Source organism: Mangrovimicrobium sediminis (assembly GCF_004745945.1).
GTDB lineage: Bacteria > Pseudomonadota > Gammaproteobacteria > Pseudomonadales > Halieaceae > Mangrovimicrobium > Mangrovimicrobium sediminis.
On the sequence record NZ_SRLE01000005.1, the window covers coordinates 400,506 to 443,269 of the forward strand.

General features: G+C 61.9%; 30 protein-coding genes, 1 tRNA gene and 1 pseudogene. 19 read left to right on the plus strand and 13 right to left on the minus strand.

Annotated features, from left to right (window positions below):
* Positions 1–267 precede the first annotated feature (267 nt).
* Positions 268–825 (minus strand): hypothetical protein, encoded by a 558-nt coding sequence (locus E4634_RS06705; protein WP_135442049.1) that lies wholly within the window; start codon positions 823–825, stop codon positions 268–270.
* A 184-nt stretch (positions 826–1,009) separates the two neighbouring features.
* Between E4634_RS06705 and E4634_RS06710 the strand changes: the two genes are divergently transcribed.
* The 11 genes and pseudogenes from E4634_RS06710 (at position 1,010) to E4634_RS06755 (ending at position 17,975) form a co-directional block, all read left to right on the plus strand.
* Positions 1,010–1,816: a sterol desaturase family protein gene (locus E4634_RS06710; protein WP_135442051.1), complete on the plus strand. Its 807-nt coding sequence runs from the start codon at positions 1,010–1,012 to the stop codon at positions 1,814–1,816.
* A gap of 71 nt (positions 1,817–1,887) precedes the next feature.
* A pseudogene (rimK, locus tag E4634_RS06715) lies at positions 1,888–2,811 on the plus strand (30S ribosomal protein S6--L-glutamate ligase); the annotation flags it as partial.
* Between the two features lie 9 nt (positions 2,812–2,820).
* The gene (locus E4634_RS21820) at positions 2,821–3,066 is read left to right on the plus strand and encodes a cation:proton antiporter regulatory subunit (protein WP_434783498.1); all 246 of its coding nucleotides are present in this window, start codon (positions 2,821–2,823) and stop codon (positions 3,064–3,066) included.
* 183 nt (positions 3,067–3,249) lie between these two features.
* Complete coding sequence (locus E4634_RS06720) at positions 3,250–5,082, plus strand: flavin-containing monooxygenase (RefSeq protein WP_135442055.1); 1,833 nt, start codon at positions 3,250–3,252, stop codon at positions 5,080–5,082.
* Between the two features lie 112 nt (positions 5,083–5,194).
* Complete coding sequence (locus E4634_RS06725; protein ID WP_135442057.1) at positions 5,195–7,279, plus strand: oxidoreductase; 2,085 nt, start codon at positions 5,195–5,197, stop codon at positions 7,277–7,279.
* A 99-nt stretch (positions 7,280–7,378) separates the two neighbouring features.
* Positions 7,379–10,006, plus strand: a complete 2,628-nt coding sequence (locus E4634_RS06730) for a helix-turn-helix transcriptional regulator (RefSeq protein WP_135442059.1) — start codon at positions 7,379–7,381, stop codon at positions 10,004–10,006.
* A 132-nt stretch (positions 10,007–10,138) separates the two neighbouring features.
* The gene (locus E4634_RS06735; RefSeq protein ID WP_167854800.1) at positions 10,139–13,252 is read left to right on the plus strand and encodes a DUF5050 domain-containing protein; all 3,114 of its coding nucleotides are present in this window, start codon (positions 10,139–10,141) and stop codon (positions 13,250–13,252) included.
* A gap of 403 nt (positions 13,253–13,655) precedes the next feature.
* The gene (locus E4634_RS06740; protein WP_167854801.1) at positions 13,656–14,507 is read left to right on the plus strand and encodes a class I SAM-dependent methyltransferase; all 852 of its coding nucleotides are present in this window, start codon (positions 13,656–13,658) and stop codon (positions 14,505–14,507) included.
* Between the two features lie 6 nt (positions 14,508–14,513).
* Positions 14,514–15,434 carry a glycosyltransferase family 2 protein gene (locus E4634_RS06745; RefSeq protein WP_135442065.1) on the plus strand — a complete coding sequence of 307 codons (921 nt, stop codon included), beginning with the start codon at positions 14,514–14,516 and terminating at the stop codon, positions 15,432–15,434.
* Positions 15,431–16,381: a glycosyltransferase family 2 protein gene (locus tag E4634_RS06750; RefSeq protein ID WP_135442067.1), complete on the plus strand. Its 951-nt coding sequence runs from the start codon at positions 15,431–15,433 to the stop codon at positions 16,379–16,381. The genes E4634_RS06745 and E4634_RS06750 overlap by 4 nt, the downstream gene beginning before the upstream one ends.
* A gap of 4 nt (positions 16,382–16,385) precedes the next feature.
* Positions 16,386–17,975 carry a glycosyltransferase family 2 protein gene (locus E4634_RS06755; RefSeq protein WP_135442069.1) on the plus strand — a complete coding sequence of 530 codons (1,590 nt, stop codon included), beginning with the start codon at positions 16,386–16,388 and terminating at the stop codon, positions 17,973–17,975.
* A gap of 302 nt (positions 17,976–18,277) precedes the next feature.
* Here the strand turns inward: E4634_RS06755 and E4634_RS06760 are convergent, their stop codons facing one another.
* The 5 genes from E4634_RS06760 to E4634_RS06780 form a co-directional block, all read right to left on the minus strand.
* Complete coding sequence (locus E4634_RS06760; RefSeq protein ID WP_135442071.1) at positions 18,278–19,240, minus strand: sulfotransferase; 963 nt, start codon at positions 19,238–19,240, stop codon at positions 18,278–18,280.
* A 196-nt stretch (positions 19,241–19,436) separates the two neighbouring features.
* On the minus strand, positions 19,437–20,225 hold the full coding sequence (locus E4634_RS06765; protein ID WP_135442073.1) for a sulfotransferase family protein: 789 nt from the start codon (positions 20,223–20,225) through the stop codon (positions 19,437–19,439).
* 80 nt (positions 20,226–20,305) lie between these two features.
* Positions 20,306–21,091, minus strand: coding sequence for a class I SAM-dependent methyltransferase (locus E4634_RS06770; protein ID WP_135442075.1), 786 nt, complete (start codon positions 21,089–21,091; stop codon positions 20,306–20,308).
* A gap of 28 nt (positions 21,092–21,119) precedes the next feature.
* On the minus strand, positions 21,120–22,136 hold the full coding sequence (locus tag E4634_RS06775; protein ID WP_135442077.1) for a phytanoyl-CoA dioxygenase family protein: 1,017 nt from the start codon (positions 22,134–22,136) through the stop codon (positions 21,120–21,122).
* 1,354 nt (positions 22,137–23,490) lie between these two features.
* A complete protein-coding gene (locus tag E4634_RS06780) occupies positions 23,491–25,551 on the minus strand; it encodes a hypothetical protein (RefSeq protein ID WP_135442079.1) in 2,061 nt (686 codons plus the stop codon).
* Between the two features lie 349 nt (positions 25,552–25,900).
* Between E4634_RS06780 and E4634_RS06785 the strand changes: the two genes are divergently transcribed.
* The 5 genes from E4634_RS06785 (at position 25,901) to E4634_RS06800 (ending at position 32,847) form a co-directional block, all read left to right on the plus strand.
* Complete coding sequence (locus tag E4634_RS06785) at positions 25,901–27,067, plus strand: serine hydrolase domain-containing protein (RefSeq protein WP_135442081.1); 1,167 nt, start codon at positions 25,901–25,903, stop codon at positions 27,065–27,067.
* 57 nt (positions 27,068–27,124) lie between these two features.
* On the plus strand, positions 27,125–28,408 hold the full coding sequence (locus E4634_RS06790; RefSeq protein WP_240725110.1) for a saccharopine dehydrogenase family protein: 1,284 nt from the start codon (positions 27,125–27,127) through the stop codon (positions 28,406–28,408).
* Positions 28,409–28,827: 419 nt separating this feature from the next.
* A complete protein-coding gene (locus tag E4634_RS06795; protein ID WP_135442083.1) occupies positions 28,828–30,720 on the plus strand; it encodes a CHASE2 domain-containing protein in 1,893 nt (630 codons plus the stop codon).
* Positions 30,717–31,160: a hypothetical protein gene (locus E4634_RS21450; RefSeq protein WP_167854802.1), complete on the plus strand. Its 444-nt coding sequence runs from the start codon at positions 30,717–30,719 to the stop codon at positions 31,158–31,160. The genes E4634_RS06795 and E4634_RS21450 overlap by 4 nt, the downstream gene beginning before the upstream one ends.
* Before the next feature lie 31 nt (positions 31,161–31,191).
* Positions 31,192–32,847 (plus strand): M48 family metalloprotease, encoded by a 1,656-nt coding sequence (locus tag E4634_RS06800; RefSeq protein WP_167854803.1) that lies wholly within the window; start codon positions 31,192–31,194, stop codon positions 32,845–32,847.
* A gap of 518 nt (positions 32,848–33,365) precedes the next feature.
* On the opposite strand, the gene E4634_RS06805 is transcribed toward E4634_RS06800, so the two are convergent.
* The 4 genes from E4634_RS06805 to E4634_RS06820 all read right to left on the minus strand — a co-directional run bounded on the left by E4634_RS06805 (position 33,366) and on the right by E4634_RS06820 (position 37,768).
* Complete coding sequence (locus E4634_RS06805; RefSeq protein ID WP_135442087.1) at positions 33,366–35,495, minus strand: hypothetical protein; 2,130 nt, start codon at positions 35,493–35,495, stop codon at positions 33,366–33,368.
* A 350-nt stretch (positions 35,496–35,845) separates the two neighbouring features.
* Positions 35,846–35,922: transfer RNA gene (locus tag E4634_RS06810), tRNA-Arg, on the minus strand.
* A 107-nt stretch (positions 35,923–36,029) separates the two neighbouring features.
* Positions 36,030–36,704 (minus strand): phosphotransferase-like protein, encoded by a 675-nt coding sequence (locus tag E4634_RS06815; protein ID WP_135442089.1) that lies wholly within the window; start codon positions 36,702–36,704, stop codon positions 36,030–36,032.
* 89 nt (positions 36,705–36,793) lie between these two features.
* Entirely contained in the window at positions 36,794–37,768 is a 975-nt protein-coding gene (locus E4634_RS06820) for a DUF7064 domain-containing protein (protein ID WP_135442091.1), read from the minus strand.
* Positions 37,769–38,098: 330 nt separating this feature from the next.
* Between E4634_RS06820 and E4634_RS06825 the strand changes: the two genes are divergently transcribed.
* Positions 38,099–38,521, plus strand: a complete 423-nt coding sequence (locus E4634_RS06825; protein ID WP_135442093.1) for an Hsp20/alpha crystallin family protein — start codon at positions 38,099–38,101, stop codon at positions 38,519–38,521.
* 4 nt (positions 38,522–38,525) lie between these two features.
* On the opposite strand, the gene E4634_RS06830 is transcribed toward E4634_RS06825, so the two are convergent.
* Positions 38,526–39,143, minus strand: coding sequence for a TetR/AcrR family transcriptional regulator (locus tag E4634_RS06830; RefSeq protein WP_135442095.1), 618 nt, complete (start codon positions 39,141–39,143; stop codon positions 38,526–38,528).
* 307 nt (positions 39,144–39,450) lie between these two features.
* Here E4634_RS06830 and E4634_RS06835 point away from each other — a divergent pair, with 307 nt between their 5' ends.
* Positions 39,451–41,301, plus strand: a complete 1,851-nt coding sequence (locus tag E4634_RS06835; RefSeq protein ID WP_167854804.1) for a transglycosylase SLT domain-containing protein — start codon at positions 39,451–39,453, stop codon at positions 41,299–41,301.
* Positions 41,302–41,357: 56 nt separating this feature from the next.
* On the opposite strand, the gene E4634_RS06840 is transcribed toward E4634_RS06835, so the two are convergent.
* The gene (locus E4634_RS06840) at positions 41,358–41,750 is read right to left on the minus strand and encodes a hypothetical protein (protein WP_135442099.1); all 393 of its coding nucleotides are present in this window, start codon (positions 41,748–41,750) and stop codon (positions 41,358–41,360) included.
* A 303-nt stretch (positions 41,751–42,053) separates the two neighbouring features.
* A complete protein-coding gene (locus E4634_RS06845) occupies positions 42,054–42,422 on the minus strand; it encodes a translation initiation factor Sui1 (protein WP_135442101.1) in 369 nt (122 codons plus the stop codon).
* Between the two features lie 81 nt (positions 42,423–42,503).
* Here E4634_RS06845 and E4634_RS06850 point away from each other — a divergent pair, with 81 nt between their 5' ends.
* On the plus strand, positions 42,504–42,719 hold the full coding sequence (locus E4634_RS06850) for a SlyX family protein (RefSeq protein ID WP_135442103.1): 216 nt from the start codon (positions 42,504–42,506) through the stop codon (positions 42,717–42,719).
* Positions 42,720–42,764: the final 45 nt, after the last annotated feature.

A 42,764-nucleotide genomic window follows, 5' to 3' on the forward strand; every position in this document is an offset into this window, starting at 1 on the left:
CGAGGGGCGCGTGAAGCGGGTGGCCTGGCGCGCAATGACAGGCGAAGCACAAGGATCATAAGACATTTGTCTTATGGCGCGCTACCTGGCCCGGTGCACTACCTGTTTCGGTGCGCTAGCAGGACGGGGCTGGCGGTCTTCTCGAGGGATTCGGAGGGTGTCGAGCGAGTACAGCGGACGCCAGCGTGGCCGGCGGGGGCGGCCCTGGATGGCCGGGTCTGAATCGCGCGAGGACCCGAGGGCCCCCGCGCGCGTCGCAACAGTGAATCAGCGCTCAATGGACGGGCAGTAGCTGAGGAGGGCGTCGTCACCTGCCGCGATGATGTCCCCGGGCGCTGCGCCCTGGTGGATCATCGCTTCGGGCGGGCAGGGATAGTCCTCGTAGGCAATCACCTGGATACTCGCCGACTCGCAGAAGTTGAACAGCTGGGCAGTGGGATCGTAGCCGTCGCCGCGACTGGGGTTGATGGACTCCGTCGCGCCGCTGCACGCGCTGCTCTCGACGCTGACGGTCACACTGGTGGCACGGGTCTCCTGCACGCCGAGGCCGCCGATGGCCACGCCGCTGCCCAGCACCACCAGGCTCAGCATTTTTTGCGCGACGCCTTTCTGGCGCAGGAAGCGCAACGCGACCACTGCCAGCAGCAGGCCGAGCGCGATCATCAGGCTGGCGCTCATGGTCGGTACGGCGGTGGCGCCGGCGCCGGCGGTGGCAACCGGTCCGACCACCACCATGGGGGCGGCACTGCCGGCAAAGACGATGGAAGGCATGGCCAGGAACGCGCCGGCCACTGACGCGACGAGGCCGCGATGCTGTTTTTTCATTCGAATTGTCTCCGTGCATGGGTGTGAAGCTGACAAACGCAGCCGCAGCCAAAAATAATACCCGTAAGTACACGGCGAGTGAAGCGGGTCGGGTGTAGCGCCGGCAATTCATGCGGCTTGTGGCCGTGCGTCGCGCCCGGTATTGTCTTGTGCCATTCCAATCACAGGACTGGCTGAAACTGCAATGGCGTCTGTTGGCGAAACCCCGGACAACCTCGTCTACGTATTTACCGCTATTGCGTTCGCCGGCGTGATGGCCCTGGAATCCCTGTTGCCGCGACGTGAACTGGCCGCGGGTCTGGCCAATCGCTGGCTCAGCAACTTCGGCATCGGCGCACTCAACTGGTACCTGACCACAGTGCTTGGCACCTGGGTGCTGATCTGGCTGTCGCAGTGGGCGGCCCTGCACCAACTGGGCCTGCTGAACCGGATTGGCGCGCCGCACTGGCTGGGTTTCCTGTTGCTGCTTCTCTCTACCCAGTTGGTCAGCTACTGGTTGCACCGCGCGTTTCACGAGGTGCGCTGGCTGTGGCCGATTCACGCCGTGCACCACTCGGATGTCGATGTCGATGTTTCCACCAGCTACCGGCATCACCCGCTGGAGCCGCTGATCTCGCTGCCGATAACGGCACCGCTGGTCATCGCCCTCGGGGTATCGATGGAGGCGGCGCTGGCCTACCGCGTGTTCGCAGTAGCGGCCACGCTGTTGAGTCACAGCAATGTCTATATACCCAGGCGTGCCGACAGGGTTCTGCGCTACCTGTTGCTGACGCCCGACTATCACCGCCTGCACCACTGCTCGGACCCGCAGTACACCAACAGCAATTACGGCAGCCTGGTGCCCTGGTTCGACTACCTGTTCGGCACGGCGCGACAGCGCCCGTTCGACGAGCAGGCGAGCATGGAACTCGGGCTGGAATACCTGCGTGAACCGCGCGATTCGCGGCTGGACCAGTTGTTGCTGACCCCCCTGCACATGCGACAGCCCTGATCATCTTGTTCTATGCTGTTGGGATAAAACACGCGTCCGGCAGTAGCAATCTTTTCTAATGAGGAAGCGCCATGAAACTCGCCATACTGTCCTGCAGCCCCAACGCCTACAGCACCCGTCGCCTGAAGGAGGCGGCGCTGCAGCGCGAGCACGAGGTCAAGGTGCTCAACACGCTGAAGTTTGCGATCGACCTCGAGCGCGGCAGCCCTGACCTCTACTACCGGCAGAAACAGCTCAGCCACTACGACGCGGTGCTGCCGCGTATCGGCGCGTCTATCACCTATTACGGCACAGCCGTGGTACGGCAGTTCCAGGAGATGGACGTGTTCTGCGCCAACACCGCACACGGTATCGCGAATTCACGGGACAAGCTGCGCAGCCTGCAGATTCTCAGTCGCCACGGTATCGGCATCCCCCGCACTACCTTCGTGCGCGACAAGAAGGACGTGTTGCCCGCCATCGAACGGGTCGGCGGCGCACCGGTCATCATCAAGCTGATCGAGGGCACCCAGGGTATCGGCGTGCTGCTCGCGGAAACCGTGAAGGCCGCCGAGTCGATCATCGAGTTGCTGCAGAGCCAGAAGCAGAACGTGCTGATCCAGAAGTTCGTGGCCGAGAGCAAGGGCAAGGATATACGCGCCTTCGTGGTCGGCGACCGCGTGGTCGCGGCCATGCGCCGGGTCGCCCAGGGCCAGGAGTTTCGCAGCAATGTGCACCGTGGCGGCGTCGCCGAACCGGTGGAGCTCGACGAGTCCTACGTGGAGACTGCCGTGCGCTGTACGCAGATCATGGGCCTGCGCGTGGCCGGCGTCGATATGCTGGAGAGCAAGACCGGGCCGCAGGTCATGGAAGTGAACTCCTCGCCCGGTCTGGAAGGTATCGAGAGCGCGACCGGACTCGACGTGGCCGGTGCCGTCATCGACTATATCGCGGCGCAGGTGGACTTCCCGGAGATCGACGTGCGCCAGCGCCTCACCGTTAGCAAGGGCTATGGCGTCAGCGAGATCTACGTACCCGAGGGGTCGAAGTTCATCGGCCAGACCATCATCGATACCGGCCTGCTGGAAAAGGACATCAACGTGCTCACCCTGTACCGCGGCTCCAAGGTCATCCCCAATCCGCGCCGCGACCGGGTGCTGGAAAGCGGCGACAAGCTGCTGTGCTTCGGCAAGCTAGAATCCATGCGCGGCATGGTGCCGGCCCGCGCCCGCCGCCGGCGCCAACCCTCGGTGATCCAGCTCGAGGGCTGAACCGGGGCGGGCGTTACCCCGGGGGTCTCCAGTCTGGGAAGGGCGGCGCGTCCGCGTTAAAGCGCCGGCCAGCGGCGGCCTATCCCGGCTGTCGACCTAATTGAAACGAAAGGGGTGCTATTAATCCGGCAATGCTGTATAACGTCGCGTACAGCAATAAGATCGAAGCCCGGAGCAGTTTGCATGAGCGCGCAGTGCGAGCCCACCGACATCCCACCCATCGGGGAGATCGATGTCCCCGCCATTCTCGAGAAGTACGCCCAGGAGCGCGAGCGGCGCCTGCGCCCCGAGGGCCAGGGCCAGTACCGTGAGCCGGCCGGCGCCTTCGCCGATATCTGCGAGGCCGACCCGCACACGCCGGTAACGCCGCGCGATTCGCTCAGCGAGGACATCGATGTCGCCGTGCTCGGCGGCGGATTCGCGGGCGTGCTCGCGGGCTACCATCTGCGCAAGGCCGGCGTGAGCACCTTCCGCACCATAGACCACGCCGGTGACTTCGGCGGCTGCTGGTACTGGAACCGCTACCCGGGGGTGGAGTGCGACAACGTCTCCTATGTCTATTTCCCGCTGCTCGAGGAAATGGGCTACATGCCCAGCAAGAAGTTCGCACCGGGCTATGAGATTCGCGAGTACATCCAGAGCATTGCCCGCAAGTACGGCCTGTATGACAGCGCGCTGTTCCACACCCAGGTCACGGCCCTGCGCTGGGACGAGTCGATCGCGCGCTGGCGCCTGTCCACCAATCGCGGCGACGAGATCCGCGCGCGCTTCGTGGTGATGGGTGTGGGGCCGCTGAACAAGCCCAAGCTGCCGAACATTCCCGGGCTGGACAAGTTCCGGGGCAAGATCTTCCACAGCTCGCGCTGGGACTACGACTATAGTGGCGGCAGCCAGGAACAGCCGCACCTGGACCGGCTCGCCGACCAGCGTATCGCGGTAGTCGGCACCGGCGCCTCGGCGGTACAGATCGTGCCCTACCTGGGGCGCTACGCCAGCCAGTTGTACGTCATTCAGCGCACGCCCTCCAGCGTGGACGCGCGCGACAATACCGAGACCGACCCGGACTGGGCCGCGTCGCTGGAGCCGGGCTGGCACCAGCGCATGCTGCGCAATTTCCAGGCCGGGCTGTGGCATGGCCTGGCCCGCGACGAACCGGACCAGATCTGCGATATCTGGACCGAGATCAACCGCAACATTCGCCACGAGCGGGAGCAGGCCGGCTGGCCGGAGCTGTCGGTGGAAGACCTGCTGCAACTGCGCAGCGACCACGACCACCGCACCATGGAGCGCCTGCGGCGCCGGGTCGACAGTATCGTCGAGGACCGCGATACCGCCGAACGCCTCAAGCCCTATTACCGCTTCCTGTGCAAGCGGCCCTGCTCCAACGACTTTTACTACCCAACCTTCAACCGGCCCAACGTGGAGCTGCTGGACGTCTCGGCCACGCGCGGTATCGAGGCGCTGACCGAGAACGGTTTTATCCACGAGGGCAGGGAATACCCGGTGGACTGCATCATCCTCGCCAGCGGTTACGAGCAGACCAGCGAGCTGAAAAAACGCTGGGCCTTCGAGGCGGTGGAGGGCAGTGACGGCCAGTCCATCTACGATTACTGGCAAAACGGCTACCAGACCCTGCACGGCATGAGCAGCCATGGTTTTCCCAACCAGTTCTACATCGGCTTTATCCAGGGCGCGGTACACGCATCGACCACCGAGACCTGGAACCGCCAGGCGGAGCATATCGCCTACCTCATCAGCCAGGGCCTGGCGCGCGGCGCCACGCGCATGGAGCCGACAACCCAGGCGCAGGCGGGCTGGGTCAAGCACCTGCACGATACCGAGATCGACGTCGAGACCTTCCAGCGCCAGTGCACACCCGGTTACTACAATAACGAGGGCGGTGAGGAGTTCCGTTACTTCCTCGGCGAGGCCTATGGGCCAGGCCCCTACGCGTTCTGGGACATGCTGGAGGCCTGGCGCGCCGACGGGCAGCTGGATGGTTTCAGCGTGAGCTGACGCCCCGGCTGTTCGCTGTATGGCTGCGCTGCCCTGGCATTGCAATAACCGGCCGCCCGGCTTTGCAATAAATCGTCGCCTGACTTCACCATAACCAGAAAACGAGTCCGCCATGCACCCCAGATACCCGAAGGTTTTTTCCCCGATAAAACTCGGGCCGGTCGAGATACCCACGCGGTTTTTCTTCGCGCCCCACGGCAGCACCCTGAGCATCGGCACGCGGCCCTCGGATGACCTCGTGGCCTACAGCGCCGAGCGGGTGCGCGACGGCGGCTGCGGCCTGGTCATCGTGGCCCTGGTCTGCCACGAGCGCGGACGCACCCAGCAACCCTCGCCGCACCCGCCGGAGAACATCCCCGCGTTTCGCGCGCTGGCGGATGCCATCCACGACGCCGGTGGCAAGATTTTCGGGCAGCCGTTTTACTGGTGGGGCGGGCACGGCCGTTGGCAGACCTTCGCGCCACCTGGCCCGGCCTTCGGCCCCTCCTCGCGGCAGCTTGGCTTCGGCGGCGGCACCGTCGCCACCCACGCCATGAGCCGGCAGGAGATTGCGCTGATGCACGAGGCCATGCGCCAGTCCGCCGCCAACCTGCGCGAGGCGGGCTTCGACGGCATCCTGCTGCACGGCTCCCACGCCAGCCTGATCGAGCAGTTTGTCTCGCCCTATTTCAACCAGCGCACGGACGAGTACGGCGGCAGCCTGGAAAACCGCATGCGTTTCGCCGTGGAAACCCTGCAGGCGGCGCGCGCCGGTGCCGGGCCGGACATGGCGGTGGGCATGCGCATGAACTGCGACGAGCAGATCGATGGCGGCTATACCACCGATACCGCGGGCGAGGTGCTCGGCGCCCTGTGTGCGCAGGGGCTGCTCGACTACATCGACCTCGATGTCGGTCTCGAGCCGCAGCAGTTCTTTCACGGCATGCCCACCGGTTTCGAGCGCAAGCACTACTACCGGCCCTTCGTCGAGAAGGTGCGCGCCGCCGCCGGTGACATACCGGTACTCAGCGTATTGGGGCGCATCACCGACCTCGGCGAGGCGGAGGAGGCCATCGCCTCCGGCACCATCGACATGGCCGGTGCCGCGCGGCAGCTGATCGCCGAGCCGCGCTTCGTGCAGAACGCGCGGGCCGGCAATGAGTCGCTCAGCCGCACCTGCATCGCCTGCAACTGGTGTACTGCGGCATTGGGCGACGGTGCCCAGGGCTGCGCCATCAACCCCGCCAGCTACCGTGAGCGCCTGTGGGGAGTGGAAACCTTTGCTGCGGCTGCACAGTCCGCAAAGGTCGTGGTGGTCGGCGGCGGTCCCGGCGGGCTGGAAGCGGCGCGCGTCGCCGCACTCAAGGGTCACAGCGTCGTGCTGTTCGAAGCGCGCGAGACCCTGGGTGGTGCGCTGGCACTGTGGGGCTCCCTGCCCGGGCGCGAGCACTACGGCTCGGCCATCGACTGGTGGGTGGCGGAACTGGAGCGGCTGGGGGTGGACGTGCGCACCGGACAGCTGGTCGCCGCACAGGACATTCTCGCCGAACAGCCCGACGCGGTGATTGTCGCCACTGGTGCGCTGTACAGCGAGGGCGGCCGCAGCTTCACCCGCGACGCGGACATTCCAGGCAGTGAGCAGGCCCATGTCTACCGGCCGGAGGACATCCTGCTGCGCGGCGCGCGTCCGCGGGGCAGGGTAGTGGTGGTCGATGGCGAGGGCTACCACGCCGGTGTCGGCATCGCCGAAATGCTCGCTGCACAGGGTTGCGAGTTGCAACTGGTGTCGCCCGGCTATTCGCCGGTGGCGCCGCGCCTGACCAACAACTGGGAAGAGCGCTACGTGGTAAAGCGGCTGAAGGAGGCGGGTGTACGCCTGCGCCCGAGCACCTGGCTGCGCCGCATCGAGGTCGACAGCGCGACGCTCTACGACCTGCACACGGGCGTCGAGACTCCCGAGCAAATCGACGCCGTGGTGCTCGCCACCGGCCGCGTACCCCAGGACAGCCTGGCGCGGGAACTCGAGGGACGGGTGGCGCAGTTGTTCACCATCGGCGACGCCCTGGCGCCGCGCATGTTCGCGGCGGCGCCCTACGAGGGGCAGAAATTCGCGCGGCTGATCGGCGAGGAGGGCGCGCCGGTCTCGGTTGCCGAGGTGTGGTTCGCACCGGATGCGCCGGAGACCGCGATGCTGCCGGCGGATATGCAGCGCCCCTGAGCCGCCCCGGCGCGCACCCGGGCGCGCCATTGCCAGCCTTCGCGCGGGTCGCTAACCTGAGCGCCGTCTTTGGATGGAGCTACAGGTTAAGGCACTAGGGTGATCCTGGAACGTGAGGAGGAGTTGCGCTCGCTGGCGACAGCCTTTGCGTCGGTGACGGCCGCGGGGGGGCAGATCGCCCTGGTCTGCGGCGAGGCGGGGATCGGCAAATCCTCGTTGATCGCGGCGTTCCTCGACAGCCTGCAGGCGCCACACCGCCAGGCCACCGGCTATTGTGACCCGCTGACCACTCCGCGACCGCTGGGGCCCCTGCGCGATATCGGCGCGCGCCTGCTCGGGCCGGATAGCGGCGGCGCCGACGACACCCGCTACTTCGACGATCTCATCTACACGCTCGCCGCCGCCCGCCAGCCGGTAGTGCTGGTGATCGAGGACCTGCACTGGGCGGACGAGCGCACCCTGGACTGGCTGCGCTTTATCGGCCGGCGTATCACCACCCTGCCATTACTGCTTATCTGCAGTTTTCGCGATGACGAGGTGGATGCGGCGCACCCGCTGCGCGCCGCCCTCGGCCTCATGCCCGGCGAGCGCAAACGCCAGCTGACGCTCGCGCCGCTGTCCCTGGACGCGATCCGCCAGCTCGCCCCCGGGCCCGGCCTGGCACCGCGCCGCCTATTGCAGGTGACCGCCGGCAACCCGTTTTTTGTTGCCGAACTGCTGGCCCAGCGCGATGCGCTGGACCAGGTGCCGCACTCGGTGGCGGATGCCATTCACACGCGCCTCAGCGGCCTGCCCGGCAACGCCGTGGCGCTGCTGGAATACGCGGCCTGCTGGCCGGGCGCGGTTCCGGCCGAGCTGTTGCAGGAACTGCCTATCGATGCTGTCGATGACGCGCTGGCAGACGCCCTGCGCCACAAGCTGTTGGTGGTGAACGACGGCAGGTTGGCCTTTCGCCATGAACTGGTGCAGCGCGCGATCTACGACAGGTTGCTCGCGCCGCAGCGCCAGCGGGCGCACGCGTTGTTCCTCGAAGCCCTGGTGCGCGGCGGCCAGGCGGACCAGCTGCCGGACCTGGTGGTACACCACGCCCAGGGCGCGAACGACGAGCAGCTGTTGTTGCGCTACGCACCGCTGGCCGCCGGGCAGGCGGCGGGTTTCGGCGCGCATCGCGAGGCGGCCGAATTCCTCGCCCACGCGGTGCGCCTGGCGGATGCGCTGCCCGCAGCGCAGGCCGCCGCCATTTTTGAGAACTGGGCCTACGAGGCCGGTCTGTCCCAGGCTATCGATGCCGAGGTGATCGCGGCGCGGGAAAAGGCGGTGGCCCTGTGGCGGGAGGTCGACTGCCCGGCCCGCGAGGGGGAGAACCTGTTCTGGTTGTCGCGCCTGCACTGGTACCGCGGCGAGGCGGAACAGGCCCAGCACTACATCGAGGCGGCCATCGGCGTGCTCGAACGCGGTGAGGTATCCGCCGCCCGCGGCAAGGCCTACGCCCTGCGTGCGCAGTTCTTCATGCTGCAGGACATCATGGGCGAGGCGGTAGAGTGGGGTGAGCGCGCGCTGGCCATCGCCGGCGAGACCGGCGACTCCGAACTGCGCGTGCATGCACTGAACACGGTCGGATCGGCGCGGCTGTTTCGCGGTGATACCCGGGGCGAGCCGCAGCTGCGTGAGAGTCTGGCGCTGTCGCTGCAACACGGCCTCCACGAGCAGGCGGCGCGGGTGTACACCAACCTGTCCGAGTGTTTGATCGAACTGCGCGACCTGGCGCAGGCGGAACAGGTGATCGAGGAGGGGATCGCCTTCGACACCGCCCACGACCTCGATGCCTGGACCTACTACCTGGTGGGCCGCAAGGCGCAGCTGCGCTTCGAGCAGGATCGCTACGACGAGGCGGCCACCATCGCCGGCGACGTGTTGGGCCGGGATAACCAGACCCTGCTGATGCGTATGCCGGCACTGATTATCCTGGCCCGCGCCGGCCTGCGTACCGGTAGCAGGGACTCGGCGGCGCGACTGATGCAGGCGCTGGAGGCCGCCGGCAAAATTGCCGAACCGCAGTACCTGGTGCCCCTGCGCGTCGCCGAAATCGAGCAGGCGGTGCTCTGCGGCACGCCCGCAGACGGCCGCGCGGCGCAGGCCTGGCTGGCCGGGCTGGACCCGCAGCTGCTGAGTCCGCGCAAGCGCGCCGAGGCCCTGTTCTGGGCCGAACTCGCCGGGCTCAATACAGGGCCGGTCGCAACCGCCGACCTGCCGCGAGCCTTTGCGCTGTTTTTCGCCGGTGATGCGGTGGCCGCCAGCGCAGCCTTCGAGGACGAATCCTCCGTCTACCTGGCGGCCTGGGCCCTGGTGCACGAAGGCGGGGCGGCGTCCTTGCAGCGTGCGGACCAGCTGTTCGAGCAGGCCGGCGCCCTGGCCGCCCGGCGCTGCCTGCGCGCACGGCTCGACGGATCACCCGCCGCCGCCCGCCTGGCGCCGATGAAACGCGGCCCCTACCGCGCGGCGCGCAAACACCCCAGCGGCCTCACCGGCAAGGAGCAGATCGTGCTCGGCCACCTGGTGCAGGGCAGCAGCAACGCCGCCATCGCCGCGGCGATGGGGCGCTCGCAGCGGACTGTCGAGAAGCACGTGTCGTCCATTCTCGCCAAGCTGCAGGCGAAGAACCGCGTCGACCTGGCGCTGCGCATCAAGAGCGAACCGTGGCTGCTCGGCGGGAGCGAATCGTCCTGAAAATTGGGTAGTCGCAGCCCGAAAAATGCGTACTCGCACCCATGCCGGGCTCCCCGCTAACACTTATTCTTTGTGCCGGTATCGCGCCCCGGCGCGTGTGTTGCCCCACCCGGAACAAGGAATGGTATGCCCATGAAAAGGAACCGCCCGGCGCTGCTCACCACGGCCAGCGCGCAACTTTCCGCAAACTACCTCATTGGCCTTTGGACCCTGCTGGTAGCGCTGCTGGCGCCCGCAGCCAGCGCCGCCAACCCGGAACCGGAGTGGATCGACTGGGGCAAGCTGATCGCCGGCAACGATACTGACCTGTTCTACGCGCAGACCCCGGAGTGGGATACCAACCCCTGTGGTGTGCGTCCGGACCTGGTGGTGTTCGGCAGCGTGCCGCGCGGCGGCGGCGAGCCGGACAAGGACCAGGTCGAGACCGGCTGCGGCGCGGTGCAGCCCAACGCCATGGTTGCCGGCGACACCTACCTGTTCTATGTGCTGGACCCGCCGACGGACTCGCCGCAGGTGTATCGCATGCCGCTGACCGGCGGCGCCTCCGAGTGGGTGTCCTTCGCCTCCTACAATGCCATCGGCAAGGACGACGACTGGGTGTATTTCTTCAACGACTTCACCATCCAGCGTGTGCTGCAATCGGACCCCACGCAGCAGGAGTTCCTGGCCACCCACGTGCCGGTGGGGCCGGTCAACCGCATCGTCACCGACGACACCTATATGTACTGGACGGAGGGCAACGGTGATATAGAGGGCGCTGTGCGCGCCATGGCCAAGACCGGCGGCACCATCTTCACTGCCGCCTCTGGGCCCGCGGTGGAGGGCGCGCGCGACATCGCCGTCACCGAGGACTACGTCTACTGGACCGAGCTCGGCGGCCGCCTGCGCCGCGTGCTGAAAAGCGGCGGCAGCATCGACACGCTGTTCGACGGCGACGAACCGGTTTACTCGCTGGCCATCGACGGCGACCTCCTGGTGTTCGGCCGCGGCGGCACTGGCAACGACATCTGGCGCATGCCGGTGGACGGCGGCACACCAACGCTGATGGCCTTCGACCAGGCCTACCCCTACGACATGGTGCTTACCGACGGCTACGTGTACTGGGCCAACAGCCGCGTCCAGCGCCTGCCGGATACCGCCGAAGCGGATGGCGTGGACTACATGATCGACCGCATGGAAGTGACCCAGGCCATCCAGGACGGCTTCCATTCCGTGGGCATGGCCGCCGACAAACTCACCTACGTGCGGGTCTACCCGCGCGAGACGATCGCCGCGACCACCGCCAACGTGCGCGCACAACTGCACGGCACCCGCGACGGTGTCGCGCTGCCCGGCTCACCGCTGCAGCCGATCTCCGGCCTGCTGGACCCGGATATCGCCGGCGCCACCCGCGGCGATGCGCAGGGCACCTATGTTTTCGCCCTGCCGCCGCGCTGGGTGGACGAGAGCGTGTCCCTGCGCGCCGAGATCAACCCCGTGTACAACGGCACACGGCGCTTCGAACTCAACTACGCGAACAACTTCTTCCCGGTATTCGGCGAGCAGTTCGTCACCCTGGACCACCGCGGCGTGTGCCTGGCGACCTCGCCAGTCGCGGCGCTGGACGCCGGCGGCAGCGAGGTGGTGTACCAGCTCAATACCCCGGACTACTTCGAGCAACTCGAGCGGGCGGAGATGCTGACCCCCGGCATCCTGATCGTCGTTCCCATGAACAACGTCCTGTACAAGGGCGACGGCACGGCGTTCAACATCACCGTGGATGACGACCGCGGCGAGCTGATGTCGACGCTGGCGGCGCAGCTGGCGTTCTCCGACTCGCCCTTCGTCTGCGGCGAAAACCTCGCGATCATGACCGGGCTGGTCAGCAACGAGGCCGATACCTTCGATCCGGACAAGAACGGCAGTGGCTTCTCCTTCGCCGGCCAGGGCAACTCCGGCCTGCAGTCGAACTGGACCAAGATGCTCACCGGTACCGACCACGAGCCCTTCAACCAGCCGCGCGGCGCGGTCACCCTGGCCCACGAGATTGGCCACGTGCTGGGCCGGCCGCACACCGACTGCGGCGGGCCGGCGGGGCCGGGCCCGTTCCCGTATCCGCCCTGCCAGCTCGACGACGGGGCCGGGGAGGATAACCACTGGGGTTTCGACGGACTCACCCGGACGGCGATTCACCCCACCGACGGCCTGGCCGCCGACCTGCTGAGCTACAACTACAACCGCTGGCCCTCGGACTTCACCTGGACCGCCATGCTCGACGCCATGGATGCGGCAGGCGTCGCCGAGCGCACGGCAGCGCGCGCCGTGCCGGAGCTGCGCACCCGCGGTCTGCTGGCCCTCAACCTGCGACTGGAGCAGGGCCAGGTGCGGGCGCAGCCGGGCTTCATCCTCGACGAGGACGAACTGACCGGGCGCCAGAACGACATCCTGGTCACCAGCCTGAGCCTTGATACGGACGCCGACTACCTCATTGAGCAACTGGGTGTGGGCGACCAGATTCTTTACACGCAGCCGCTGGCGGAGGACCCGATCGACGACAACCCCGGCGACCCCGCTTACGTGTTCGAGACCATCATGCCCTTCGATACCGCCACCGTTGCCTACCGCCTGTACGACCGCGAGCGAGGTGTAGAGCTGTGGCGCCGCACGGTGAGCGCTGGCAAGCCGCTGGGTTTCGTGCTCAAGCCGCGCGCCGGTGAAGTGGTGGACGGTACCCTGACCGTTGCCTGGCTGGCCTTCGACGGCGATGGCGACGACGTGACCGCCAACGTGCAGTACAGCGCCGACGGCGGCACCACCTGGCAGGCCATCGCCCTCAATGCCAGCGGCCCGCTGCTGCGCGTGCCCACCGACAACCTGCCGGGCACCGAACCCGGCACCACCTCGCTGGTGCGGGTCGTGCTGAGCGACGGTACCCGCAGCCGCACGATCTACTCCAAGGGTTTCGAGGTGACGCGCAAGGTGCCCCTCGTGCACATCCTCGGCCCGGAGTCGGGGTCGTCCTTCCCCGCGGACGAAAGCATCCTGGCGCGCGCCGCGGTGGTCGACGCCGAGGGCGAGCTGCCCGGCGGCGGCCGCCTGAGCTGGTATCTCGATGGCGTGTATGTCGATCACGGCGACTGGATCGTCATCGAGAGCATCCCACCGGGCTGGCATACGCTGGAGTTGTTCGCGGATGACAGCGACGGCCGCTCCCTGCCGGCGACGGTGCGTTTCGAGGTGGAGCGGGATCTGCCGCCTCCGATGTAATAGTCGAACCAGCAGGTCCTCGAGGTGGACTGTCCGGTAGGACGTCCGCCTTGCCCCGCTGTACAAGGTGGCGCTTGTCGGGGAATGACTTCTCGAGGGGACCATCCTGTCCTCGCGTCGCGGGCATGGCTCTAGTTTCGACTCGACCCGTGTTCCAGGCCGTCCGACCGGCCCCATTTCCAGCAGGTGTCGAGGTTTGACGCGTGTCCCGCCAGATGCAAGAATCCACCGGCTCTTTGAACCCCCGTTGCGCCCGCGCAAGCCTCCCGGCGACATAGCGCAAGTCGGCTGAAATATGCGCCATGAGGCGTTGTCCGAGGCCCGTCTGGGTTTCGGTTGTCTTCGGCCGGGGGACCAGAATAATTCAGGCCGCCGGGCAGTGGCCTGTAAAGAGGAAATTTGGATGATTGCACTTTGGGGCCAGGTTATTCTGCCCTTGGTCGAGGCCGTTGACGGCAAGCACGTGCTGGAGATTGGCGCCGAATTCGGCCTCAGCACCCAGGCTCTAGTGAATTTCGCGCGGCGGGTGGACGGCCACGTACATTGTATCGACCCGGCCCCGATATTTGACGTCGAGGAGTTCGAGGCGCAGTACGGTGGTCGGTTGAGTTTCTACAAGGACACCAGCCTCAACGCTATACCCAAAATTCCCGAGGTCGATGTCGTCCTCGTGGATGGTGACCACAACTGGTATACCGTCTACCACGAACTGAAGTTGATTGAGGCGCACAGTGACCACGACGCGCTGAAACTGCCGCTGATCTTCGTACACGACACCGCCTGGCCCTACGGCCGCCGCGATCTGTACTACGACCCCGCCAGCATTCCCGAGGAATTCCGGCATCCGTATGCCATGCAGGGTATGGGCCGGCAGAAGCGGGAGCTGATGCCGGAAGGCGGCATCAATGCCGATATGAACAACGCCCTGGTCGAGGGCGGCGAGCGCAATGGGGTACTCACCGCTGTCGAGGACTATATCAGGGAATCCTCCCTGGACTTCGAGTTCCTGAACCTGCCGCTTTACTTCGGGCTTGGTATCCTCATTAGCAGGGAGCGCCTGGACTCGAATCCCGCACTGGCGGCGGAAATGCAGAAGCTGCACGGCATGATGCAAGGTGAAAAACTCATTACCATTACCGAGAAACTGCGGATGAACCTGACAGGTATTGTCCAGCGCATGCAACGCGAGCAGGCCGCCTCCCAGGCACGGGTGGAGGAATTGGAACGAGAGCTTGCACAACTGCGTGGGGGCTGATTGATCATGGACCTGTCCGTCATCGTTGTCGTCTATGACATGGCCAGGGAGATTCCGCGCACCCTGCAGAGCCTGTCGCGGCAGTACCAGGAAATGTGCGATGACCTCTCCTATGAGGTGCTGGTCATCGACAACGGCTCGCCGGCGCCGGTTGAGGAAAGCGTCATCACTTCAGTCGGCCCTGAGTTTCGCTACCACCGCCTGGAAAACCCGCCTCCGTCCCCGGCCTACGCGCTCAACTACGGCGCGCAGCAGGCGCGTGGCGATACCCTGTGTTTCATGGTCGACGGCGCGCACCTGCTTACGCCCGGCGTGTTCTACAAGGCCATGGGCGCGACCCGGGCGCTGAGAAATGCCGTGGTTGCCGTGCGCTACTTCTACATGGGCCCGGGCCAGCAGAACGAAACCATGCTGCAGGGCTACGATAAGGCGCGCGAGGACGAACTGCTGCGCAGTATCGACTGGCCAAGTGCCGGCTATCGCCTGTTCGAGGTGGGGAGCCCGCTGGTGTACCGGGATTTCCCGGTGGTTACCTGGTTTTACAAGCCGCTGGAGAGCAACTGCCTGTTCATGAGCGCGGCGCACTACCGGGACATCGGCGGTGCGGACGAGCAGTTCGACATTCCGGGTGGCGGTTTTATGAACATGGACCTGTTCAAGCGCGCCTGTGATACCGGCGACGTGACGCCGGTGATGCTGATTGGCGAGGGCAGCTTTCACCAACTGCATGGCGGCACCACCACCAATATCGCGCCCGACGAACAGGCTCGGATCGTGAAAACCTACGAGCAACAGTACCGTGATATTCGTGGCGACAGGCTGACTGCGGTCTCCAAGGAACTATTCTTCTTCGGGCATATGCCTACACTGGCCTCGAAAATTCATCGCCGCAACAAGAAAGCAGGGGCAAAAGGCGGTGCCGAGTGAAGGTGTTTAGCAACTGGCTGGCGGGCGGAGGGCCGGAAAGCCCGATCACGCTTTCAATTGTGCTGGTGGTATACAACATGCGCCGCGCGGCCCCGCGCTCGATCCGTTCTCTGTTGACGCCGTACCAGCGGGGTATTGATAGCGAGAGCTACGAAATCATCGTGGTAGAAAATGGCTCCAGCGAGCCGCTGGACAAGGCGAGTATCGAAAGCCTCGCGCCCAATGTGCGCTATCACTACCTGCAGGATCCGCCGCCGTCCCCGGCCTACGCCATCAACTACGCGGTCGCCCGGGCACGCGGCGAGATACTCGCCATTATGGTCGATGGGGCACACATGGTGACCCCGGGGGTCCTGCGCTGGGGGCTGGTGCCGTTTGCATACGAATCCAACCCGATCGTCGCCGCGCCGCGCTTTTTCCTGGGTCATGAATCCCAGGTCGAGTCCGTGCACAAGGGGTACGACGAACAGCAGGAGGACGCGTTGCTCGACAGCATCGAGTGGCCGAAGGACGGCTACCGCTTGTACGAAGTCAGTGTGCCTTATCGCTACAACTTCGCCAGTGGCCCTCCCAAGCTGTTCTGGTTTGTGCGCCAGTTCGAGAGCAACTGCCTGTTCGTGCGCAAGGCCGCTTTCCTGGCGGTAGGTGGTTGCGACGAGCGCTTCGATCTTCCAGGTGGCGGCTGCCTGATGCCGGACCTGTACAAGGAACTGTGTGAGATGTCCGATGCGAGTATCGTGCAACTGTTGGGCGAGGCCAGCTTCCACCAGGTTCACGGCGGTATCTCCACGAGTTCCACCCGCGAGAAGCAGGTGGAGCAGTGGGCTGAGTACACAGCCCAGTACGAACAGATTCGGGGCATCCCGTTTGAGGTTTCCCAGAAACCGCAGCAGTTCGTCGGCCACATGCCCCAGGGACCGGCCAGGCGCCTGATGTTGACGGGCTGAGGCAATGGCCTGCGCCGACACCTGGAGCGTCAACCAGGCCAGCTATGAACGCTGGTCCAGGTTGAGAGACCAGCGCCTGCTCGAGGCATCTGTTGCCGGCCACGGCCCCCTGATCAGCATCGTGATGCCGGTGTACAACACCGAACCGGCCTATCTCGCCAGTGCCATCGAGTCAGTGATGGCCCAGACCTACCAGTACTGGCAACTGTGCATCGCGGATGACGCTTCTACCGAACCCGGTGTGGCGGCGATGCTGCAGCACTACGCGGGGCTCGACCAGCGCATCTACGTCTCGAGGCTGGAAAACAATCAGGGTATCGCCGGCGCGAGCAATCGCGCCCTGGAACTCGCCAGTGGTCAATTCGTCGCGCTCATAGACCACGATGACGTGCTGCATCCGGCGGCACTCAACGCGGTGGTGTGCGCACTGGTCGCTAATCCAGGCGTCAAGTTTGTCTATACCGACTCCGACCACCTGGATGCGCAGGGGCGCCGCTGTGACCCGTTCTTCAAACCCGATTGGGATTACTCGCGCTTCCTGGGCCAGAACTACCTCAACCACCTGACGGTGATCCAGCGCGACCTGCTGCAGGCGTGCCAGGGCTGGAGAGCCGGTTACCAGGGGAGCCAGGACTACGACCTGTACCTGCGCATCGTCGAAACAATCGAGCCCCGAGAGATCCTGCACCTCCCCGAGGTCCTGTATCACTGGCGTGACGTACCGGATTCCGTGGCGCGTTCCAATCTCGCCAGGGCGGTGGGCGCGGCGCGCGAGGCCATCGCGCACCATTTCGAGCGCGTGGGCGTCGAGGCGCTGGTCAAGGGCTGTGCCAACGCCATTATCTTCAACCGCATCGAGTGGCCGCTGCCTGCGGCCAGCGTGGAACTGGTGGTCTATGGCGAGAATGAGGCCGAGATAGAGGCGGCGAGCGGTGCGCTGTCGGTGGTGGATGAGATGCTCTCGGTGCGCATCTCGCCGATTGTCGGTAGCGTCGATTCGCCCGATCTGGTCATGGCCGTAGCCACTCGCCTGTCCGCCAGCGACAGCGATTTTTTCGGTACCGTCGATGCCCGCCTGCGCCCGAAGGCCGGGCACTGGCTGCGCCGATTGGTATCGATAGCGGCCCGTGACGACGTTGCTGCCGTTAGCGGCAAGCTGCTGCGCAGTGACGGTCGCCTGGCGGCTGCACCCGAATACCACGCTGCTGGCGCCCAGTGCACAGTAGCGGCTCTGAATCTGCTGGATGAAACGAGCAAGGGTAATATTGCCAATCTCTGCCTGGACCAGGAGGTAACGGCTTTGCCGGCGGCATTGATGCTAGCAAGGACCGTGAGCCTTAGGCAGTTCCTTGCGATGTTCGAGCACAGCGAGAACCTGGATGCGGCTGTGCGGCTATCCTGTCGCGAAATGCTGGATCAGGATATGCGGGTGCTTTGGTCTCCGCACACTGTGCTGCGCTACAGCAATGACGCAGGCCTGCCATGCGCTGTTGTTCCCGACTGCTTCGCTGACGGCATCCCAGCACTCTTGCCCGATAACCCGAACTGCCGTGAAATCGAGTGGGAGGCGGATTGGCGCGAGACTGACAGCTAGCCGCAGTGCGGCTAGTGACGAGGACGCGACACTGGCGCCTTTGGCCGAGGAGACTGTGTTCCACAATTTTTTGGCGGTACCACCAGCCTGCTGCAGGCAAACCCCGACGTTGAGGTCACGAACTGAGAGCAGAAATAGGTTGATAACCGCTGGTGAAAACTTAGGTGGACGGGGTCTGCTTGCGAATACTTCGGCCATTCGCCGACAGAGGCATCCAGAATCCATCGGCGCCAGGAGCAGTGAGTGGGCATGCGTTCCTGCGCGACCTGGTCTGGCAATGGTCGGTAGCACTCTGCGTCATGCTATCGGTAGCCGTACTTTCCCAGGTCACAGTCAATCAGTGAGGCGAGTTTAGCGTTGCTCTTGCTGAATTCGCCTTCCGTTACGCGCCTGATATAGCGCTCGACCCGGGCTTCGGCCCATTGGTTGAGGGCGTCGGGAATCCAGGTATCCAGTCTGCGAATGGATTTGATGCGCTTGCGATGGTAGCGGAATGTCTCGTTGACAAAGCCTGCGTTATACAGGTTGGTGAATATGAACCTGGTGATATTGCGATGGATCGCAAGACTCAGATATCCGGCGGTTTGATTAACCTTGCGCTCGAAATTCAGGTGTTCCAGGAATGGCTCCGGATCGCCGGAGTATCCAGAGAATGCGAAGATATTCCTTACAAAATCCTCGGGATCGCTGGCGAACTTCTCGAAGGGCAGGACGAGAACATTGTCGCGGCCATATGCCTGCATGTACCTGCGTACCAGTTTATCGTAGCGCAGATACTCGTAGCTGAATCCAGGGTGCCCCCACTTCCTGAGGTTGTTGAACTCACGCTCTACATCCTCACTGGGGAATGCCAGTCTGCGAATGGAGTGGGGAAAGCCTGTCATGACCAGGGTCGAGTAGGCAGAGCGGATAAACGCACCTTGTTCGCGGATGATGATGAGCACCTTGCCTTCCGGGAAGACGCTCTTCAGGCGGTGAAGGTGTCGCTCGCCATCGCAGCCGCCGCCTGCCAGGCTACCAGACAGGTTTTCCTGGCTGACAACGGGAACGAACTCGCCATCCTGGCCCGAGTATTCCTCGACCCTGGAGAAGTAGCGCTGCTTCACAGCCGCAGCGGAATAGGAAAATTCACCAGGCAGGGTAATCAGGTTGGCGCAGTCGCCGGGGTGTAAAGCGTACTTGAAACCGGACTCGCCGTTGAACAGATTGAGCTGCAACCAGGTCGAGAGTGACTTGGGAAGTCCGATGTGGATGAGAGGTGTCATGCCTGTTGTGCCCGTTGTTCAGCCGTTGTCCACACGGGCTGGTTCAAACTGATATTCGGATGCTCAAGTTCGCACGCCGCGCGCCACATATTGCCACAACATCGCTTTGACGTCGGTGCCTGACGGCTTTGATCGAGATAATTGCTAAGTTGGCAATGCAAAGCGACTCGTGTCCAGTTGGCGACGGCTGTTTCGCCTAGCCGTGGTAGTGCCATTCCCCGAACTCACGCGTAGCCTGGAGGATTCTCTGGCACAGCGCGGGTGTGAGGGCCTGGCGGTAGGGTGCGAGGTAATCCTGTGAAACCGTTGTCCCGTATACGAAGTGCTCGGATTCGAAGGTCAGGTAGTCGCTGCTGAATTCCAGGCCGAAGAAATTGAAGATGTTTTCCAACTGGATCTGCGGTTCCAGGCACAGGGGCTCGAAGCGATTGAGCAGGATTCGGTCGGAGTGATCGGCCAGGGCATCCCGGTAGCCGCGGGCGTAACTCAGGAAGCGATTCTCGCAATACTCGAAATTTGCCTCGATCCATTCGCCCGGGGCATCCCGGTGTCCGGACCAGTTGGCCCAGGATAGCATTAGCGCGCGCGGGTCGCGCACGTTCACCACACACGGAATGCCGGGCACCTTGGCCAGGACCTCGCGCAGGTGCAGCATGTAGACGGGAGTCTTGTCGAAGAGCTCTACCGTCTTGTCCGTGATCAGTGGTGAGATCATGCGCGCCCGGGCGTAGAACTCGCCCCATGCATCGGTATCACAAATCTCCTGCATCTGCTCGTCGGTGACTTTCCAGGTCTGCTTGAAGAATGCGTAGTAGGGCTGCTTGCCATGAAATTGTCGCGGGCTGTCCGCCAGTAGCACACCGACCTCATGACCCGAGTCCAGGCGGGGGTGTCGGCGCAGGATCTCGTTGATCAGGGTCGTGCCGGATTTTTCGTATCCGCATACGATGGCTCGTAGCGGTGCGAGCGATGGATTGGCTTGCAAAACGTTCTTCCCTCCTGCCGGGGGTGTCTATCTTCGAGCAATGAGCGTGTGGCTGTGGCGCGGGTGAGGGCGATACTCAGTCAGTACTCGATCATCTGGCTGTCCGCCTCAAGAATTGCCTGGACATCCAGGCCATCGGCATCCACCTCGGCCGGGCCGCGCTCGAAGATCACGAAATTGTGATGACAGCGCACCCTGGTGATGAGGTCAGGATGAGCCAGCGATACGTTCAGCAAGTCGTGCACCAGTCGGTGCAGTGGCGGCTCCGCGCCGTGCGGCTCGCGCCCGTGTCGAGCCAGGAGGGCGTGCACTTTCCAGTCTTCCAGGAAGTACAAGCCCCCGGGCCGCAGCCGGGGGAACAGTACTTCGAAGGTCGCCAGCGAAGGTGTGTATAGGTGCGAGGCGTCATCGATCACGACATCAAGGGGCGCCGCGCCGAAATCACTGTTCAGTATCTCGCGCATCCGCGGCTTGTCCGCCTGGTCGGTGCCGAACCAGGTGTGCAGTTGGTCGCCCAGGCCCTGTCGTTCGATGTAGGCGCTGAGCTGTTCCGCCGAGTCGTTCAACTCCACGCAGGACAACATGTCTGGTTGCAGCAGGTTGTAGAAGAAAATGGCCGAGCCACCGTGCTTTATGCCGATCTCCATGACATTGCGTGTCTCTACGCCTTCGAGGCATTGCATGTAGTCACGCACGAAGGTCGGATCTTTGAACAGGCTGACGACTTCGGCAGTGGAGTCCCGCAGTTTCAGACCCTGGGTCAGCTGCAGTTTCACACCCTCGCACTCGATGGTCAGGTTGTCTATCCAGGTAACGTTCCGCGCTTTTGCCGACGTACGTTGTGGTTTGTTGTCGATTTGGTTCATGGTTAGTTTCCTGGCAATGAGGCTGGTGTCAGCCCTGGCGTTTCCGAAGACGCTCGTTGCGGGCCTTGTGGAATTTCATGCCGTCGTGGTACAGCTGTTTGATCGGATCGTTTTCCAGTTTCAGCAGTGTCGGGTCCCACTGTACTGGCAGGTAGCGCTTGCTTTTCCAGTAGTACTTGTACTGGTCCGACTGCCAGTCGGCATAGATCTCTTCCCAGCTATAGCGCCCGAAATGCGGTTCCAGGCACACCGGACTCACACCTTCTCCCTCGAGCTGGAAACGAAAATCCACGGACAAGCGCATGTGGTCCGGGTCGGCATTGTGCAGGGCGGAGTGCACGGTGAGCGCCGGAAACAGCAGAACATCGCCGAGCCTGAAGTCAGTGCTCACCCAGCGCATAGCCTTGGCAGCCGGCGGAAGAACCACGCCGCGGTTACCCGGACCCAGGTGGTACTGGATGGGCAGCAAGCCGCAGCGGTGCGAGCCCTCGAGTACTGCCAGGCCGCCTTCCTGCTGTCGGCAGTCGCCCAGGGGAATCCAGCTAGCTGTCAGGTTCGTAGTACCCTGGTTGTTGCGGTAGTCCTGGTGCGGTGGCGTGGTGATTTCCGGATGGCCTGGGAAGACCAGCCGGGTAATGCTCAGGGGGTGGGGAAAAGCCGAATCTCCGAGGGCGTTTCGCATCAGCCGAATCAGGTTCTCGTCGTGAGCCAGCGCGTACAGTTCCTCGAGCCGAACCAGTTTGTCGTGCGCGTCGAAGTACCGGTCCTCACCTTCACGATAGGCGAGGCCGGTGACCTTTGCTTTCATCTTCTCCGCGCCGCCGGCTATCCACCGGACCTCGGCGAGTACGTCGGTGATCTTTGCCCGTAGCGCGAGTAGTTTGTCCTTATCCAGCACGTCGCGGAACAGGAGATAGCCGTCCTCGGCCAGGCGTTGCTTTAGTTCCGGGGCGTTCTCGCACTTGTCGCTCGAGTCTCGCATTGGGTGGAGAACATCGGGGTAGATGACGCCGGAAGGAACGGCGTCCTGGGCTTGCTCCGTCATCACTTTATTCGTTCTCTCAATAACGTCGTGGGGTGTTTAAAAAGCGGTACATCAGGGCCGGTAATAGTATACAGAGTCCCCGGTACAGGGGGTACTTCGCCGGGATCAGGACATTCACAAGGCGACTTCATCGAGAGAGCCTGCCAGCCCGTACCATCCATTTCCGGCAAATTGATTGTTCACTTGTCGTACTGCTTGTCGTTGGTTGTTCCGACGTCTGCGTCTGCGGTCTGGCTGTGGCGCCTGGATTGCATTATCTTTGAGGTTTCCTGCGCGGTGGTTGCAGCGCAACCAATACAGATTGACTCCTGTGCCGACCTGGCCGCTGCCACCCAGGTGCGCGACAGTCGGGGAGTCACCACCGGTGTATCGGAGCCTTCCTGCACATGACCGAGCGTTATTTTTTCCTCCACCTGCAAAAAACCGGGGGTATTGCACTGAAAATGTGCCTGCGAGAGCACCTTGGGGAGCGTGCGGTATACCCCTGTGCGGACGATGGGCCACTACCTGGCGGCGTTCTTTGACCCAGTCATCTCGTAGAGCGAGTCGCCGCGCGTTCACGCTGTTGCGTGAACCGGTGGCGCGGACATTGTCCTTCCTGCGCCATCAGGCGCGCCTGGCCGGCAGGCCCGACGCCGACCTTGTCGAGTTTTATGAGGACCCGATTCACTACATTGGGCTTATTCACAACCACATGACCAAGATGTTGGCGCTGGACACGGACGGTGCGTCGCAGCGGGCTACTCGCGAATGTGGAAATGACTCCGGAGCATCTGGAAATAGCCTGCCAGCGACTGGCGGATATGCATGTGGTAGGCGTGCAGGAACATTAAGATGAGTTTGTCGCTGCCCTGGAGCGCGAGTTTGCCTGGGATCTAGGTGCGGACCGTGTGACGAATAGAACCCGGCCCGTGGCCGTTGATCCGGCGTTGCGGGCGCGTATAGCGCAATAGAATGCGCTGGATGTCACCCTATATGAGTTTGCGTTGGGGCTTGCACATCGTCACGCGCAAGCACAATTTTGGTAGATGGTGTGGCGCGCGTGGCCGGACTGTCTCCCCTGAATAGTAGCAACCTTTTACCCCAACACAGCTCCTGATATCGCCAGCCACTTGGTGCAGGTCTTCGAACAGGCGTCGGGCGAGTACACAGTACTGCGCCCAGACAACGCAACGGCGCTCGAGACGTGAGTTCACACCCCGGACCACAGGCTCGAAGAGCCCCGTGGTTTGGGGGTGTAATTACAGCGTCGAAACCCCTGCCTCGATATCCTCCGAACACTCCAAATGGCACGGTGGAGAGCGAGTAGAGTGATTCCATTTTTTGGAGGGTCTTCGACGAATGTGTAACCGGATTATTCCGGAGACACGACCACCCTGACCCGCCCCAGGTTCTGCACCCGCGCGTGCGGGTTGTCCGGCTCGCCGTCGCGCTGCTGCGTGGCCCGCGCCACGGCAAAGTAGGTGCCCGGTTCCGTGTAGATGTGGCTGCGCTGGCGCGTGGCGCGGGTCTGGGTGCCGTCCAGGGTCGCCGAGTACGGGAAGTCACCCACGCCCAGGAAATCCCACTCCAGTTGTACCAGCGTGCCCGACTCGGGCGGTGACTCCACGAACAGGTCGAACACCACTTCCTCGCCGACGCTGACTTCGGCGCGCTCGCCGCCGTTGACCTGAAAATCGACAACCGGCTGGATACCCCTGCGCTGTGCCGCCTCGGCCGGCACCTCGACCTGGCTGTCCACCACCTGGTAGCGGCTGGTCCCGGCGGGAGGTTCGCCGGACTCGACCCAGCGGGCGAGGTCAAGCAATGCGTGTTGCAGCACACTCTGGTAGCTGATGGTGCGGGCGAAGGCCGCGGTGTTGGCCGGCGCCGGGGAGTTGTGCTGGGCGTGGTCGATATACCACAGGCGAAAACGCTGTACATGGGTGTCGCCCTGTACTTCGCGCACGGTGTCGTAGTACCAGTCCGCCTGCCAGGGGAAGGCGTCGATATCCATCAGGTTCTGGACGAGGATCACGGGTGCCGCGAATTCCCCGCTGGTGATGCAGCCGGCGCCATTCAGGGCGCCCTGTGGTCCTGTCAGCACCTCGCGCTGGGGGTAGATGGGCTTGCCGTCGCTGCCGCGAAACTGGTTCCAGCCGACGAACGCTTCGGAATCCGGTACCTGGTGCCGGTGAAAAGTCTGCAGAGCGAGGTTGGCGGAGTTGTCGATGCGCACCTGGTCTCCCGGGCTGACCCTGCCGGCGTCGATACCGAGGACGAACACCGCAGTGGAGCCCGGCGAACTCGAGAAGATGGTGCCCTGCTTGCCGGCCTCGGCGCCGGTGTCCACGAAGAGTTCGGAGCCGACCAGGTCGCCCTCCGGCAGGGTGTCGAGCACCAGGGTGCCCGACTGCACCGCGACCACTTCACGCGCGCCCACCGGGTCCTGGATGCGCGCTGCCGCGACCGAGCCATAGGGGTCGTCGAAGCCGAGGTAGCCTGGCTGGCTGAAGTAGTCCTCGGTATAGGTGGGATCGTAGATTGGCACATAGCCGGCGATGAGCGCGAGTGGGCCGCCGTTGAGCGTCGGGTGGTTCCACCAGCCGCGCGGGGGGAAGCCCATGAGTGTGACTTCACGCAGCGCCTCGGCCTCCTGCTGGTTGAGCGTGGCGTAGGGGTCGCCGGTGCCGCCGGGGTCGATGGCGTCCATGATCTGTGGGAACTTGTCGCGCAGGCGCAATATGCGCAGCGCATGGATGCGCACCGTGAACAGGTTGGGTATCGCGTGCGGGGTGCCCATCACGAAGGGCACGAAGCCATCCCAGATACCCTCGGTGTGCTCGGCGCTGCACACGGTCTGGTAGGCGCCGCCGCTGCCGCCGTAGAGGTAGGCACGCGGTTCGTGATCCCCGTATAAATCGCGCGCCACCTGCTTGGCTGCCAGCATGGCAGCGGCGTTGACGCGGTAGCCGCCGTAGCTCGGTTCGAAGCCCGGCTCCTGGGTATCCTCAGGGCTGGTGGCGTTGTCCTCGCCGCCCTGGTTGGTCCACAGGAAGCACGCGCCGCTGTCCAGCGCGAAGGGCACGCTCTCCGGGGGGATGCTGAGCAGTGAACCGAGCAGGGGGTGGGTGTTCTGGAACAGGCGCCCCTGGTAGGCCCCTTCGAGTGGGCAATGCAGGCTGAAGCGCGCGTCAGTGCCGGTGAACTCGCCCTCGATGTAGTAGTGCTCGCGCGGTTCGCTGCGCAACTCGGGCGGCGTGGTGGTCACCTGGCCCAGGCGTTCGTCGCTGCATTCGCTGGTGATTTTTACCGGGTCGCCGCTACAGGCGCCGCGGCGGTCTTGGTCGTCGTTGTCGCTGCAGGCGCCCAGATGCAGGGCGAGGGTCGTAACGATCAGGGCGGCACATCCGTTGCGCTGGGGTTGTCCTCTCATGCTCTGCCTCTGGGTAGTGTTATTGTTGAGAAGCATCGGCGGTATCCCGGTGGATACCCGGCTGGAGTATAGTCGATTGCCCGGGCTTGGCCTGCGCAGCAGCCTTCGTGGATAGCCCATCGTGGATAGCCCATCGTGGATAGCCCATCGTGGATAGCCCATCGTGGATAGCCCATTCTGGATAGCCGATCGGCTTCGCGGGAGCAATGGGTTTTGGTCTATGCTTGGGCCTCCCGCCCGGCGCTCATGTCCTGCGGCGCGCTTTCGAGGCCGCGCCTCGCTGTGGTCCTTCGGGAAGTCCGGTCAAGATGTGCAATGAAAAAGCCTGATGCGTGAGGAATGAGACATCATGAGTGAATCCTGCAAACTGGCGCTAGCCCTGGCACTGCTACCCGCCCTGCTCCTGGGTTGTGGTGGCGGCGGCAGCAACAGCAACAGCGCGCCACCGGTAGAGCCGCCGCCTCCGGACTTCACTGCCGCGGACAGCTGGCTGGAAGCCTTCGTCGCAGCCGAGGACAAGTTTCCCGGCGGCTCCATGATTATCGTGGATGCGCAACAGGGCACCCTGCACAAGAGCGCATTCGGCGACCAGACCGAGGACTCCGTAGTGCTGCTCGCCTCCACCAGCAAGGTGCCCACCGTGACGCTGCTGATGGCGCTGGACGAGGACGACGCCAATGTCGATTTCGACATCCAGCAGCCGATCGCCAACTATCTGCCCTGGGTGAGCGCCTGGGACCCCGCGCTGACCACCGAAAACCTGGTATCGAACCGCTCCGGCATTCCCGGCATTGTTTACCAGTTCACGCGGCCAATCGCCTACGCGCCGCACCTGTGCCAGTACCTGCCGGGAGGTACTTTGCTTGAATGCGCGGAGACTCTCTACACCACGCCCCTGCCAGGGCTGCCGAGCAATCCTGCCGATACAGCGTTCGATTACGGCGGCAGCCAGTGGCAGATTTCCGGCGGTGTCGCGGAACTTGTGGGCGGCGGTACCTGGCGCCAATTGTGGGACCAGTACATCGCCGCGCCCTGCGGCATGCAACTGGCACAGTACGGCAACAACCTGAGTGCGCCCGGCGACTGGACCGGCGACCCGGACAGCCTGGTCGGCCTCGCCAACCCCAATATGGAGGGTGGGATGATCAGCAACCTGGACGACTACGCCAGGATCATCTCGCTGCATCTCAACGATGGCCGCTGCGGCGACCAACAGGTGCTGTCCGCGCAAGCGGTGGCCTTCATGCGTGAACAGCGCAGTACGCCGGAGGAGACCGGCCAGGAGCGCGGCTACGGTATGGGCTGGTGGATAGCGCCCGCCGTCGATGGCGGCAGTGTGTACCTGTATGTCGACCCTGGCTTTTATGGTTCCATTTCCTGGATCGACATTGAGCGCGGCTACGGCGGTGCAGTCCTCTTCGAGGAGTACACGGGCACCAGCGGCAGTGTCGGTTCCGGTGCGGTTATCGCAGAGCTGATCCCGATCATCGAGGACGCGATCGACGCCGTGCGCTGATCGCGTGCGTTGATGGCGTGCGAGACTTCCAGAGAAGATTTTGAGCAAGAGGCCAGCATGATGAGCGATGCGCCCTACGACATGGTGCTGTTCGGCGCCACCAGTTTTGTCGGCAAGATCACTGCGCGGTATCTGCTCGAGACCTATGGCGTTAACGGTGAGGGTGGCCAACTGGCCTCCGAACAGTTGCGTTGGGCCATCGCAGCGCGCTCCGAAACCAAGCTCGAGCAACTGTGTGATTCGCTGGGCGAGGCCGCCGCACACCTGCCGCGTCTAGTCGTCGATGCAGGCAACGAGGAACAGTTGCGCAACATGTGCGAGCGGGCCGCTGTCGTCGTCTCCACCGTCGGGCCCTACGCGCTGTACGGCGAACCCCTGGTGCGCTGCTGCGTGGAAACCGGCACCGACTACTGCGACCTCACCGGCGAAGTGCAGTGGGTGCGCCGCATGATCTTCAACTATGAGGAGCAGGCCCGGGCTTCCGGTGCACGCATCGTGCATTGCTGCGGCTTCGACTCCATACCCTCGGACCTGGGCGTGTATTTCCTGCAGCAGCAGGCAAAGGCCCGCTTCGGTGCGTATTGCACCCGGGTCAGCATGCGGGTGAAGGCCCTGCGCGGGGGGATGTCCGGCGGTACCCTGGCCAGTCTGTTCAACGTGCTGGAAGAGGCGGGTAGCGACAGCCAGTTGCGTAAGGAACTGAGCAATCCGTACTCTCTCTGCCCTGATGACTTTCCACGCACTACACGACAACACCCGGTGCGTGGTGCCCAGTTCGATGCGAATTTCGGTCGCTGGGTTATTCCATTCCTGATGGCGCCGATTAACGAGCGGGTGGTGTTGCGTTCCAACGCCCTGGCAGCAAGTCACACAGCGCTCCCCGGCATGCAGCCCTACGGCGAGGACTTTCAGTACAACGAGGCCATGATGAGTGGCTACGGGTTTCGCGGCCGGCTGACGAGCAAAGTCTCAGCCTCGATGATGTCGCTGTTCACCCTCGGCGCGGCACTGGGGCCAACGCGGAGCCTGATGCAGAAGCTGTTGCCGTCCCCGGGGGAGGGGCCCAGTGAAGAAGCGCAGGGCGCGGGTTTTTATGACCTGCGGTTTTGTGGTGAAACCGCGGGAGGCGAGAAGCTCTACGTCAAAGTGACGGGCGACCGGGACCCGGGCTATGGTGGGACTGCGAAAATGCTGGGCCAGGCGGCGGTGGCGCTGGCCAGGGACTTTAATGAGACGGAGCGGGTTGGTGGGTTCTGGACGCCGGCTGCGGTGTTTGGGGAGGGATTGATCCGCAGGCTGACTGCGTGTTCGGGGATGTGTTTTGAAGTTGTTAGTGCTTGAGCGGAAGAGCATATAACAAGTAGTTCCTAGCGCTAAAAGACGACACACAATATTTCTCAGAGTACTGCAATTTAGCTGCGGCTCATGGCGAGTTGCGCGTCTCATGCCGGGAAATGTCCGGACGATTTTCAGTTTCTGGTCAGGTATCTGTAATCGAGAGAGGCGAGAAATGGAGTTCGCCTTGGATCAAGGCTTGAGTTCGCCCGGGTGGGCTATTGAAAAAAGATGTCCCCCTCGTTTCCATGGGATTGAACTAGCGGTCGTTGACAAAGAGCATCAGCGTTCAGCGGACGTTGATCAGTAGGCCTTTCATCAATGTTGCTGCATGTTTCAGGAAATCGAATCGATAGTTTGGCGCGTCCGCACATCTCTGGTCAGCCCACATCTGGGGCACTGGTGGAATCAAGGAAGATTTGCCGATGGACAGTACCCCACAGGAAGAGGCTGACGAGTTCGAGGCACTGCGTCTCTTCAGGCTGATCAAGCGCACCTTGTTGGTGTCGTTTGGCATACTGGTTGGAGTGGTTCAACTCAACGTCGATCCATTTGGTATGGAGACGATGCTCGATGATCTCTCCGCCGAAGTGTTTTCGAATCTGATATCACCGTTCTATGGCCCCCCAAAGGAGAATTCGACTATTGCCTTGGAGGGCAAGAACTATAGAACTGGCGGGAGCCAGTCTGAGATTCTTGTCGTACTGATCGATGATAATTCCGGCCTAACCTGGCCTGTAGGCGACCCTCGAGAATTTCGTCCGTTACTGCAACGGCTCGCGAACAATGAAGCCAGTCAGATTTTTCTGGATATATTTTTTGACAATCGCTTGGTCGAAAGTGGTCAATCCAGAAACGACATTACAGAAAACCCCACAACACTATCAACCACGGAGAACTGCAGTCCTGTTTCTGGTTCAGGCCATCGATCCAGCAGTCGTTCGGAGCAGATTTTTGAATTGCTCCAATATGCTGGGTCTTTGGGCAAACCGGTAATATTTAGCGAACTGGAAGCGTACAAACTCAGTCCAGAAATTCGAAAGGGATGTGGGACAGTCGATCCTACTTCACTCAATGTGGAAGTTGCGCTTATCGAGTCGAACCCGCGAAAAGGGTTCTACCAACTGACAAATGGTTGTCGGCTCTCGCCGGCTCTCACGCTATTTCGAAACTGGTGCAGCGCGCATCCGCGAGAGGGTGCAGGCTCGTGCACGACGCCCGCGGCGACATGCAAGTTTTTGTGTGACGCCAGGTCGGGTAAGTGTGATCGGGGAGACGGCGAGACAATTGGTCCACAGCTATTTAGCAAGGATATGTTTGTCTACTGGGGATATGCTCCCAGTGAGCTCATGACTGAAGTGCCTTTCTTCGGTGGACAGGACTGTATGAAGCCCTCCTATAGCTTTCTCGGTCAAATAGGGCACAGCTTGAGGCTGTTGTGGTTGGGTGCGATTCATGGGTTTCGCGAAGAGAAAAAGTTTACCAGTGTTGGAGACAAGTTGCTTTGTCCTTATCACACGCAGGTTAGTTTTAGCCAGTTGATGAGTCTTTCCGATGAGGAAATGAAGTCGATCGTAAAGGGTCGCGTAGTGCTGGTGGGAACCTCCCTCGAGCGTTTTCCGGACTACCGATTTTCTCCCGTGCACGGATACATCCCTGGCGTGTTCTATCACGCCATGGCGTTGGACAATCTGATTGCCTTTCAGGATGAGTACGTTGGTGAAGTACTCGATGCGGATGCAAATTTAGTCCAGTCCATCGGATTGATTTTGGTGTTGGGTTTGCAGGCGTCAATGGTCATGTATGTCGAGTTTTATCTCCATAAAGAGCAATCCGCAGTTTCCATACAGCGGCTGGCGTGGGAATTTCGACTATTTACCGTCACTTTGTTATGCGCCTGTGTTTGGGTGGTTTCGGGATTGTTTCGACTCCCGCCCACGAACTGGATCGGCTTGGCAGGTTTGCTGTTTGTCCTCAGTTTTCATTCCAACGATGAGTTGGAGTCCAGTCAGTTCCCTTTGAGTGCGATAGGAAAATATTTCAGATACGAGCCTGATGCAGCGAGCTTTTCCCCCAGGAAGCTTGCCATTTACGCATTCCTGAATGTAATTATTGCGGCAGTTTTGTTGATATTGCTCGGATACGTATTCATTGTTGTTCCGCAAATCATATTTCCGATGATGCTAAATGGTTTCGGTCCTATTCTGAGAATTTCGGTTCTTTTGATATTCATTGGTTGTTTGGGATGGTTGGCCTCGAGAATCAATCTTCGCTTGAAAGGTTTACGTACTGAGCGCACACAGGAGGGTCCGGTATGAGTGTTAAAAGAGCGTTTTTCCTAGTGCTGATATTCGGCTTGGATGTGACGTATGCAATGGCTGAGAGTTCGAAGTACGTCACAGGTTTCTATGCCAATATTTTGATTGGCTATTCACTGTCAGACCCAGATAAGGAAGTCTTTCGACGGAAAAATCCAGAAAAGAACATGGATTCCGACGAGAAGACATTGCCCAGTGGAGAGAAGGTGAGCGCTTATCTTCACGTGATAGGAGAGGACAAAAAAGAAGGACTTTGGATGGTCGAGTTCGGCGACGAAAGATTCTGGGTGGAGAAGGTCGCGGTGGATGTGCGCCCCTCGAAGCGGTACGGCGACGACTCCGATTGGTCCTGTGATAGCCACCGGGCCACTTCAGGGAAGAATGATGTCAGCCAGATTTCGGGCACTGTTGGTTTGGGAGAAAGCTGCAAATCTGACTGATTGGTATTCCTGGAAAGGAGGATATCAAGGAATGAAGCGACACCTATGCAAAGTACTTTTGGGCCTGAGTGTCCTGGTTTTCAGTTCCCAGGCCCTCTCAGGGCGCTATCTGGATCACAAGGACGTCAAGCGTAGCAGTCTCTACACCGGTAAACCTGAATGTGATGCTTTGGCGCATGAGTCCGCCCAGGTGTGGCAGGCAGGGCTGGATATCAAAGAGCAGCGAAAATCACAGCTCGAGTATCACGGATTCTTGCTGGAAGATCGAAGCCTCGACCAGAAACTGAGTAGTATCGTCAACAAACTGGTCGGTGGGTTTCCAGGCAAGTGCCCTGATGTCAATTTGTTCGTCATGGCCGAAGGATCGCCGCTGATGTTCGAGGCCATGACATCGAGTATCGGCGAAATATTTATACATTATGGTGTAATAAGCCAGGCCGAAAGCGAGGACGAGTTGGCTGGAGTGATCGCACATGAACTTGCACACGTCTACCTCGGGCACGTAGAGAAGATCGATCTCGGTCGTGAAATGTTTGAGTTGATGGAGTCGACATCGAGTTGGCGTGAATTGTACTCCGTTTCCGAAAATACCGACTACGACAAGGAAAAGCATCGTCTTGAATCCGACAGGCAGGAATTGGACGAGGATGTGCGAAAAATTGCCTACCAGGAAAAACTGGCCAAACGCCACTACGTCGCTCTTCATGCAAGCTTGTTTTCGCGAAGTGCGGAGTTTGATGCGGACCGGTTGGCCGTAGACCTGCTTTTGGGTGCAGGGTACTCACCTGTTGCGATGACCCATGTGTTAGAGCGTATCGGCAAGTCATATGACGCGATGCAGGAACTCCAGGCGGAGGCGACCGAGGCGGCCCAGGCTATGGTTGTAGACAATCTGGAGTATCTGGCGAGTACCGGAGCGGGTGAGGCCTCGATGGAGGATCACCTTAAGGAATCCGCCGAAGACACATGGAATGTTTTGCAGGAGCGCGGAGAGAGCGTAATTAACGACATACTTCGCTCCTCCCACCCCAAAACCGAGGATCGAATTGAGGAGGTCAATCAGTACCTGCTCGAGGAATTCACTCGAGGCGATCGTCGGCCGCCATCCGTTGCACCGGTTCTTTCACTAGATGGGGGGTATATAGGTTCCTTGATAGGCAATGTAGAGGCGGCAAATGCTTCCTTTGTCGCACTGGCCAATGGGGAAGTACCCGCGGCTGAAAAGAGTGCCCTGAAGGCGATCTCTACTCCTACTGCCGAATCTGGCTACGCGAGGTATATCGCCTTTCTGGTCCGTGGAGAGCAGAAAAAGAGAGATCTTGCCATGCGCAACCTGCAGTCCATGGGTGACACCCAGTGGATGCCTATTGAGGCGACAGCTGAGATCGTTGACAACTTGATAGCATGGGATCAACTGGGTAGCGCCCAGTCGTTGTATCGGAACAAAGCCAGTTATGCAGAAGATAGCGACTATTTCTATCCGCTCAAAATTCATATGTTGCTGGCTGAGCGCCAGGTCGATGAGAGCAAGAATATCGCACAGCAATGTGTCGATAGGCGAGGTATTGCGACGTGGATCGCCGATGAGTGTGGCAGGCTCGCAGGTCTGGAGCCACGGAAAAAGTCCAGTCCGCTCGATTTTTTCTCGGACGCTGTGAAGAAGTTGCCCTTTGGCAAAGACGAATGAGACCTTCAGGAGGCAGCATCAGCCTGCGGTCCCGTGGAACGAGACCAGTGGCAGTTGAGACTCATGATTCTGATCCGAGTCCCGTTCTTGGAACAACCGCAACCTAAATGTTCCGAACGGGCACAGATAATTAGCCAAAAATTTGCATGGGATTTTTGTTACCAAACTCCGGACTAGCGTCGAACCGGCTGGGTGAGGTATCGAATTCGTCGAGTATGTCGGGTTGAATCCACGTTAATGCAAGGGTTGCTATCTCGCGGTGAGGACCTGGCAACGTCGTGCGTGGATTCGCCGCGCTGCCATCGGTTCCACATCTCCTCTTTTTGGCCGTCGGTCTAGACGATTCGCTCTCTCCTGGTCATGGGCAACGCTCCTTTTCTCTAAAGAGAGCTTAGAATGTTGCATCGATCAGTTGAACCCGCAGCTCTTTACGGCCACGCCCCCGGGGCGGTGACGGGCTCGAAGCAGATAAGCAGCGTGCGACGCTAGTCTGCGTGACTAGCGTCGCCGCGAGCCAGTCAGGGAGCGACAAGGCCGGAGGGCCCCGGCGGCTTGCCCTGACGACGCTGGGCCCGAAGCAGGTCGTTGATTCCCACAATGCCGTCCCCGTCGAGATCGGGGTCATCGGCATCCGAAGCAAAGGCGGCCCTGAACAGCAGCATATCCACCGCGTCTACAAGGCCCGACTGATTCAGGTCGGCATCACAGATATTGCCGAATCCATCGCCATTGCTGTCACGCTGGTCGCTATTGCTATGACGAATGCAGTTGTCGACCATGTCGAGAATGCCGTCGGAGTCGAGGTCTCTTCGAGCGGCGTTCACGTCCAGGTAGGAAAAGCGTGGCGCACCCTCGACATTTGTCACCACCAGGGCGCCAGCGTCGGACTGGAACAGGCGGAGCGGCAATCCTACGATGTCTATGGCATCGACCAGTGCGTAGTTCTCGCCCCATTGCTGCAGGGAAGTCCCCGCCGGACCATCGGTCAGTGTGTAGAGTTCGTCTCCCACCCAGGCGGCGTCAGAGATATTGTTGAACAGCGTATCGATTTGCTCGAGGGTGATAGCGTCGTAGATCCGGCCGGAGCCCAGAATTACGATGCTGCCGTCCGGAGCCACGCGGATCGGGTGCAAGATGCCTGAACTGCTGTGGTAGGGGGAGTCTTTTTGTATGCCGATGTAACCGTCCACGTCAATATCTTCCCAGAGCAGGTCGTTGGGTGAGGTGTCATCGCGAAAGAAATACATCTTGCGATTGGCCTCGCTCCAGATGTACTCACGAGAGTAGTAGTTCCATTCAACCTGGGAGATGAGTATCCCGCTGGGATCATAGGTGAAATGCGAATCCCAGGCGCCGGTATCGTCAACCACGAATACATAGCTGCCTGCCGTTGCGAGTCCCTTGGGGTACGCTGGGGAATTGGCAAAAGGAACTTCGATTCGGGAATCGGACAATGGAATCTGGGTAATTTTTCCCGAAGCATAGGAAAGGTAGAGTGTATTCGTCTGCTCTGAATAGGCCATGTGTGTAGCAGTTTCAGTCAGCGTTATGGTTTCCTGGTAAGAACGGGATTCCAGTGACCACTGGAAAATGCTGAGGTTGGCATTACTGAGCAGGTAAAGCGTGCCCGCGCCGTCGTGAAGAATTTCATCGGGTATGTAGGCCAGGCCCTGCGGATTGATCTCGGGTCCGGGGGTGTCCGGCGTCAGCGACGCTATCGGGACAATCTCGACACTGGGAGAAATATCGAGGTCATAAAAGGCGAAAACGTTGTCTCCCTCAACGAAGATCCTGTCGTACTCCACCGGACCGGTGTAGTTGCCAGTTTCAAGAAAGGTATTGGAGTAAGAGTAAATGGTTGCCCCACGCAGGACGATGGGCAAGTTGCCGTAAAAGCCCAGGTCGTCGAACGCACCTGCGAGACTGTTGTTGTAACTCAGGTCTGATGTGCTGTAGATAATGCCAGCACTATCGACGACCCGGGCTTCACCTGGAAAGACATAGGTGCGAGAAGCGTTGGGATAGTCGCCGTGATACGAGCTGTCAGTTTGTCCGCCCAGCGTCCCGTCCTCGCCCAACCGCAACTGCAAGATGTCCGACGGGCTGATGCCGACAGACCTGGAGAAAATTTTGCCCAGTGCGGGAGCGATTGATGTGCCGGTCATGGAGTGCCAGTAGTCAATCTGGTCGATGACGCCGCCGGACCATTTATTCGTGCTTACCACCGATTCCCCGAAGACAACGTAGACGTAATCGCCTGACACTTCGAGGCTGGTTGCTTCCTCGTTGGTATTCACCAGGTGAGTCTCTGTGCTCCCGGCGAGGTCCAGTCTTGCCGTTCTCCTGCCGAAACTGACGTAGATGCCGTCGTCATCAACGGTGAAGGCGGTTGGTGAAGCGCTCAGAGGAATGTCAGGTAGAAATACCTGGCCCAGCAGATCGTAGCGTTTGATCAACGCTGAGCTGCCGTAAAGGAAATACGCAATACTGCCGCGTTGTTCTGCCTGAAGTGGAGCCTCGGCTTGTGCCCTTGCGGCAGTGGTGAGGCCCAGGACTACAACGAAAACAACCGCAAGTTGAATTGCGGTTCGCTTCAATACGCGGCCCGACGAACTGAGATCGAAAGATCGAAATACATCCGTGTGCATAATGCCTCCCATCCATGGAAAATTAACAGTGGCTAGTATTTGAATAGGGGGTGCTTTCTGTCAATAGCGCATTCCGATTCACGTGGACTATTGACTACCTGTGCACGAGGTCGTCACAAACGGAGAGCGTGAGCGATTGGCATGTTGAGGCGGTAACGCCTGTGCCATCTGGAAAGTTTCGCCGATGAAACACGGCCAACCAGGTCTATGGACCGTGTTCCAGGCTTCTTTGATCTGGAGTTGAAAAAGGTGGAGCTGGTGGGGAGACATCCCTATGCTCCGAAAGTGTTACCGATGCTCCCGGTATGATCTGTCACCTATGCTTCCGGTATGCACCCCCCCAGAAAAAGTGGTCCGCCTGGCAGGAGTCGAACCTGCGACCTGCCGCTTAGGAGGCGGCTGCTCTATCCTGCTGAGCTACAGGCGGCAGCGAGGAGGGGAGCATTATTCCCGCTCACCCCGTCGATGGCAAGGCAGCGGCTGCACATGGCGCTTGCCGCGGTACCTCCGGTCGCGCCGACAGTGTTGAAGGCATCAACCGGCCACCCCAAACCGCCCCGCCAGCCGCCCGAAACCCTCCCCGGGTCCCATCCTCTGCCGCTGCGCAATCGCTTGCGCCACCTCCGCCGGCGACAACTTCCCGGTATCCAGCACAAGGTCGAAACAATCGTGGCTATATATCTCCCGCCCGATAGACTGCGACCCTCGCCGCGTCCGCTCATTGGTCACCTTCGCCTGCTCCATCCCCACCACCCTGGCGACGTCCTCCAGCCGTCCATCGATACGCGCATCCAGAATCTCCGGTGGTGGCTTGAGCGCTACGAAGAGCACTGGATACCCGTGTAATACGCGCACACAGTCCTCCAGAATCGGCGGGTTCATTGTGGTCACATGGTCAGTGATGATATTCATCCCGAAATCTAGCGCCGCGGCGATCATCCGGTGCATGGCGTGGATTACTGGCATGCCGACGGCGCCGAGTTTCAACTCATAGGGGCTGTCAGGATCGTCCGCGTCGGCCGGCTCGATGCAAACCCCCTCATCGCAGCGCGCACCGCCATCCACGAACTTGCGTGACATGAGTGTACCGAGCGCATTGTCCGCACCGAAGTGCAGCCACGGGTCATCGTGGCGGTCGATGAATTCACGGCAGGTGGTGGTCTTTCCCGAGCCGGTTGTGCCGGTCACCACTATCAGGTTGCCTGTCATGCTGTACCCCGTTGATCGTTATTGTTTGAGTGAAACGCCCACTACATTGAGGCCTCGCGCGACACCAGGCGATGGCACAGAGTCTTCCTTCAGCGGGTCTTCCACACCTCCGGGCTGGCGCGCAGCCAGCGGCGGAACTCGTCCAGGCCGTAGTACTCCTGGTCCTCGCCAATCGCCTTGCTGAATCCGTCGTACTCCCACGCGAACTGCGACCACCACTGTCCGTGGTCGGGAAACAACAGTAACTGCGCAGAGCACACCTCGCGGCCGGTGGCCCTGAGGCTGCGTCCGAGCTCGTCCTCCATCTCCACTTCGATAAGCGCCGGGCGCGGGCCGTTGCGTTCCAGCACGCGGCGCACTCCGCTGGTGATAGAGGACATCACGCCGTCGCGCAGGATATAGCCGCCCGCGGCCTTGCTCTCATTGGTGCCCTCGATGTTCGAGCCCATGAAGTGCCAGCCGTTTTTCTCATCGGCGGTGGACCAGGTGTAGCCTCCCGTGGTGACCTTCTCCAGATAGCGGCGGCCGTGAGAGCCATCGCGGATGGAAAAACAGTCGACGTCGTAGCGCACGCCATCCAGTTCCACATGGCCAGTGATGCGCCCGGGCTGTTCGAAGTGCAGCTTGTAGGCCTCGTCGTAGCCGCCTTCCTTCTTCACGCCGATCACGTTGGGTTCCGAGATCGCCTCGAACACGAGGTCCAACTTGAAGCCGTTGCGGTCGTAGCCGAGCTGGTATTTCTTCAGCGGCTCCAGCAATTTGATCGACATCGACCACGGTGTGACGAAGTCGTACTTGTCGTAGTCCACGCCGTACTTGCCCTCGGGCAGCAGGCGCATCAGCTGCCAGTCGAAGTAGAGCATGTCCCAGTTGTGGTAGTGCTTGCTGTCCCACATCGCTGGCCCGCCGAGCATGCAGTTCATGTTGGGGCGGAAGTGGTTGTAGAAGATGCCGTTGATGCCTTTTTCCGGAATGGCCCAGGAGAACCAGGAGCTGTCGCTCCAGTACAGGTCAGGATCGATGTGCATGCACAGGTGGTCTGCGATTTCCGAGCTAAGAGGCATGAGCGTCTCCTTGGTGGCCTGGGGTAGCGTTGGCAGAGGTAGGGGCAACGGCCGATACCATCGGAGAAACTACCAGTTCCATAGCGCGCTGACTCTGCCATTGCCGCCCGGGCATGAGCACTGGGCGCCCGAGACCCGGTGCTCCCAAAAGTAGCAGTAGAAGGTCATTTCAGGGCCTCCCGGTGCTTTGCCTCCCTGCGTGTGGACTGGAGATATTGACCCGCATCAAGAACCGCAAAAGACCCCCGGCCTGACCCTTGAAAAACCGCGTTTTCGCACCTATGTAAAGGTCAGAGCTAGTCAACCACACCCGAGAAAAGGAGGTGTCACATGGCATTGGTACAACGTAGCAATCTGTTCGACCTGGACAAGTTTTTCGGCGACCAGTGGCCGCGTTCGGCGGATAACGAGATGGGCGATTTCTTCGCGCCGCGTGTCGATATCCGCGACACCAAGGACCACTTTGAAATCACCGCGGAACTGCCCGGCGTGGCGCGCGAGAATATTCACGTGCACGTCACCGACGGTATCCTCACCCTGGAGGCGGAGAGCTCCCAGGAAGACAAAGAGGAAAAAGAGGGCAGGGTGATCCGCCAGGAGCGCCGCTACGGCAAGTTCCGTCGCAGCTTCAATCTCGGCGGCGAGGTGCACGAGGAGGACATTCGCGCCAGCTTCAAGGACGGCGTGCTGAAACTCGAAGCGCCCAAGCTGAAGGAAAAGCCCCCGGCGCGCCGCCGCATCGAGATCGGCTGATTCGCTAGCTGATCAACATCGCCCGGATGACCTTGCGCAGCAGCTGTTTTTGCCGCGCCAGGTTGTCCGGGTCGTTCACGTCCCCACCCCCAAGCGCCGCGAAGGTCTGGTGCGACAGAAAATAGCCCGTGGTCAGGTTGACCATGGTGATCACGTTGAGCACCAGCGTCTGCCGGTCGCTGTCGCCGGCCAGTCCCAGGTGGGTGGTGTTATCCACGCCCTGCTCGAAAGCGGCCCGTATCCAGTTGCGAAAGTGTTCGCGGCTGGAGGGGGGCTCCGGGTCCTGCAGTGCCTGCTGCAACAGCGCCGCCAGGTGTGGCTCCGCTGAGAGCAGGTCGATGAACAGGGCGGGCAGTTCGGTGTAGTCGTGCAGTCCGTTGGCGGTGCCCAGGCGCTCGGAAATTTTGTTGACCAGCGGCCGCAGCGAGGCCTGCAGCACTGCCTCGTAGAGGTCTTCCTTGGAGCCGAAATGGTTGTACAGGCCGGGTTCGCGCAGGCCCGCCGCGTCGGCTATCTGGCGCAGGCTGGTGCCGGCATAGCCCTGGCTCGCGAACAGGTTCTGCGCCTCCTGTAGGATGCGCGCCCGGGTGCGCGCACCCTTGCTGACTTTGATGGTGGTCATAAATTATCGAGTGATTGCTAAAAATTGGTCGTTTTTGCGAGGTGCATCACAAAAAATGGGCCAAAATGGGCTAATAAAATAATAGTTGATAATAAATATGGCCGCTCCGGGGCGTTCGCGCAAGTCGCTTGCATTCGGCGCGGCCGCGTATCACTCTAGTGCCGCTGGAGCGGGCGCCGTTCGGGCGTGCGCGATTCGGTAACGTTTCAAGAGGGCATTGCGCTTGCTGTTTCGGGCTGGATTCACGCTGGTCTTGGGTTGGCTTCTCACCGCCGCACTGCCGTCGGCGGGGGCCACAGCACCGGAAGTGCTGGAAAATTCGCGCGGCGACTATGAAGCCGCAGTGCGCGCCATCGACCGCGGCCAGTGGACGGAGTTCGAGCGCCTGCGCCCGGGCCTCGATGACTACCCGCTGGCGGTATACCTGGACTACTTCCGCATGAGCAGCCGGCCCGCCGAGGTGCGGCCGTCCCAGGCGCGCCAGTTCATCGACCTCAGCGCGGACACACCGCTGCCCATTCGTTTTCTCGGCACCTACCTGCGCCGCGCCGGGCGCGACCAGCGCTGGGGGGATTTCCTCGCCGTGCAGGACAGCGAGCCGAACAGCATCGACCTCAAGTGCTATTACTTCCGCGCGCGGCTCGCCACCGGCGACAGCCTGGTCGCCTGGGAGGGGGCCGAGCGCCTGTGGATTCACGGCCAGTCGCGGCCCAAGGAGTGCGACCCGCTGTTCGCGGCCTGGATGAAGGCGGGCCAGCTCAGCGATACCGCGGTGTGGGCGCGCATGCTGCAGGCCTTCGAGGAACGCCAGGCGTCGCTGTTGACCTACGTGGCGGGCAAGAGCAGCCCCGCGCTCAAGCCCTGGGCAGACAAACTGCTGGCGGTGTACCGCCGGCCGGCAACCCTGCGCCAGCAGTCGCTGCCCGCGGACAGCCCCTACTCGGCGGATATCGCGGCGGCAGGGCTGGCTTACCTGGCGCGCTACAACCCGGCCCAGGCCCTGGACAACTGGCAGCGCTACCAGGCCGAGCTCGAATTCAGCCAGGCGCAGCGACACAAGGTGGAGAGCGAGATCGCCCTGCGCAGCCTGTTCGCGCGCACCGAGGCGAACTTCGAGTGGCTGCACGGCGCGTTGGCCCGCCTCGGTGACGACAAACTGGTGGAGATCCGCCTGCGCTGGGCAATCTCCGAACAGGATTGGCCGGCGCTGTCCGCGACCCTGCCGCTGCTTTCCGCGCAGCGCCGCGAGAGCGCCGGCTGGCGCTACTGGCAGGCGCGGGCCCTGTCCCAGGCGGGCGATGACCAGGCGTCCCTGGCCATGCTGCGCGAACTGGCCCGGGAGCGCGACTTCTACGGCTTCCTCGCCGCCGACCGCATCGGCGAAGCCTACAGTTTCAACGACCGCCCCCTGCCGCTGCCGCCGGCGAGCACCGAACCCCTGCGCGACCTGCCGGCGGTGGTGCGTATCGGCGAGCTGAACTTCCACCGCGATGAGGGCAATGCGCACTCGGAGTGGTACAAGGTGCTGCAGGATACCGACCGCCAGGAACAGCAGGAGGCCCTGGCCCTGCTCGCCGCCCAGCAGGGCTGGTACCGCATGGCCATCGACGCCGCCACCCGGGCGCGGGCCTGGGACGCCCTCGACGTGCGTTTCCCCACGCCCTACCGAGACACGTTCCGCCAGTACGCCTCGGCCCAGGGGGTCCCCAGCACGGAGCTGATGGCCATCGCCCGTCGCGAAAGCGCCTTTTTCCCGGAGGCGCGCTCCCCGGTCGGCGCCCGCGGCCTGATGCAGATCATGCCCGCCACCGGCCAGCAAGTGGCGCGCAGCCTGAACCGCTCGCTGAACACGGCGCAGCTGTACGAGGTCGAGCACAACATCCTGCTCGGCAGTGCCTACTACCGGCAGTTGCTGGATCGCTTCAGCGGCAACCGGGTGTTCGCCCTGGCCGCCTACAACGCCGGCCCGCACCGCGTCGACCGCTGGCGCCACGCGTCCGGTGAGCAAGTGCCGGTGGATATCTGGATAGAGAGCATTCCGTACCGCGAGACCCGCGACTACGTGCAGGCGGTACTGGCATATAACGTGGTGTTCCAGTATCGCACCGGGGAGCCGGCGCGCCTGTTGAGCGACAGCGAGCGCAGCGCGCTGTATTGAGGGGGAGGGCGGCGCCGCCCGCACGGTGCGGGCAGGAGTCTTGCCGCGCTATCGGGTCAGGCGGTTTCCCGCGCCCGTTCGGTAACGCCTTCGGCCTGGGCCAGGCCCGCGCGCTGGTACAACAGCCAGGCGATCGCGGTGCAGTAGCTCAGGTTGGTCTGTAACTCGCCGTCCGGGTCGCTCAGGAACGCGCGCTGGCTGGCGAGACCGCGCACGCGGCTGGCCATGTCCGGGTTGAAGGCGAGGTAGCGGTCCCACAGGTCGCGGTGCTGGGCCGCGGTGATGTGGAACAGCCCGAGGCCGTCGTTGCGCGCGGAGAACAGCCCCAGGTCCGGGGCGTCGACAGCGGCGTTGAGGAGAAAGGACTCGCTGGCTGCGGTCCATTTACCCAGGTATTTGAGGGTTGGTCGAATGACCTGGTCCCTCAGGTGCTCTGCGGTTACATACATAACCCACTTCCTCGCAGGGATGTCAAATCCGTCAGATACTGCCGTTTCACTTCTGTATGGTTTATCGGCACGGTTCGTAGTACGGGTATGGTTTTCCTGTATTTCCGTGCTCTAGGTGGTGTTTTTAACACATTAAAAAAATAATTCCAATAAAAATAGGGTGTTGCGAGGGTTAATTAATTTCGATTTGCGGAAGAGCGCGTAACTTCGAGTATGGGCAGGGTGTCGCAGGTTGTTTTCAAGCACTAACTTTCATCATCTGTGGCCAAAATTGTGGTAAAAGTGGCCAAAGTCGGCCAAAAGTCAGCCTCCTGCCAGTTTTACCGTATAACCAATTTTTTCCAGCTCGGCCTTGATGAGCTCGCGCTGCTCGCCCTGGATCTCGATACAGCCATCTTTCACCGCGCCGCCGACCCCGCATTTGCGCTTCAGCGTCTTGGCCAGGGCTTTGAGTTCGGTCTCGCCCAGGGGCAGGCCGCGCACCAGGGTCACCGCCTTGCCACCGCGGCCCTTGGTCTCCCGGTGCAGGCGTACGATGCCGTCGCCGGCGGGGGCCGCCGCGCGCTGTTCGCGGCAGCGGCAATCGGCGACGGGCGCGCCGCAGCCAGGGCACAGGCGGCCCTGGTCGCTGGAGTAAACGAGGTTGCCGGGGGACTTGCGCTGCCTGCTCATGCTGGGAACCGTATGCTTTTGCGATGGGCGGCAGTATAGTGGCGCGCTCACACAGGGGAAACCGCGCAAGGGAGGTAGGCGATGTCCGGGTCGGAGCAGATGGAGGACGTGCAGACGCAACTGGCCTTTCTCGAGGACACAGTAGCCAGTCTCAACGAGGCGCTGGCGGCCCAGCAGCGCGAAATCCTCACCCTGCGCGAGCAACTCGCGCTGCTCAAGCGGCGCCAGGACGACCTGCAGCAGCGCCAGGACACCCCCCCTCCCACCCTGGAGGACGAGCGCCCGCCGCACTACTGATCCCCTTGCTACTTTCTCAACCGGGTCATTGCCTCTGCAATAGCA

Coding starts and splice junctions, on each gene's coding strand:
- E4634_RS06725 (WP_135442057.1), top strand. CDS start 5,195: ATGCACCCCAGATACCCGAAGGTTTTTTCCCCGATAAAACTCGGGCCG.
- E4634_RS21450 (WP_167854802.1), top strand. CDS start 30,717: ATGAGTGTTAAAAGAGCGTTTTTCCTAGTGCTGATATTCGGCTTGGAT.
- E4634_RS06845 (WP_135442101.1), bottom strand. CDS start 42,422: ATGAGCAGGCAGCGCAAGTCCCCCGGCAACCTCGTTTACTCCAGCGAC.
- E4634_RS06815 (WP_135442089.1), bottom strand. CDS start 36,704: ATGACAGGCAACCTGATAGTGGTGACCGGCACAACCGGCTCGGGAAAG.
- E4634_RS06770 (WP_135442075.1), bottom strand. CDS start 21,091: ATGAACCAAATCGACAACAAACCACAACGTACGTCGGCAAAAGCGCGG.
- E4634_RS06820 (WP_135442091.1), bottom strand. CDS start 37,768: ATGCCTCTTAGCTCGGAAATCGCAGACCACCTGTGCATGCACATCGAT.
- E4634_RS06705 (WP_135442049.1), bottom strand. CDS start 825: ATGAAAAAACAGCATCGCGGCCTCGTCGCGTCAGTGGCCGGCGCGTTC.
- E4634_RS06785 (WP_135442081.1), top strand. CDS start 25,901: ATGAGTGAATCCTGCAAACTGGCGCTAGCCCTGGCACTGCTACCCGCC.
- E4634_RS06775 (WP_135442077.1), bottom strand. CDS start 22,136: ATGACGGAGCAAGCCCAGGACGCCGTTCCTTCCGGCGTCATCTACCCC.
- E4634_RS06790 (WP_240725110.1), top strand. CDS start 27,125: ATGATGAGCGATGCGCCCTACGACATGGTGCTGTTCGGCGCCACCAGT.
- E4634_RS06760 (WP_135442071.1), bottom strand. CDS start 19,240: ATGACACCTCTCATCCACATCGGACTTCCCAAGTCACTCTCGACCTGG.
- E4634_RS06745 (WP_135442065.1), top strand. CDS start 14,514: ATGGACCTGTCCGTCATCGTTGTCGTCTATGACATGGCCAGGGAGATT.
- E4634_RS06830 (WP_135442095.1), bottom strand. CDS start 39,143: ATGACCACCATCAAAGTCAGCAAGGGTGCGCGCACCCGGGCGCGCATC.
- E4634_RS06755 (WP_135442069.1), top strand. CDS start 16,386: ATGGCCTGCGCCGACACCTGGAGCGTCAACCAGGCCAGCTATGAACGC.
- E4634_RS06710 (WP_135442051.1), top strand. CDS start 1,010: ATGGCGTCTGTTGGCGAAACCCCGGACAACCTCGTCTACGTATTTACC.
- E4634_RS06800 (WP_167854803.1), top strand. CDS start 31,192: ATGAAGCGACACCTATGCAAAGTACTTTTGGGCCTGAGTGTCCTGGTT.
- E4634_RS06780 (WP_135442079.1), bottom strand. CDS start 25,551: ATGAGAGGACAACCCCAGCGCAACGGATGTGCCGCCCTGATCGTTACG.
- E4634_RS06840 (WP_135442099.1), bottom strand. CDS start 41,750: ATGTATGTAACCGCAGAGCACCTGAGGGACCAGGTCATTCGACCAACC.
- E4634_RS06795 (WP_135442083.1), top strand. CDS start 28,828: ATGGACAGTACCCCACAGGAAGAGGCTGACGAGTTCGAGGCACTGCGT.
- E4634_RS06735 (WP_167854800.1), top strand. CDS start 10,139: ATGAAAAGGAACCGCCCGGCGCTGCTCACCACGGCCAGCGCGCAACTT.
- E4634_RS06740 (WP_167854801.1), top strand. CDS start 13,656: ATGATTGCACTTTGGGGCCAGGTTATTCTGCCCTTGGTCGAGGCCGTT.
- E4634_RS06825 (WP_135442093.1), top strand. CDS start 38,099: ATGGCATTGGTACAACGTAGCAATCTGTTCGACCTGGACAAGTTTTTC.
- E4634_RS06805 (WP_135442087.1), bottom strand. CDS start 35,495: ATGCACACGGATGTATTTCGATCTTTCGATCTCAGTTCGTCGGGCCGC.
- E4634_RS06850 (WP_135442103.1), top strand. CDS start 42,504: ATGTCCGGGTCGGAGCAGATGGAGGACGTGCAGACGCAACTGGCCTTT.
- E4634_RS06720 (WP_135442055.1), top strand. CDS start 3,250: ATGAGCGCGCAGTGCGAGCCCACCGACATCCCACCCATCGGGGAGATC.